Source organism: Bacillus sp. NH11B (genome assembly GCF_001884205.1).
In the GTDB taxonomy this organism is placed as follows: domain Bacteria; phylum Bacillota; class Bacilli; order Bacillales; family Bacillaceae_G; genus Bacillus_A; species Bacillus_A proteolyticus.
Window position 1 is genome coordinate 1 of record NZ_MAOG01000019.1, and the last position, 57,671, is coordinate 57,671.

Sequence of the window (57,671 nt, forward strand, 5' to 3'; positions counted from 1 at the left end):
GTTTACTCTATCTTTTATTTGAAACTCCCTCTCTCTTTCACTCCATGTTCACATCTAGGTCACATCCACCTTTTATAGTATATGTATCGAAGTTGTTCCTCCCTAATTTATAAGACATTCCCCAGTGTCTAGAAGCAACTTCCATCCCTAATTAAATTGACATAAATTGTCCCCTTCCCTTGACCATCCTATATGTGATGGTCTTATTTTTTTATTTTCTTATCCCTATTTCTCAGCAGAAATGCCTGTTTCACAAATCTATAAAAACAACATTATTCACGGTGTCTTCGTATACGGCGGCTTATTAAAAGTACTGGCAAAAGAAAGTATTATTCGTTTCTTTAAACATTTTGGACCGGTAATGGCAATTGGATTTAGTACATCTAGCTCTAATGCATCTCTTCCATTTGCAATGAAAACTGCACAAGAAAAACTTGGAGTTCCAAAAGCGATAAGCTCTTTTGTACAACCACTAGGTGCAACGATTAATATGGACGGCACTGCTGGTGTACCAGGTGTTGGGCTTGTAATGCTTACGATGGTTTTAAATCAAGTAAACCTACCAGTAGAAGGTATTGCTTTAATTATCGGTATTGATCGCATCCTAGATATGTCTAGAACAGCTGTAAATATTTCCGATGATGCAATTTGCGCAATGATTGTCGCGAAATCAGAAGAAAAATATAATACAGATCAATCGGCAGCATCTTAAATCAAAAAAGGAGTGAATTATCTCACTCCTTTTTTGATTTGCTTCCTTTTTTCGAACGATATTCTTTTCCTTTGTTATCATTACCTGTTTCAAATTCAGTACTAAACTCCTGCTGGAATTGTCCTGATTTTGGTGAACCTTGATTTCCGCTACCTTTACTACCATTACGATTCGTCATATTTCTACCTCCTTCCTTTACTAGTAGTATGGTACATATTTTCTTTTTTATAATCTTTTACATACGAAAGAAGACCTCCCCTATATAAGGAAGGCCTTCTTTGTCATTACGTAAGCGTTTTCTTACTTATAATTATTTAAATAAGTTTTTTAGAAATAGATATCATTACATTCATTTCGTCTTCTGAAAGTGCAGAGAATCTTTCTTGTAAATATTTCTTTTTCTCCTCTTCCATTTTCGCCACTAAATCTTTCCCTTGTTCTGTAATCTCTAAATATACAACTCGGCGATCTGACGTAGAACGTGAACGAGTGACAAAACCTTTATTAATTAATTTTTCTGTAACGGCTGTAATATGACTATTCGACACATTTAACTCATTCGCTACACGTGATACCATTTCTTTATTCGTGCGATTCAATATTCTAAGGACGATGAACTCATTCCACGGTATGTAACCACCAAATATTTTTCCAATATCATTACGCAACGTGCGAAACATAGCAAAAACATTTGTCGATAGTTCTTCCATTAATTGCTCTCGATTTTGAGACAACTTTGACAGCCCCTTTTATTTCATTTAGTTAAATAAAAACCTTATTAATAATTTTACATGAAATCTTACTTTTTGTCACCTTATTTTCCCATAATCCGTAGTTTTTTAACAGATATTTCATGGTACAATGAAATTGATTTTCCAGAAAAAGGAGTTGGGATAATGAGTGAAGAAGACAAATTTTCTAATCTCAGTCTAAAAGATAAGACTATTATTATTGTTGTTGTTATTCTTATTCTCATTATATTCTTTGCATTTATATTCTTTGTATATGTAGGAATCTTTCAAATTACAGGTATAGAATATTCATCAAGAACAGCTCTCCTACTCTTTTTTTTACTTATTCTTTTATTAGATGGTATTACATATTTTATATTCATTTTCTTTAAAGTGCTCCTACATCCAATGATGACAAGTATGCCCAATTGGCTCTCAATTGCTCTTCTCTCCATTATTGAAATTACACTAGATTGGTTCGTCATTCATACTGCCGACGACTGGATAGAGAGCGTACAAATGTCCAACATAGCTGAACTATATGTCGCACTATTCCTTTACACACTAAATAAATTATTTAGTGATAAGAAAGAGTAAGAATACAAGCTTTTCTATATAAAAATTGGTACAATAAAAACAAATCATACTAAAGAGGTGTTACTTATGAACTTACTACAATGGGCTGATAAAGGCATGTCCTTTGATACATATGTGAATGAAATGAAAGTAAACCAATACGAGCTACTACACATTTACAATAACTTTTTAATTCCAAATGAATTACTTCCAGTTTTAGAAGAACGTCAAAATGATGGCTGGCGCGTTATCGTATTAACAGCTGACTGGTGCGGCGACGCTCTTTTATGCGTACCTGTTATGAAACGAATTTCTGAAGTTGCAAATATTGATATGCGATTATTAATTCGTGATGAAAACTTAGAATTAATGGATCAATATTTAACAAATGGAACAGCCCGCGCCATTCCAATCTTTATTTTCATTGATAAAGACGGAAATGAACAAGCCGTCTTTGGACCACGCGCTCCAAAAGTACAAGAATTAGTAACTTCCATGCGTGCTACACTGCCTGAAAAAGAAGATCCAACATTCGAGGAAAAACAAAAAGAAATGTATGCTAATTTCCGTGCTACCTTAGCTGATGATACTTCTCTTTGGGAACATGTAATGGAAAGCATGATTGAAAAAGTAGTAAAATAAAAACCTGCCGATTTCGGCAGGTTTTTATTTTACTAAATTATAATCTTTTTTTCTGAGAATATGCAGCATCTACGCACTCTGCTAAACGCTCCATCTCACCCATATATACCGCACGCGTCATCCATCCAGTCAACTTGTACATAATCTTATATAAAAAATTCTTCGGTTCAAATTCTACGATTAAAGTAAGCGATGTACCTTCTTCATCCTCTTCTAACATATAAGTTACGGCAGTATAACCTTGCTTCATTTCACATCCAATTGATACGATATAAGGTGCTTCACACTCTAAAATTTCCGCCTCAAACTCATATATTTTCTTACCCATCTTTTGCACAGATACATATTTATCACCTTCACGGGGATTGTTTATATCTACATTTGGAGGATACCTATTTTCTACCATAAAGGTACTCCATTCCATTATTTTCTCATCATTATTTACATAATCAAACACAACATCAATTGGTACTGGAATTACTATTTCTATTGCAAAACTCACTAAACTGCTCCTCTCAAATACCCTATGAATTTTATTTATATAAATATACTAAAATCATTATGTCATATTTTACATAGTGAAATACAAGTAAATGAGAGCAAAATTTTTATTTTCTCCTGCTATAAAAGAAATACCCTATAGAATTGACCTTTTTCAAGCGTCTAATCTATAGGGTATTTCCGATAATTTATTCTTACATAAGGAAGAAATAGAATACCGCTGCTAAAATGAAACGATAATAAGCGAACGGTGTTAGTTTTACACGAGCTAATAATTTTAAGAATGACACGATTGCAAGCATCGCAACAACAAATGCTGTAATAAATCCAGTTGCAAATAATGGTATATCAGCCGTGCTTAAAATATCCCAGCTTTTAATTAAATCTAATCCACTTGCAGCTACCATCATTGGCACTGCTAAAATAAACGTATATTCCGCTGCCGCTGTATGTGAAACACGAGCTAGCAAACCACCACTTATTGTAGATCCAGAACGAGAAAATCCTGGCCAAAGTGCTAAACATTGGAACATCCCAATTGTAAATGCTTGCTTATATGTGATTTCATCTAACGTTCTCGCTGTACTTGGTTTTGAAAACTTCTCAGCAACAATCATTAAAATACCACCAGCTACTAAGCTAATAACAACCGGTCCTGGACCGAATAAAACTTCTTTAATTGCACTATGGAATAATACACCAAGAATTCCGGCAGGAATCATCCCGATAATAATATGTAATAAATTTAACGATGGTCCATCTGTTACTTTCCCTATTCCGACTAATGACCATAAACGCTTCCAAAATATAACAACAACTGCTAAAATCGATCCCAATTGGATAACAACTTCGAAAACTTTCGCTCTCTCATCGTCAAATCCAAGTAAATGACCTGTTAAAATCATATGTCCTGTTGATGAAACTGGTAAAAACTCTGTTAAACCTTCAACAGCACCCATGATTATTCCAATTAACCAATCAGCCACAAGTAGTGCCTCCTTAATAACGAATATGTAATTTTTTCACACCTTATCATAATACCTTATCCCTTTTCAAAGTGCATCCTTTTTTTATTGATTGCATTTGTTGTATACGCGTATTTCTTTTCTATTTTTCGATTAAATTGTATGATAGTAAGAGTTTGTTTTTTACGTTGAAAGGGGATTTTATGAAAGAAACTACTTCATTCTCACAAAAGTTAAAGCAATTCGTATTACTCTTTTTCCCGATTTTTGTAACGCAAATGTCATTATTTGCGATGAGCTTTTTTGATACGACAATGTCAGGACATGCAAGTCCTACTGATTTAGCGGGTGTTGCTATCGGAACAAGTATATGGCTTCCAGTTAGTACGGGATTAACAGGTATTTTAATAGCTACTACTCCTATTGTTGCACAGCTCGTTGGATCAAAGAAAAAAGAGGACGTTCCCCACGTTGTCATACAAGCAGTATATTTAGCAATTTGTGCTAGTTTCGTTGTTATCCTTATCGGATTCTTCACTGTTTCACCTATTTTAAATGGCATGCAATTAGAAGAACCTGTGGAACGTATTGCAGCACAATTTTTAAGTATTATCGCGATTGGAATTATCCCTTTATTTACTTACACCGTCTTACGTGGATTTGTTGATGCATTAGGAAAAACTCGGACAACAATGATTATTACATTACTATCATTACCAATTAACGTAGTATTAAATTACTTATTAATTTTTGGTAACTTTGGCTTTCCAAAACTTGGTGGTGTTGGTGCGGCAATCGCTTCTGCAGCAACATATTGGTGTATTTTAATTATTACAGTCATTATTATTCGTACGAAAGAGCCTTTCGCTTCTTTCAATATCTTTAAACAGTTATACCGCCCTTCCCTTACAAGCTGGAAGGAATTCCTGAAACTTGGTGTCCCTATCGGATTTGCTATCTTTTTTGAAACAAGTATTTTCGCTGCGGTAACACTTATGATGAGTAATTTTAGTACGACAACAATAGCAGCACATCAAGCGGCTATGAACTTTGCTTCCTTGTTGTATATGACCCCTTTAAGTTTAGCAATGGCAATGACGATAGCCGTTGGATTTGAAGTCGGGGCAAAACGATACAATACTGCAAAGCAATATGGATTTATCGGCATTGGTTTAGCTCTTGCTTTTGCTCTTTTATATTCAATCCTTCTCTACTTCTTTGATGATGAAATCGCTTCTATTTATACGACAGATGCAAATGTCCACCATTTAGCAAAAGAATTTCTTATCTTCGCGATTTTGTTTCAAATTTCAGATGCGATTGCAACTCCAGTACAAGGAGCACTTCGTGGTTATAAAGATGTAAATGTTGCCTTAATTATGACATTGATCGCCTATTGGGTAATCGGTCTACCTCTTGGCTACATATTAGCAACTTATACTGATTGGGCAGCAAAAGGGTATTGGATCGGCCTTATTATCGGTCTAGCATTTGGAGCAATCTTCCTGCTTATCCGTCTCTTTCAAGTTCAGAGAAAATATACAACGCAAAACAGCCGCTAATGATATACCGGCTGTTTTCTTCATGCATATTTTTTCTTGTAACGTGTAACATAATGAAAAAGAAAGGTGGATACATATGGACGAAAAACAAAAGAAACAATCATTCGATGAAGAATTCGCCCCTGAAATTTCACCTGGATATCGGCAAGATGTACATAAGCCACCGAAATATAAAAACACCTCTTTTTTAATGGGCATTACCATTTTTGCAGCTGTATTACTCGTACTCATCATTTTCGTCTATTTTTAATGAAAGGTGGCCTATTATATGAAGAAACAAGAATCTAATCGTTCAAAAAGAACTGTTAAAACAGAAAAAGGATATGCAGGAGATTCTGTCCATACACTGAAACAAGTTGAGCAAGGAAACTTATACATTGCTCAAAAAGAACTTGGGCAACAAAATGAAAATCTTTAAAATCCATTTACTCTTTGAAGTGCACCCGAATAGTGGTACATGAAAAAACCCCTCCGTTGAATTCGCATACTAAGTATGTAAATTCAACGGAGGGGTTTTTCATTTGAAGAGAAGCGTACATTACCCAGAAGAAGTAAAGTGGCAAGGGATTGATTTTATATTGACGGCCCCCAGTATTTTAGACGTATCTAAAACATTGAAGGCCCATTTGTTTTCTAGTTAGTCACTTATTACAAGTAAAAGCTGTTAAGTTATCTTACAGATTTTCTGCAAAAAGTTTCGGTAAAAATATACTGAATTGACTCATTTCTTCTACATTGTGTTTATATAAACCACTTAGATTAATAAATGGTGGTAATCCTTTCGGGAAAATGAATGTAGAAGTCATTACTGTACCGTTTTCGGATTTTTCGTATTGATGTATTACTTGTGAAATTACATCTTCATCATCATCTAAACATGAACCCATTAAAACATGGCTGTAATGGGTATTTATAGGACAATCTTTAGGATCTTCCCATCTAATTCTTAGCGGGAATTCTAGTCCATCTCCCGCAGATTCAATCGAAGCTGATATGGCTCCTACGTGTCCATGTACTTTAGGGTCAACTAACCACTTAAAATCCACATGTTCTTCTGGATGCCATAGTTTATATCGTTCAGAGTTATCAATATTATCCCACCACCAGTCAATCATTTCTGGTGTTAGGTCATTCAATGCATGTTCAACTACTATTGATACTTGGTTTTTCATTTTTGTACCCCCTATCTTTTAACCGACATAGTGTCGGTTATTTATATTTATTATTATAGTTTGTGTATCGCATGCGTTCAATAAACAGAAATAGCTGATCTGTTGTATTCTGAACACCTTATGAAAATATGTCTAAAAAAATTTAGGAGGAAAAAATTTAAAAATTCATATACTGATTTACGTATAGCTCATACTGATCTATAAAGTGAAACTTTAATCGGTGAGGATTTTGTTCGTCCTCTACTGATTATTAGCCCACATCAATCGGGCGTTTACCGGCAGTAAGGCTCCCACCGAACTTCTTTGCTCCAGCCGAATTTTGAAGTGCAAGTTTTACTGCCCGACAAATAGCGGGATAAAACTGCCACTTTATATGAACAAACCAAAAGCGTTACATATAGAGGGAATATTCTGATATCATAAACTGGAATACCCTAATTTTAACTTAGAAACGAGGAACAATTATGGACTCTTACAAACAATATATAAAAGAAGCTCTGCCTAATCTTTCTATACACTCATATAAACAAAATGAAGAAGGCTGGGATAACATAGCGGCTATAGTAAATGATGAACTACTATTTCGTTTCCCGCGAAAACTTGAATATGCAAAGCGGATTCCTTTAGAAAAGGAACTATGCAAACTTCTCTCTCATTCGCTACAAGAAATCGAGGTTCCACAGTATTGCCTATTATATAAAAATGATACTGATACTGCTCCGCTTTGTAGTTACTATACTCTCATTCACGGTGAACCGTTAAAAACAGAAATAGTTACGAAGTTAGAGCAAAAAGAACGGACAATAATTATTGCACAATTAGCTACTTTCCTTGCGGCTCTACATAGCATTCCTTTAAAACATGTTAAACCATTAGGATTTTCTATCGAAAAAACACTTACCTACTGGAAAGTGCTACAAACAAAATTAAATCAGTATGTTACTAACAGTCTTACTTCACTCCAAAAATCAGCCTTAAATCGTCTATTCGAAAATTTCTTTGCCAATATAGCTAAATCTACCTTTCAAAATACAGTTATTCATGCTGACTTTACACATCATCACATTTTATTTAACACCCTGAACAAAACCATTTCAGGTGTTATCGATTTTGGAGATGCTCAAATTGGCGATCCCGCTTTTGATTTTGCCGGGCTATATTATGATTTCGGACATGAATTTACTACATCTGTATATGAACAATACTGTTCCCTTATTTCTCACAATGATCCATTACTTATTCACCGTATCACTACCTTTTATCAATACAGCCCTTTACTACATAATATTATTTATAACTTTGAAACAAAAAATGAGCTTGAATTCATAGCGAGTACAGATCAACTGAAAGTGATACTGCAGGGATGAGATTACATTCTCTCCCTATAGTCCCTCTCTTCATACATCATTAACTTTTTATCCATTTCAACAATGACTTTATACAGTTGAAACGCCTGTAAAATTTGCAGTTGAATTCCAAAAGGAGCATTTTGTTCTTTTAACCATTGAAATACTTTCGTTTCATCTTTCATTAATTATTCCTCCTCTTATAAAGTGAAACTTTAATCAAGGGGGGATCCCCTATTGATTATCAGCCCTCACCAATCGGGCGACCCCAAAATAGCGGGATAAAATTTACTACAAATATACCGTAAATGATGAAAAGCTTTTCATGTCAATAATAAAAAGGATGCAAAATTGCATCCTTTAATGTACAATATTTTTCTTCTGCAACACTTTCTCTTTTGCCTCTTCTACTTGGCATTCACTACGAAAGGCACAGCTCATACACTCTGAACGATAATTACGCTCTGTGTAGTGTTCAGGTTGTTGCAGCATTTCTTTCATTCTAAATAAATCATCCATTCCAGTTATAATATCTTCCTGTTTTGGAATGTACTCATACTTAGTTCCTTCTATTAAATTAATAACTTCGATTTTTCCAGGAAGAATGCCGAAAGCTTTATAACTAAATACAGTCATTAGCTTCTGACAAAGAGCAAGCATTTCCTCATCCGCATCGACAACATACTTTTTAATTGTAAATGATTCTGTACTCCACTCACCAACTTCAAATGTCAATGAAATATGAACACCTAACTCTTCCATATATGTTCGAAACTTCTCATATAAAAATAACGGTGGCGCCTGACACTCAGCTCTTTCAACAAACTGTAATAAGTGATCTGTTAACTTCGCTAAAACAATATAGTACTCTGCTTTGGAAGCAAACATATTAACCCTTACTTTTTTCCAATATTTCTCTATTAATATTAAAAGTAAAATTTTCGTTTGTTGGCCCGCTGGTAGTGTGTAATACTCATTAATAATTTGATTCACAATCATTTGTGCTATTTGTTGCCATTCAAATGAAGATGGTTCTCTTCTTTTTATATGACGGAAATAAAATTTATGTGGACAACGCATAAAATCATATAAATGATAATCTGTCATCGTTTTAATTGAGATTCTCTCATGCAATTGCTCTTCATCTCCCTTCTGCCATTAAGAAAGGTGTTTTACAAATTCAGCTCCAAACTGTAAACATTTCTCTACATCTTCATCTTCTGGCGTTAACTCTACTTTTAGTCCTTCTAACACAACTGCTGCCCCGCGCTCCTGCAGCTTTTCTATTAAAATATCAACCGCTACACCGTATTTCGGATAAGCCGAGTCACAAGAACCGAATGCTGCTGCTTTTTTACCAGTTAAGTTAATCGCATCCATTGCATCATAAAAATCTAAGAAATCATCAGGAAGGTCACCGTCTCCCCAAGTATAGGCTCCTAAAATAATACCATCATATTGTTCTAATATAGAAGCTTCTGGTGTATCCATAATATCAATGACTTCAATCTCATTTTCTGTTTCACGAATCACACCCGCAATATGATCGGCCATTTCCTCTGTATTTCCACTCATACTTGCATAAATCATTATTAACTTACTCAACTGAATCTCTCCCTTTACTATGTATCGCTTTTTCTGTTTGACTTGTATTCTTCTCGTCTGCATATTCAGAACGAATTACATTTCGTTGCCACTCAATATGCTTATCGACATCTTTATTTTTATTTTCTAATCCCCTTCGTAAAAGGTGAAATGTTTTTCTCATTAAAGTTCCTCATCTGTTTCATTGATAATAATTATCAATTTCAATTATATCATTAGATTAATTGAAATTGATTATCAAAGTCAATAACTATTTTTAAAAAAATAGTTAAAATGTACAAGCTTGTCCGTTAGCTATTCATATACTATAAATGAGCATAGTTCTTTCTCAGCCCTCTCTGACGGAAGAAATAGAAGCAACTGCGATAGAGCGCAGTTGCTTTTTTTTTACTTTTCTATGATTTTAGTAACCTTATCGTTGTTTCTAAAAATAATTCTACTCCATAAATTAAAGCCGATTCATCCACATCAAATTTCGGATGATGATGGGGATAACAAGTATCCATATTTGTATTCCCTGTTCCTAATTTAATGAAACAGCCAGGTGCTTTTCTTAAATATGCAGAAAAATCTTCTCCTCCCATAGAAGGTTCAAGATGCACAATACGCTGATTTCCGAACAATTTCATCGCGCTTTCTTCTACTATTTTTGTAATGTACTCATTATTAACAACTGGATCATATCCGTAACGATACGTATATGTATAATCCCCTCCATGTGCTTCTGTAATTCCTTTCACAATTTGCTCAATTTTCTCTTTTGCTTCCGCTCTTAATGTTTGATTAAAAGATCGAACAGTTCCCATTAAAGTTGCTGCACTAGGAATGATATTATCGGCCATTCCCCCATGAAATTGTGTTACTGACACTACCCTATGCATAAAAGCACTTGTGTTTCTTGATACGATATATTGTAAGTTTGTAATAATCTGTGCTCCGATAGCGATAGGATCTATCGTTTCTTCTGGCCGTGCCGCATGACCGCCCTTTCCTAAAATTTCAATTGTAAACACGTCTGGCGCTGCCATCATAGGACCATATACAATACCTATTTTCCCGCTCTCCAATCCAGACATAACATGCAAACCTATTACATAATCAACGCCGTCCATAACACCGGCCTCTACCATTTCTTGTCCGCCACCAGGGTACACTTCCTCTGCGTGCTGAAAGAATAGACGAATCTCACCATCAAAATCTTCCTTTATATTTGATAGCGCCTCTGCTGTACTTAACAAAATAGCTGCGTGAGCATCATGCCCGCATGCATGCATTATTCCTTTATTCATAGACGTATAAGGTTTCCTTGTCTCCTCTTGAATTGGTAACGCATCTATATCAGCTCGAATCGCAACTACTTTCCCTTGTTGCCTTCCTCTTTTAATTGCTAGCACACTGTACTGCGTTGGTCTCGTTACTTCAAAAGAAGAAAATGAGCATAATGTATCATATATAAATTGTGAAGTTTCTTTTTCATAAAACGATAATTCCGGATACTTATGGAAATGCCGTCTCCATTTCATTATATTTTCTTCCGAAATAAGACTCTTCCACACTCTATTCATGATAATTCCCTCCTTTTAATAGGATCTAGAAATTTAAAGTTTGCTCAGTCTCTACCGATTAATAGGAAACAAATATTATATTTTCGCGTATTCTTATAATCCACTTTTATGTATTCATACAATCCACTTTCTATTTACATGTCAAACCCATTACAAATTCATGCTGAATGTAATATAATTGCTAAGTTAGGGATTTTCTTTTTTAGTATTTAGTGCTAATATCAGAAAAGAGCCTTTTGTCTTATTTTTACCTAAAATGTGGAATTTTGTTTTTTTCACAATAATGTAGGACATGATACCTACAAAGAGCTATTATTTCATTAAGAGAGGGAAAGACATGGAAAGATTAAAAGAGATATGGTCTCGACCACTCACACAATGGGTTGCAAAAACGGTTTATTACCTTGCAATTTTATTTGCATTACTTTGGTTGTATGGATTCCATGATACAAACACAAGTACATTTATTTACAATGAATTCTAGGGTGGGAACGTTATGAAGTTATTAGAACAAATTGAAAAGTGGGCTGCAGAAACGCCTGATCAAACCGCTTTTGTTTGGCGAGATGCGAAAATTACGTACAAACAATTAAAGGAAGATTCTGATGCGTTAGCACATTGGATTTCTTCTGAGTATCCAGATGATCGTTCACCAATTATGGTGTATGGCCATATGCAACCTGAAATGATTATTAACTTTTTAGGATGTGTAAAAGCTGGACATGCTTACATTCCTGTAGATTTATCTATCCCAGCTGATCGTGTACAACGTATCGCTGAAAATTCTGGTGCGAAATTACTTTTATCAGGGACCGAAGTAACTGTAACTGATTTACCCGTTCGCATTGTAAGTGAAGACAACTTAAAAGATATTTTCTTTACTCATAAAGGGAAAACTCCAAATCCTGAACATGCGGTAAAAGGTGATGAGAACTTCTACATTATTTACACATCAGGAAGTACAGGTAATCCGAAAGGGGTTCAGATTACTTATAACTGCCTTGTTAGCTTTACAAAATGGGCTGTAGAAGATTTCAACTTACAAACAGGGCAAGTATTCTTAAATCAAGCACCTTTCTCATTCGATTTATCTGTAATGGATATTTACCCATCATTAGTAACAGGTGGTACACTTTGGGCAATCGATAAAGATATGATTGCACGTCCAAAAGACTTGTTTGCTTCTTTAGAGCAATCGGATATACAAGTATGGACTTCGACACCATCTTTCGCAGAAATGTGTTTAATGGAAGCATCTTTCTCTGAGAGTATGCTACCAAACATGAAAACATTCTTATTCTGCGGTGAAGTATTACCAAATGAAGTGGCTAGAAAATTAATTGAGCGTTTCCCAAAAGCAACAATTATGAACACTTATGGTCCAACAGAAGCTACTGTCGCTGTAACAGGTATTCACGTTACAGAAGAAGTGCTTGATCAATACAAATCACTTCCAGTTGGCTACTGTAAATCAGACTGCCGCCTTCTTATTGTGAAAGGAGATGGTACGATTGCACCTGATGGTGAAAAAGGTGAAATCGTAATTGTCGGTCCAAGCGTAAGCGTTGGATATTTAGGAAGCCCTGAATTAACAGAAAAAGCATTTACTATGATTGACGGTGAGCGCGTCTATAAAACAGGCGATGCTGGCTATGTTGAAAATGGTCTTCTATTCTATAATGGTCGTCTTGATTTCCAAATTAAGCTTCATGGTTATCGAATGGAATTAGAAGAAATTGAGCATCATCTTCGTGCGTGTTCTTACGTAGAAGGAGCAGTTATTGTTCCAATTAAAAAAGGTGAAAAATACGATTATTTATTAGCGGTTGTTGTTCCTGGAGAACATTCATTTGAAAAAGAATTCAAATTAACATCTGCAATCAAAAAAGAACTCAATGAGCGATTACCAAACTACATGATTCCACGTAAATTCATGTATCAATCTTCTATTCCAATGACACCAAATGGAAAGGTAGATCGCAAAAAATTATTGAGTGAGGTTACAGCATGACCGCATATGGATCATTTTATTTTTTCGCTATAGTGGGCATTTTATTAATACCTACTATCATAGCTGGATTAAAAGGTAAAATGTTGCGTAAATATAATGCCTTTTTAACATTATTAATGCTTGTTATTATCTTCTCTGATAAGCCAAAGCAAGCAATAATGTTAGCCGCATTTATTATTTGGCAATACGCCCTTATTAAAGGCTATTTATTATTAAGAAAACAAAATAATAGTACATCTAGGTTTTATATAGCTGTTATTTTATCGATTTTACCGCTTATTTTGGCAAAAATCGCACCGTTTGTACCTGAGCTAAAGTTTGTCGTATTTTTAGGAATGTCCTATGTAACATTTAGAGCAGTACAAATGGTATTTGAAGTTCGTGATGGCTTAATTAAAGAGCTTTCCTTCTTTAATTTTTGGGAATTCGTTTTATTCTTCCCAGCTATCTCAACAGGACCTATCGATCGTTACCGCAGATTCCAAAAAGATATTCAAAAGCCACCTAGTGCAGAAGAATATCAAAACTTACTATATACAGGGCTAAACCGTATTTTCCAAGGTTTCTTGTATAAATTTATTATTGCTTACTTAATAAAGCAATATTTTATGGATCCGGCATTCGCTCAGCAAGATACAATCCTATCAAATATGATCTACATGTATAGCTATAGTTTATATTTATTCTTTGACTTTGCTGGTTATAGCTCATTTGTAATTGGTGTAAGTTATATGATGGGAATTAAAACTCCAGAAAACTTTAATAAACCATTTATTAGTCGTAACATTAAAGACTTCTGGAACCGCTGGCACATGAGTTTATCATTCTGGTTCCGTGACTTTATTTACATGCGTTTCGTCTTTTTTGCAACGAAGAAAAAGCTAATTAAAAACCGTTACACAATTTCGTATATCGGTGCATTTTTAAACTTTTTCATCATGGGAATATGGCATATTACTGGTGAGCATGTGTATCAATACATTATTTATGGTCTTTATCACGCTGCCTTGTTTATCTTGTTCGATATTTTCGAACGAAGAAACAAGAAGCATAAGTTTTGGCCAAATAATAAATTTACGCATGTCCTTGCGATTGTAATTACGTTCCACGTTGTATGTTTCGGTTTCCTAATCTTCTCTGGACACCTTAACAGATACTTTTAATGCACCCTTCTTATACTATTAAGAAGTTGCACATATAATATATTTCGGATATAAAGGAGATTTTAAAAATGGCAGAATTCAAAGAACAAGTATTAGATATTTTAGAAGAAGTATGTGAAAACGATATTGTGAAAGAAAACTTAGATGTTCAATTATTTGAAGAAGGTATTCTTGATTCTTTCGCTGTAGTATCTTTATTAGTTGAATTCCAAGAGCGTTTAGATATTGAAGTTTCTATTTCTGATTTTGACCGTGATGAGTGGGCTACACCAAATATGGTTATTAAGAAGTTGGAAGAAATCCGATGAACAAAGCAAAATTTGGTCCGATGCTTTTAGCATTGGCCCTTTTTGCTGTATTCTTACTTATTCCTACGCGCTTCCTACTTCCACTTTTAAGTGATGAGAAAGTAGAACAAGCTGCGACTTCTTTAAAAGAAGAAAAGATTCAAAGTATGATTTTACAGCAAAAGATGTTAGCAGATCCGAAATATCTTCCGATGTACGGTTCATCGGAATTCGCACGTATGGATGCTTTTCATCCATCGAACTATTTCAAAGTAAAGCCTGAAGGATTCACACCATTCCTGCTTGGACGCGGCGGAACACAAGACCTTGTACATGTATTAAACTTCGCATCTACAATGGATCAATTGAAAGATAAAAAAATGATATTCGTTCTTTCTCCGCAATGGTTTGTACCACAAGGTATTGATGAGACACACTTTGCACCTAACTTTTCAAAACAACAAGGTTACCACCTCATTTTCAACGATGATTTAAAACCTGAAATGAAAAAACAAATTGCGAAGCGTTTATTAAACTTTGAGATTGTAAAAAAAGAAACTTTACTAAAAATTTCGCTTGAAGGTATCGCCTACGATGATACAAAGTATAAAGTAAAAGCACTTGCTGCTAAACCTTTCGCTTATATTTATCGTAACATTTTAGATCGTAAAGATTTATTTACAGCAATGTTTGATATTAAGCCGCATAAAGAAACGCTTGATCCATCATTGAAACAAATGAACTGGGAAGAGACTCGTAAGCATGCTGATCAAACAGGCGCAGTAGAATCAGGCTCTAACGAATATGGTATCGAAGATGATTACTTCAATAGCAAAATTAAGAAGAAATTAAAGCAACGTGAAGGTTACTTAAAAAATGATGCTTATGACCAATCACCAGAGTATGAGGATTTACAAATTGTACTTGATTTATTAAAACAATCTGGTGCAAAACCACTCTTCATTTCTGTTCCTGTAAAAGGTCCTTGGTATGATTACGCTGGCTTCCCGAAAGAAAAACGCGAATTATACTACAATAAAGTTCATGAGCAAATTAAGAAAGCTGGCTATCCAATTGCTGACTTCTCAAATCATGAATATGATAAGTACTTCTTAAAAGATCATATGCACTTAGGTTGGAAAGGCTGGGTTTACATCGACGAGGCCATCCAACAATTTTATAAAACAAACTAATGAAAAGACCGCTTGAATTATTCAAGTGGTCTTTTTCTATATATATTTTGTAATTGTTCAATTACATCTTCTACTTCTTTCATGACCCGCTCCACTACGTGCTGAGCTGGCTCTATTCGTGCTAATGATGATGCTTGTCCCGCCCAAAGCGACATATACTCTCCCTTATTTTGCTTCGCTGCTTCTTGGCGTATTTTAGAAGTTAATACATTTTGGACTGGATACATCGGAAGCCCTTCTTCTTTTTCTTCATGTCTCTCTATAAATTCATTACGAATACCCCGTGCATATTTCCCGGAAAACGCACGGGTTACAGTTGTACTCGTATCTGTACTTTGTAATACGGCCTCTTTATATGCATCATGTGTAATACTTTCTTCACTCGTTAAAAAGGCTGATCCCATTTGAACAGCTTCTGCCCCTAACGCAAATGCCGCAACAAGCCCTTGTCCGTTCATTACACCACCTGCTGCGACAATCGGAATATGAGGTACTGCTGCTACTAATTGTGGAATTAACGCAAACGTACCAATCATAGCTTCACGTTCTTTCCCGATAAACGTTCCTCTATGCCCTCCTGCCTCGCTACCTTGCCCGACGATAATATCTACCCCTAACTTAGCAAGTGCTTTCGCTTCCGCTACATGGGTAGCTGTTCCGATAACTTTTATCCCTTCCCTTTTCAAATCATCTATTTCTTCTTTTTCTAACGTTTGAAATGCAAAACTAACGACTGGTACCTTTTCCTCTAGTAGTACTTGTAATTGCGCTTTATAGCTTTTCGGCAGCTTTAGCGCCTGCTCTCCCTCTATACCTAGTTCTCTATTCACCGCTTCAAGTAATACGTTCGCCTCTTTTACCTTTTCTTCTTCTATCTTTATCTCTTTTGTTAAAAGTAAATTAACACCAAATGGTTTATCTGTTAACTCCCTTATCTTATAAATAGCTTCACGAATTTTTTCTGGGCCCATATAGCCAGCTCCAAGCGTACCTAACCCTCCGCCATTACTTACAGCTGCAACGAGCTCTGGCGTTGTAATAGCACCTGCCATCCCCGCTTGAATAATAGGATTTTTCACTTGTAAGATCTCTGTAACTCGGCTTGTAAACATCTTTTCCCCTCCTACTTTCCTTATACCTTCTTTATATGACATACTTTCCCCTCCTTTTACAAGGATTGAACCATCACTACGCGAATATATTGAAAGAGAAGGAGGGAATACAATGATTTATCCAAATGCATTAAAACAAGGTGACACTGTAATGGTTATCGCTCCATCAGGCCCACCAACGTCCGAAAATGTTTTAAAAGGCGTGAAAGTATTAAAAGAGATGGGATTATCCGTAATAATTGGAAAGAGTGTTTATGAAAAATATGGATATTTAGCTGGAAGTGATCAAGTTCGTCTTGATGATATACATGAAGCATTCGCAAATACTGAGGTCAAAGCGGTTTTTTGTGCACGGGGTGGTTACGGAAGCGCTCGCCTTCTCCCTTACATTCAATATGAAATTATTCAACAAAATCCAAAAATTTTTTGGGGATATAGCGATATTACGGCTTTGCATATCGCTTTTTCACGTTATGCGGAGCTGGTTACTTTTCATGGCCCAATGATTGAAGAATTAGGCAAAGGTATAGATTCTCTCTCTTTATCTTCTTTCAATCAACTTTTCCATCCGTATTCATCTATCTTATATGCATCAGAATGTATCGTACCTACCTCTCCATGTACAGTTACAGGCACATTAGTTGGAGGGAATTTAACTGTATTAACAAGTATAATTGGCTCGCCCTATGAGATAAATACGGCAAATAAACTTTTATTGCTTGAAGATATTGGTGAAGAACCGTACCGCATTGACCGGATGTTAAATCAACTACTTTTATCTGGACAGTTTAATGAATGCAGTGGCGTAATTTTTACAAGTTGTCACGACTGCAACCCTTCTAAACCATCCCAATCATTGCAAACAATATTATATGAATATTTCACACCATATAATATACCTGTGCTATTCGGTTTACCAATTGGACATATAAGCCCAAATATCGGTATTCCCCTCGGAGCTACAGCAACAATAAATACAAATAACAAAACTGTTTCTATTTCTACTGGTATAGCCACTCCTTGTTCAAATTAAAAAGGAAAAGCTACTAAGCTTTTCCTTTTACTTATAATAATTAAAGATTCGTCCAGATGCGATATCTGCGATTTCTTCTGGAATAAATGTTTTACTCATATCTGTTCCAACATTTAATACAGCTGTCGCATCTTTCTCGATGCTACCAAATAATTCTTTTCCACGTATCGTAATAAGGGGTGTCCCTTCTGGCAACACATCTTTTACAAATTCCAATTGCGTAAAGAATGGAACGATCCATCTGTCCTCTCCTTGGAAATGACGCAAACGAAGTGTGCCTTCTGTTGCCCCGTCCTCTGCTTCTAATGAACCAGCAACATAAAACTCCGTTGTTAAGAGCAATTCATAAAATTCCTTTTGCTTTTGTTTATCCTCTCCTGCTAAAACGAGTACTTCTTCTATTTTCTTTACTGGAATTTGCTTCATATGATGCCACCCCTATTTTCAAAATGATTATACTTAAATTATACGAAATATTCTTATTTTTTTCTACATAATTCCGCAATTATTTTCTTAAAATAATTTTAAGACATCTTCAGTCATAACGATTTTAGCAAATTCATCATGCAAGTTTACAAGTGTCATATTGTGAATGTCCTCTGCACTATACTCTATCCCGTCCAGACCTTTACGATTGAATGTAGCCGTCGCATCGCTCACTAAATACGTTGTAAATCCTAAATTACCTGCCATCCGTGTTGTAGTCTCCACACAATGATTTGTTGTTAATCCTACAATCACTACAGTATTACATTTTTGCTCTCTTAATTGTTCTTCTAAATTTGTCCCAATGAACGCGCTATTAACAGATTTCTGAATAATCACCTCATCTGGCAGCGGTTTCACTTCTTCCTTAAAATTCACCGTTTCCGCATATTGATAAAACATCGACTGAACATCTTCTTTATTTACATGTTGAATATGAAAAACTGGTAGTTTCCTTTTTCTCCACTCTTCTAACAAACTTTTCATATTTTCTTCCGCGAAAAGGTTATTCCTCATGCCCCAGTACGGCAAGTTGAATGCTTCTTGTACATCAATGATTAGAAGTGCTACTTGATTAAGCATACTATCCTCCTATTTAATTGGGCTGTAATTGAAACAGAAAACCAAGTTGCTGCGACGCAGTAATAAAACAAATATACGTGCAAAGCTCTACAATTTCTTTTTCCGTCCAATATTGTTTTAAGACATGAAACATATTATCATTTATCGCCTTTCGGTCATGGACAAATGTATGTGCAAAAGTAACTGCTACACTAATTTCTTCTACCTTTTGCATATCATCAGGTCTTCCCTTTGCCATACAGTATGGACATTCATTCCCATACGCTAGTGTTCGTCTCACTTGCTCCTTCAACTCTGCTGAAAGAGTTCCTTTATTGTACATTGTATCCTCTAACGCACTCCACGAATGTAATATATCAGGATTATGACCTAATAACTTTTGAAACTTTGTATCTCCTACATTTGATAATGAAATCCTCTCCATCATTTCCCCTCCTATTTCCTTCTGTTTTATTGTAAAATAAATAAAGTTCACTTTACATTTCATATGAATCTTAATTTATATTTTTCCTTTACAAAAAATATCATTTCACTGGAGGTTTATTTACAAATGCAACTAGACCGTGTTGATCGAAAAATTTTAAATGAATTATATAATGATAGTCGCCTTTCCATGCGCGAATTAGCAAAACGAGTAAACTTATCCGCTCCGTCTACTACAGAACGTGTTCGTAAACTCGAAAGTGAAGGCGTTATTCAAAAATACACAATCGATATCGATTATAAGAAAGCTGGACTCGTTTTAGATTGCATTTTAGAAATTACTTTAAAAAATGGTGATACAACACGTATGCAACAGTTTATTCAGTCTTATCCACCTGCAAGTTTTTGTTACCGAGTAACAGGAAGCTTATGCTATATTGTAAAAATTTCTGTTCCTTCACTCGTAGAACTTGAAGAATTTATTAATGATGTTTCTTCATATGCAACGACAGTTTCTCATATCGTATTATCAGAAGTATCTCTTACTCCGGATATTGAACATATCTTCCCAGAAGTTTAATTTATTTTTATTCATAAAATATTAAAAAACCCCTTACAATAAGAATAAAAATAATATATTATGTATTAAAATACATAAAGTTCGAGAAAGGGGCTTTACATTGAAAATCTGGTTTTATGAAAAAACGGCACAATTAGACGACTTGCTTGGTATTTGGGACAATGTTCCGACCATCCCTCGAATTGGCGAAAAAGTGGAGCTTTTAAAAACAGTCCGCACTGTTACAGATATAAAATATGTAAAGAACGGTAATAATTTTCGTGTAGAAATTATTACAAATTAAAAAGTAGCTCCTAGCGAGCTACTTTTTAATTATCTATCATGTGCTTTCTTTATTATAATTTTATCTTCTTCTACAGAAACTGTTACATAATCATTTTCCTCTAACCGAAGCTTATTTACAGCTTCATCTGATAGTTCTACAGCCATTAATCTATCCGTTACGATCACTTGGCTATATATTTCATTTTCTTCTGATGTATTCACGACTTTTTCTTCGTCTATGAAGCGAACAGGTGGCACACCAACTTCTTTTACTGTACGCCATTGTTTCCAAATGTAAGGAATTAACCACAGTAACCCAACAACCGCAAGGCCAATACCAATCCATAAATTACTTTGTGCCTGCAATTCCGTAATTGAGATTGCATCACTTCCCTCTCCACTTACAAATTGTATACTTGTCGCAATCAAATTATTAAGAGCGTGCACAGCAATATTCGTCCATATATTTTTTGTCTTTATGTATAGAAGGCACATAATAACACCGAACATGAAAGCACCGATAACATCAAAATGTCCTAGTCCAAAAATCAGAGAGGATATAATAACCGCTCGTTTAATCCCCCATTTATAAGCCATTCGCTGTAAAAAGAAGCCCCTAAATATAACTTCTTCCATAATAGGTGCTAATACACATGCTGAAATGAAAGTAAATATCGTCATATATATGTTACTCGTATTAATAACATTTCCGTCTTCTAACATAATAATTAAGAAATCAGGTAAAGTATGTGCTAATATATAGAATTGAATTTGGGATATACCGACTGAAAAAATCATTCCCATTATCGTTGCTAATATAATTAACCCCCAATGTAACCGGCTGGGCTTATCAAAAAAACTTTTAAAAACAACATTATTTTTACTTGTTTTTAAATATAGCCATAATAGTGGAAATACGAAAAATATTGATATTTGTGACATGAACTCTATCGTATTGTCAGAAGCTCCTGATAAACTTAATGGAATCATCGTTAGGAATATCCCTATAATCATCCATCCAAAAAAACTACGTAGCCTTATACGTGAAAATGCATATTGCATATTGAACACCTCCAGAGATAGTAAAAATAAAGTGAAACTTTAATCAGCCCTCACCAATCGGGCTTTTACGGGCAGTTGATTCCCCACCTAACTTCTTTTCTTTCGCTGAATTTTGAGGTGAGGGTCTTACTGCCCGTTAATGCGGGATAAATGGTCGGATAACTAAATTATAATATGAATATAGTTGAAAATCTTCCTATTTTTCTCAAATAATTTCAAACAACATATCTCTTAAAATACCGTATTACTGTTCTTCCAGTTAAAATCTAGGAGAGCGTTATGTAATAAAAATCCCCGTTAACACGGGGATTTTCTCTATTATAATACGTCACGTTTTTGGAATAATACACTTGATGCTACAAGTAATACAGCAAAGTATACAACTACAAGTAATAATGAAGTTGTATACGTAAATTCTGTAAATGGTGGTTCCATTCCACCACTAACTAATTTATTGCTATCGTAAATACTTAAATTTAAATGGAAGAACACAACAAATTTCGCTACACCTTTTGCAAACATCATTAGTACCATATTAATTACTCCTTGTAAGAAAAACAGGAACATCGTAATAATTAATGGTAATACAGAATTTCTAAATACGTTTGCTAAGAAAAATGCAAGCGTCGCAAAGAAAAATGGTGATAAAAGTTGATATACAATTGTTTTTAATACAATTCCTAATGTTAATTCAGTTTTACTACCATCCATTACAATTCCGCCAATAATCATTGCGATTAACGTGCTAGCAAATATGATAAATAATATAGTAAGTAACACTGTAATATATTTAGAGAACAAAACTGTAATTCGTTTTCTCGGACGGATTAATAACTGCTTAATTGTACCTTTTTGAAACTCATCAGTAATTGTACGAGAAGCAATCGTGATTCCAAAAATTGTTGCAAATAAGATAATTAAACCAATCTCTGAGCTTACAAAATCGAAATATGATCCTTTAAACTCATTTCCTCCTCCCCATTTCAGCATCCCTAAAACTCCCAAAATCTCCAATGCTGTAATTACACCTATTAAAATGTACATACCTTTTTTCGCATGTAACTTCAAAAATTCATTTTGAATTAATTTAAACATTACGCTTTCACTCCCCCTGTAATCGCTAAGAACTCATCCTCTAACGTTTTATTTTGAACTGTCACACCGTACACAAGTACATCAGCATGCACTAACTGTTTTACAATTTGCGGAATCTCTTCTTTCATTATAGATGTCACAATTACATTTCCTTGTACTTTCCCTTTAATAATTTCGTTCGCTTTCTGAACTTGACCTACTTCAAATACAACTACAACTGTTTCATCATCTTTCGCTTGTTCATGTAAGTTATACTCTTGTACAAACTCACCTTGCTTTATAATAACAACGCGATCACACATTAATTCAATCTCACTTAATAAATGACTTGATACAATGACCGCAATATTTTCTTCTTTCGCTAATCGTTGTAAATAATCACGAATTTGGCGAATACCAGCTGGATCTAATCCATTTGTCGGTTCATCTAAAATTAATATTTTCGGCTGATGAAGTAACGCCTGTGCAATTCCTAAACGCTGTTTCATACCAAGTGAGTATGTTTTTACCTTTTTATGAATGGCATGCTCTAATTCAACAAGCTTTACAATTTCAGCAATGCGTTCTTTACTAATTGGGGTAATTGCCATGTTTGCAAACTGCTTTAAGTTCTGCATACCTGTCATATAATCATATAGCTCAGGATTTTCTACAATTGCGCCAATTTGCTCTAACGCCTTTTCACGCTCCGTGCGAATGCTATGACTACAAATTGTAATATCGCCTTCTGTCATTGATATAAGACCTGTCATCATCCGGATTGTCGTCGTCTTACCACTTCCATTTGGTCCAAGGAAACCGTACACTTCTCCTTCTTGAACTTCAAATGATAAACCGCGAATAATTTCTGTTCCACCAATTCTTTTTCGAACATTTTCTAATTTTACTACTACGTTTCCCAATGCTGATTCCTCCTTTAAACTTCTAGTTTTTTGTCGATTATGCGACCTGTTATATAAACAAGTAAAATAAATACTCCGACAGAAAAACAAATACTATATATATTCATAAGTTTTTCTTGATAGAGCAGCACATTTGCTCCTGATGATTCATCTATATACACTAACTTTGTTATTAAAGACGCTGTAGGAGCAAGACCACCCAACATTCCGTATATAGTTCCCAATACTTTTGTTACTATTAAAAATAAGAAAAATATAATTGGATATTCTAACTTCTTCTTTTTCAAAGAAAACACTTTAACGCTAGCTACTACAAAAAGCAAAACAAGCAATATACTAGAAAAATTAAATATATATATAATAGTACTAAATAGGTGCTTTAATGGATTTAATACACTTTGGGTAAATAACACTTCATAGAGCTCTGTACCTTTTATTATTTTCATAGAAATACTATATAAAAAAATAGAACCTATTACTTCAAAAATAAATAAACCAATTGCAGTATATAACAATATTGCTAAAACAATTTTTTTACCTGATATCGGTGTTAACCGAAATAATGTGCTTTCAGTCATTTTTCCAAATGCAGAAAATGCCTGAATAAATATCAATGCTAAAAAGATTATATATACTAGGATAACCAAACCAACTATAATTGTTTGCCTTACCTCTCCTGATTCTTGCTTAATATAATTCCCCAAACTTACGAAAGCTACAGCTACAACGAATATAAATGATAACAATGAAATAATAATTTGCCTTTTATTTACATTGTACATATATATTATGCTCGACTTCACCTTCTAAACACCTCCTTAAACACATCCGTGACAGCTTTTCCTCTCTGAAAACGTAACTCTTCTACATTTTCGTGAAGTACAATTTCTCCATCTTTTAAAAAGACTACTTCATCAAAAATATTTTCAACTTCATTTATTAAATGAGTTGAGATTAGTATTGTACAATCTTCTCTATAAAATTGTAGAATGAGATCTAATACGTGCTCTCTAGAAACTAGATCAATCCCGCCAAGTGGTTCATCCAGTACATATAACTTCGCTTTTCGAGAAAACGTTAAAATAATTTGAAGCTTTTCCACCATCCCTTTTGATAATGCTGTAATTTTTTCTTCTAACGGTATTTTAAATTCCGCAATCGTATCTACTGCTTTTTGAATATCAAAATCTTTATAAAAATCTCGATAGAAAAATAAAGCATCTTTTACAGTCATCCAATCATCAAAAACTGGCTTATCAGACATAAATGAAACGATTTCTTTCGTCTCTAATCCTACTTTTTTACCGTTAATTGCTATACTACCTTCTGAAGGATGCTGCAGGCCTGCAATCATTTTCAATAACGTGGTTTTCCCACTTCCGTTATCCCCAACAAGCCCAACAATTTTTCCTTCTGTAATCTCTATATTTAACTCACGGATCACTGCTTTTAATCCGTACCGCTTCCATAAGTTTTCTATTTTTAATAACTCTGTCATTCGCTCTCCTCCCTTTTCTCATGTAATGAAGAACGAAGGATTGTAACGATTTCTTCTTCTGAAAAACCTAAATTGTCCATTCCATCTATAAAAGAATGAAGTAATTCTCTCGCCATATCTTTTCGCAGCTCCATAATTTTCTCCCCTTCATTCGTTACATATCGTCCCATTCCTCTACGCGTTACAACAACTCCATCCCGCTCTAGTTCTTGAAATGTACGTTGAATCGTATTTGGATTTACTTGTAATTCACTCGCTAATTCACGTACAGAGGGAATTTTATCGCCAGGCAATAAATGACCCGTTACAATTTCTTTTTTTATGTATTCCATTACTTGGATGTAAATTGGTGTGTTTGGAGAAAACTCGATTTTCATTTCTCCCCTCCTGTCTTAGTGTGTTAGTTAAATAGTACACTAAGACAAGCGTCATGTAAATACTTCCAATTAAAAATGTAATAAAAAGGCAGTGTAACTTTTCGTTACACTGCCTTTTTGTAATAACATATAAATATATTACTTGTTTGAATTTAAATTCATTTTACTTTTACTTGATTTAGCACGGATTTAAACGTATTAATCACTGTATCTACTTCTTCATAACTAATTGTAAGGGATGGTTCAATACGAATTGTTTTTGAGTTAATTAATGTTCCCGCAACGAGAATACCTTGATCAAACATTGCCTTTGACACTTCGTAACCAATCTCGTCTTTATGGAATTCAATACCAATCATTAAACCTTGACCACGAATTTCAAAGATTTTATCTTCGTGTCCTTCTGCTGCTTGTTTCAATCCATTTAAGAAATACGCCCCAACTTCAGCAGCACGTTCTGGTAATTTTTCTTCCAATAATACATGGATTGTTGCAATTGCAGCAGCACATGCGAGAGGATTCCCGCCAAACGTTGTTGTATGCATAAATGGATTTTCAAACCAGCTTTGGAATACTTTTTCTTTCGCAACAATAGCTCCCGCTGGCATTACACCTCCACCAAACGCTTTCGCAAGACAAATAATATCCGGCACAACATCATATAAATCTGCTGCAAACATTTTTCCTGTACGGCCCATTCCAGTTTGTACTTCATCGAAAATAAGGACCGAATCAAACTCATCACAAAGCTCTCGCACTTGTTTCAAATAATTTTCTGGAGGTAAAATAATGCCGCCCTCCCCTTGAATTGGCTCCAAAATAACTGCTGCAACATCTTCTCCTACTAATGCACATGTCTCAAATGTTTTTCTCATCATATCAATATCGCCAAATGGGACATGACGGAAACCCGGAATTAATGGTAAAAATGGCTTACGGAACATTCCTTTTGCCGTCCCAGATAAAGCACCAAGGCTCTTACCATGGAAAGCACGAGTTGTAGAAATGAAAGTTGTTCGTTCACTATACATTTTTGCTAGTTTTAATGCTGCCTCTACACTTTCTGTTCCACTATTTGTGAAGAAGGCATATTTCAAATCACCAGGTGTAATATCCGCTAAAATCTTTGCAAGAATCGCTCGAAGTGGATCTAGTAAATCCTGACTGTGCAATGCTTGACGCTTTAATTGATCTGTTACAGCTTTTACTACTTTCGGATTACGGTGACCAACATTATAAATTCCGAATCCACCTAAACAGTCAATGTATTTCTTACCATTAATATCCATAAAACAAGATCCTTCATCAGACCATTCTACTGCTGCAAATTGTCCATCTTTTGTTACTGTTTTTCTATAAGCAAGAAAACCAGGATTCACATGCTCTCTAAATCCGTCTACTGTTTCTTTTTGAATCCAATTTGCCTCTTCTTCAGATACTTTTTCTTTTTCAATTAACTGTAGTACTTTCGTAATATACTCATTTACATTTAATTCTTTCTCATTCAATTTATTTTTCACGTTCGTTTCCATCTAATTCACCTCTACATTTTTTTTATTTGCAAACCAACCAATAGGTTCTACTTCTAGATTTATATTAATCTGCTTAATTTCTTGAAATTCTTCTAAACCAAACGTTCCTAGACTACGACCTATACCACTTTGCTTATATCCGCCCCAAGGCGCCTCATTGTATGTTGGATGATAGCTATTAATCCACGTAATTCCTGCGCGAAGCTTGCGAATTACACGCATTGCTTTCGCACCATCAACAGTAAATACCCCTCCAGCTAAGCCATAATCTGTACCATTTGCTAACTCAATTGCTTCTTGTTCATTTTCAAACTTTTGAATTACTACAACAGGACCGAAGATTTCTTCCTGGACAATGCGCATATCAGGTTTTACATTAACAAAGACCGTTGGTTCAATAAAGAAACCCTGATCTTTTCCATCTGTCAGTATTCGCTTACCTCCACAAGCAATGTCTGCGCCTTCGTCTTTCCCAATTTCAATGTAGCGTAATACTTTTTCCATATGTTCTTGACTTACAAGTGGTCCCATTTCTGATTCAGGATTATCACCAGGCCCAACGTTAATTTGCTGCGCTCTCTCTACAAAACTATTAACAAATTTATCGTAAACGCTTTCTTCAACAAGGATTCTCGATCCTGCTGAACATACTTGTCCGCTACCTGCATAAATACCAAATAGTGCATAATCAATCGCCGTTTCAAAATCTGCATCTGCAAAAATAATATTTGGTGATTTGCCTCCAAGCTCTAGCGAAATCTTTTTCATATTATCTGCTGCCGTTCTCATAATGTGCTTACCTGTTTTTGTTCCACCTGTAAAGGAAATCATATCCACTTTATGACTCGCTGCAATTTCATTCCCTACTATTGGACCAGCCCCCATTACCATATTGGCAACACCTTTTGGTAGCCCTACTTTTTCAAGGATTTCGAATAGCTTTGTCGCAGTAATTGGTGTCACTTCAGAAGGTTTAAACACAATTGTATTTCCAGCTGCTAAAGCAGGTGCTATTTTCCATACACTCATCAATAGCGGATAATTCCATGGAACAATTAATCCACAAACACCAACTGGCTCTCTTACAACCATCGCTTGCATCGGATCGGCTACATGATATGTTTGACCATCTGGCTTTGTAATCAATCCGGCATAATAGCGAAAACAAGCCGCTGCATCTCCAATATCTCCTTCTGCCTCACGGTATGTTTTTCCATTATCCATTGTTTCAAGGTATACTAATTCTTCCATATTTTTATCAATTTCATCTGCTATTTTAAATAAATATGATGCCCTTTCAGCAGTAGATGTTTCTGACCAAATTCCGCTATCAAAAGCCGCTCTTGCCACTTCTATTGCGTATTTTGCATCCTCAATCGTTCCCTCAGGTGCATATGCTATACCCTTGCCATTCGCAGGGTTAATAATCATCCTTTTTTCTTGATTACTAGAGTCTCTCCATTCACCGTTTACATACATTTTTAAATCTAGCACTATATTGAATCCCCCTTTATCGATTGTTTATATATTTATAAGCAAATTTCATGCCAATATTTAAAATTCAAAAGAATCATACATAAAGTGAAACTTTAATCAGTGGGGGTTTTGTTCATCCCCACTGATTATCAGCCCTCACCAATCCGGCGTTTACGGGCAGCAGGGCTCCAACCTAACTTCTTTGCTCCACCTGAATTTTGAGGTGGGAGTTTTACTGCCCACAAATAGCGGGATAAACTGACTATTTTCTTAAAAATAACAAACATTTTATGCATTTCCGCATACACTATTCCATTTTGCATAAAGTGAGACTTTAATCATTTCCGCTACCGCCTTCACCACTCGGGACTTGAATCCCAGAGAATATGTACATGCTGTGCGCACACAAAAAGGAGAAGTCTATGTGACCTTCTCCTTTTTTAGGAATATGAGATGATATCAGCCGCTATCTCTTTTTCACTAACAATCTTTTGATATTTACGACTCACTGAAGATTGGCTGATTCCAAGAGCTTTTGCAGCCTTAGTCGTTGTTTTATACTGCTTCATTGCAAGTAAAATCAATTGTTCTTCTACAGAATGTAGTGCTTCTTGTAACGGTAATACTCTTGTAATAACTGGTTTTGATTTTTTAAAATCATAGCCAGGTGTTAAAAACTTACTAACAAACTCAGCTTCAATTACCGGATCATCTGCTGATACTACTAAACGTTCAATCATATTTTGTAATTCACGTACATTTCCTGGCCATGAATAAAACTCTAGTAAGTTAAGTGCATCCGGAGTTAGATGATAATTTTTATTATATTTTTCATTTAACTGTTGTAAAAAATGAAAGGCAAGTACTGGAACATCTTCCATTCTCTCTCGTAGAGGAGGAACTTCCAATGGAATTACATTTAAGCGATAAAATAAATCTTCACGGAACGTTCCTGCCTCTACCATCTTTTCAAGACTCTTATTTGTAGCAGCAATGATTTGCACATTTATTTTCATAGGTATTGTACTTCCGATAGGAATTACCTCTTGTTCTTGTAGGACTCTAAGTAATTTCACTTGCAAATGTAAAGGCATTTCTCCAATTTCATCTAAAAATAAAATACCTTGATCAGCTCGCTTAAAATATCCTTCTTTTCCATTTTTATCGGCTCCTGTAAAAGCACCTTTCGTATAACCAAATAATTCACTTTCTAACAAAGTTTCTGGAATTGCACCACAATTTAATTTTAAAAATGGCTTTGAAGATCTGTTTCCAAGTTGATGAATTGCCTGGGCAATTACTTCTTTTCCGACACCAGATTCTCCAGAAATAAGAACGTTGGAAGAAAAATCTGCTATTTTTTTAGCTTGGTTAATAATTTGCTCCATTTTCGGACTACAGTAAATAAGCTTCTTAAGAAAACGATCTTTATTTTTAAAATCATCTAATTCTTTCTTATATTGCTCTGATATCTTCTTTATTTCATGTAATTCCGTCTTCAATCTCGTTGCTTCTGTAATATCTCTTGAGGCAATAATAATGCGGTGAAGCTCTCCGTTTTCATTAAATACAGGATTTCCAACTGCCAATATTTTTCTTCCGCTTTTTGTTTCTTGTACAACTGATACCTTTTTTTGTTGTTCCAGCACTAATCGTGTGACAGATGGACTAAATAATCCTTTCTTTTCTAAGTCTAAAAGATTTTTTCCTAAAAGATCTTTCAAATTACTCCCCCAAAAATCATTGATAACGGTTTCACTGTAACGAATTAATTCCCCTTTATGATTAACAACTAATATTTCATCATAAATACTAGACAAGATTGCATGTAAATCTTTATTTAAATCCTTTATATATTCAATTTCCATCGCCATGTCCTCAACCATCGGCAAATCTTGTACGATAATAACCATTCCTTCAATGCTTTGATCAAAGTTTGGAATAGGACTGTAGTCAACTAATACACCCATCTCATTTGTGATTTGTAATTGATTCAAAATTGTCTTTCCCGTTGCAAATACGCTATTAATTTGTTCTTCATTAAAAATTTGTTCCGCTGGTACATTCATCACTTTTTCAGGTGTAGATTTAATCATCTTCAAACCAGATTCATTGCAATTTACAATTTTCTTTTCACGGTCTACTACAAAAATCCCCATCGGAATAGACGTTAAAATAATTTTCAATATATCAACACTCTGATTTTCTTGTTTAAATAGTTCTGCAAAAATATCTTCTCTTCTTATATATCCTATTAACTCATCCATTTCATTTTTCACTATGGCAATCGGCGCTCCAATAATTTGAAAAAGAGCTGTTAAAGAAATATTTTTACTAAGATAACATATTGTATCTAGCGAAACTGCATTTGAAAGCAACGCCTTGGAATTTAACTCCTTACTGTTTGATAGCAGATCCTTGACATGAACGTATGCAAATAATTTCTCTCCTCTTTTTAAAAATAGAAAAGGTTCTTTTATATTTTCAACATCTATATTCCGTTCCTTTTCGGATTGATCGATAGGTAGAGAAACAATGGGTCTAATTTTATTACGAGCAATGGAAAACATTCTGCTATTCCTCCTTTGGACTACTTAATTTGTATTGTATCATTAAATACAGATTTTTTTAATTAATCTGATAATAAACTTTTTTTCCTTTATTTAATAAAAAAAGGAAGATGAGTGCCTCCATCTTCCTCATTGTTCTATCATTAATCGCTACCACTAACGAAAAGGTCTTCTTGAATATACGCTAATACCATACCTGGAATTACTTTATCGCCTGCCTCTACTTCTAAAGATTGAACTTCTCCACTACATCCCATCTTAATTACTTCCAGTTTACCATTCATATCTTTAATAGAAAATAATGGCTCCCATTCATAAACTCGAGAATCCTTATTAATAGACACTTTTTCAATTATTCCATAACACGGACTCGTAATAATATCATAATACATAATCAATCATCCCTTTCTTTTATTCTATTAATATTGTTCTTCTAACCTTTGTGACTGAAGAATCATATAGAAAAAGCTTTGAAACTCCTCTATGTCCTCTACCTCAATTCCTAGCCTTGTTGCCCAATATTGTTCCTCTCCAATATCTTCTTGGCTTAATAAAACCATTCTCCCATTTTGAATTGAGGTAACCATTGCTTTTCCAAGAAACTGTTGTGAATACGTAACAGCTATATCGTAACGATGACTATTCGACACAATACAGTAATAACTGATTTGTTGTCTCTCCACTTCTTCTAATAAAATATCCAGTTTCATTTTAGCCCTCCCTTTAGGTTAAAAATGCAACCAACCTCTTAGGCGCGATGCTTCTACAATCTTGCGAACCCCTTCAATATAAGCAGCAATTTTCATATTTACTCCAAAGCATTTAGAAGTATCAAGTACGTTAGAAAAACTAGATGTAATTTTCTCCTTTAAACATTGATCAACATATTGCTCCGTCCAGTAATATCCTTGGTTATTTTGACACCATTCAAAATATGAAACAATCACGCCACCAGAGTTTGCTAAAATATCTGGAACAACCAAAATTCCCTTTTCCTCTAACATAGTTATCGCCTCTTTTGTTGTTGGTCCATTTGCAGCCTCAATGATAATCTTACATCCAAGCTTTCCTGCATTATGCTTTGTAATGACTCCTCCAATTGCCGCCGGAATGAGTACATCACATTCTTTTTCTAACAACTCCTGATTAGAAATTGTTTTACTAAAGAGATTCGATACTACACCGAAAGAATCTCTGTTTTCTAGTAAATAAGGAACATCTAGACCGTCTGGATTATAAATTCCTCCTATAGCATCTGATACCCCGACTACTTTCACACCAATATCATATAAATATTTCGCCAAATAACCTCCAACATTCCCAAACCCTTGAATAATAACTCGCATATTTTGCAAAGGAATTTGTTTTAACTCACTTACTAACTGAAGTGTATACAATACACCTTTAGAAGTTGCTGTTTCCCGTCCTTGTGATCCTCCTAACATTAATGGCTTCCCGGTTATAAAGCCTGGAGAGTCAAACTCCCTAATATGGTCATATTCATCTAGCATCCAAGCCATAATTTGCGCATTTGTATACATATCAGGTGCCGGAATATCTTTCGTCGGTCCCACAATTTGACTTACTGCTCTTACATACCCACGACTCAGTAACTCTAGTTCTCTAAAACTCAACTCCTGTGGATTACAAATAATCCCGCCCTTTGCGCCTCCATATGGCAGTCCTGTCACTCCACATTTCAAGCTCATCCAGCCAGCAAGTGCTTTTACTTCTTCTGCCGTAACATCTGGATGAAATCTAATACCACCTTTTGTTGGCCCTGCTGCGTCGTTATGCTGAGCGCGATACCCTTGAAATACCTTTGTTGTTCCATCATCCATGCGAACAGGAATGCTTACTTCTAAAAAACGCATCGGTTTTTTCAGAAATTCGAATACTTCGTCTGGATAACTTAAAAAATGAAGTGCCTCTTTTAATATAGCTTGAAATTCCTCTAAAGGATTTTCAACTTCAACTGTATTTGTATGCTTTTCTGATTGAATCGGCACGATAACACCCCTCTTTATATTTTTACTAATTGTACAAAGCAATAATCATGCCAAGTGAAAATACTATGTTAATCCTATCTTGTTATCCTCCTACTTATGAATCTTTGAATGACTTATGCAATACTGCATGATTACCAGATATAAAACACAAAAGACATCGAAATTTATCCGATGTCTTTTGTGTTTTACACTTCCTGTACTTCTTCAAAATGCATTTGCGGAGGAGCTGAACGGAACATATTTGTAATATATAGAAGGTACCCAATTCCAATAGTAGCCCAGCAAAGCCCTAGAATAAGTGAATGAATATTGAGGTTAAACCATAGTACTGCTACAGTACCAGCACCTAAAATAGGCATAACTAAGAAATTTAAACAATCTTTTATCGTTTTATATCTTTTTTTCTTAATTACATAGTAGGAAATTACAGATAAATTAACAAATGTAAATGCAATAAGCGCTCCAAAATTAATAAGAGATGCTGCCGTTTCTAAATCAATGAATATAGCGGAGAGCGAAATAATTCCTACAATAACAATGTTATATACTGGAGTTCTCCAGCGGGGATGAATGTATCCGAATATTTTCTTCGGAATTACATTGTCTCGCCCCATAACGTACAATAATCTGGATACACTTGTATGAGAAGCTAAACCAGACGCAAGTGTCCCCATAAGCGTTCCTACTAAAAAGAAAGCTTGAAATAGTTTTCCTCCAACATATAGCGCGATTTCTGGAGACGCTGATTCTTTATCTTTAAATACAGATGTATCTGGAAAAATAGACTGTGTAAAATACGTAGTAGTAATGAATAAAACTCCACCAATTAAAGCAGTAAGAAAAATAGCTCGAGGAATTGTTTTCTCCGCGTTTGGTGTCTCTTCTGAAAATGTAGTTACTGCATCAAAACCTAAAAATGAGAAACAAAGAATTGTCGCACCTGCAACTAACGGTGATATTTGTATATCCGATTGAAAAAACGGCTGAATGGAAAAAACTTCTCCTGTTCCCTCTCCCGCTAATAAACCTTTTATAACTAGAAAAACAAACACGGCCATTACTAACACTTGAAATATTACTAAGAACGTATTGAAATTAGCAGTAACATTTACGCTAATCATATTTATTAATGTAACCAGGAGAACAAAACCAATGACCCATACCCAACTAGGAACACTTGGAAAAAATGCTGACATATAAATTCTCGTTAATAGTGCGTTCACCATCGGTAGAAATAAATAATCCAATAACGCGGACCATCCAACAAGAAACCCAAGCCTTGCACTAATTGTCTTCTGCGTATACGTATATGCAGATCCTGCGGTAGGAAAAACCTTTACCATTTTTCCGTAGCTTGCAGCGGTAAACAACATTCCTGCTAATGCAATAAGATAAGCTCCTGGAACATGACCGCCCGTTTTTTCAGAAACGATTCCAAATGTATCAAATCCAACCATCGGTGTCATATACCCGACCCCTAGCATAACAATTGACCAAAGTCCTAATGAACGTTTTAAACCAACTACTTTTCCCACCTATCATTCCCCCTACTTTCTCTATCTAATTTCCATTTAAAAATCGACAGTTAAAAGGAAGCGTTTTCAATTAACTAAATATCACATCAAGTATTACCTCCCTTTTCGTTACTTTTTAAATATTCATGCAATTTTTAAGCCAAAATTTCTAGACTTTGAAAATTCAATATTAAAAAGAACGTATAGGTGTAGTTGGACCTCATTTCTTCTCATTTTTTATTCATTTTTACATAAGTTATTCAATCTCTCATACCACTAAATATGAAAATAAAACTTTAACCCGTGTATTTTCTTTATCCCCACTTCCTCGCAAACTGGGCTTTTACAAGATTAAAACATTTTCATGAAATAATAACATTATGTAAACCATTCATAGCAAAAAAGCTGTCTTCTCTATAAAGACAGCTTTTTCTATAACACTATATTAAAAATTGAATACGAAGTCATCGTCAGCTAACTTTTCAACGTTCGTTGCTTTTACGTAACCATTTCCTTTTACAGAGAAGAAATCATGGTTTTTCGTATCTGTACGTAAACCATTTAAAACGATTGGGTTAATTTCTTCTTCTTCAAACTTCGGCTCAAGCCCTAAGTTCATAAGTCCTTTATTCGCATTGTAACGAACGAAACGATTTACATCCTCTACAAGACCGATAGAAGTGTAAATTTCTTCTGTATATGCCATTTCAATTTCATATAGTTCCATTAATAATTCTTGCGTTTCTTTTTGCACTTCTTGTTGATCTTCTGCAGAAAGTTCTGCGAAGATTTGTTGTGCTAAAATACCGACGAATACGCCGTGAATGGACTCATCACGAATTATTAGGTTAATAATCTCACCACTTGCCGTCAATTTCCCTTGACCTGCTAAATAAAGTGGATAGAAGAATCCACTATAGAATAAGTAACTTTCTAAGAACACACTTGCTACCATTGCCATGTATAACTCTTTTTTCGTTACTTCAGGCTTTAATAAACGACGATAGTAATTAGTAACAATACCAGCTTTTTTCTCAAGTAATGGATGGTTATCTACCCATTCAAAAATATCATCAATTTCTTCTTCAGTAGCTAACGTTGTGAAAATATGACTGTAACTCTTCGCATGTACTTCTTCCATAGCGCCCATGAAAGCTAATACACTTTTCGCTTGTAAATTTTCAAGATGAACAAGCACAAGAGGCATCCCTTCGCCACCTTGTTTCGTATCTAAAAGTGTTAAACCACCTAATACACGCTTATAAGCAATTTGCTCTTCTTTTGATAATTGTGCCCAAGTATTTTTGTCAGAAGACACTGCGATTTCTTCTTCTGTCCAAAACTGAGCGATGTTTTGCTTCCAAAACATTAAACTAAAATCATCTTCTTTTTTGTTCCAGTTTACCGCACGCATTAAATCGCCCCTTCTCTAAATAAACATAAAAAAATTGATAACTAAGCATGAGCAGGGTTCAGAAAAACCCTGCTCATAATGTCTCACTTTTTATATTAAACGGTACAAGCCACGCACTCTTCTACGCTTAATTTACGTGTTCTCGTATAATAAAGACTCTTCAAGCCTTTTTTATGTGCATAAATGTAGTAACGTGCTAACTCACGTGTTGAAATATCACTATTAACATAAAGAATAGTACTAATTCCTTGGTCAATATGTTCTTGAATTTCCGCGATTAAATCAATTAATTTAAACTGATTCATATCGTAAGAAGATTTATAGTACCAGAATGTATCTTTTGATAAATACGGCATTGGATAATATGTTGTCGCATTCGCATACGTTCTTGATTCAATTTGACTTACGATCGGCATTACGCTTGAAGTTGCATTTTGAACGTAACTAATCGATTGTGTCGGAGCGATTGCAAGACGATATGAATTATATAACCCATTCTTCTTCACTTGCTCTTTTAAACTTGTCCAATCTGCTTTTGTTGGAATATGAATTCCTTCAAATAATTGCTGAACTTTTTCAGTTACTGGGCTGTAATCTGTCGTTTCATACTTTTCAAAGTATGTGCCGTTCGCATAATCAGACTTATCGAAGTCTTTAAATGTTTCGCCTTTTTCTTTAGCGATTTCCATACTTTTCTCAATCGAGTAGTAATTTAACATCATAAAGAATGTACGAGCGAACTCTTTCGCTTCTGCACTTTCATATGCGATTTTATTTTTTGATAAATATCCGTGTAAATTCATTGCTCCAAGTCCAACTGAATGAAGCTCATCATTTGCTTTTTTCACAGTTGGCGCATTCGGAATGATCGTCATATCAGAAACAGCTGTTAAAGCTTCCATCCCCGCATGAACTGCTTCACGAATTTCTTTATTTTCCATTACATTTACGATATTTAACGACCCTAAGTTACAGTTAATATCACGACGGATAATGTCATCTGTACCGTAATCATTGATTTCAGAAGTTTCTTGAAGCTGGAAGATTTCTGTCTCGAATGTTCAACCGAGTTCGCTACTACTCAGTCCGTTGCTCATGCAACTGCTGTATGTCACCATACAGGACAGACTATATCATCACCTACAGCATTACCTGGTTAGGTGCTCCGCTTTTCGAACGCCAATCGCTTGCGCTCTACTCCCAAATGGGATAGTCGTTAGGCTTTTACTTATCTTAATTCAGAAAGTCTCTTATTACTTTATGTTGTCCGATAACTCTGCTATACAAAATAATAAGATACATTCTGAACTTTTATATTTTCATTCTAAGATAAGATTTAGCACGGTAGGTTACCTCAAACTTGAGGCTTTCCCCGTTTAACGGAGTGTTCGACTAGCATTTCTACTAGAAGGTGCTACATATTTAACACAAGTTCGACATCTTCACAGTTCCAATATCCTTCAATGGATGCTGGTTATTTGCATTTGATTTAAACATTAAGTATGGATAACCAGACTCAAGCTGGATCATAGCGATTTTAATCAGCATATCACGTGCACTAATATCTAGTGGCTTCTTCTTCACTTTCGGATTGCTCATTAATTCATCGTACATTTCATCAATATCTATATCATCTAAATGTTTTCCGTACTCTTTAAATACTGTATAAGGCGCGAAAACATGGAAAGGTTCGTTTTTCTCAGCAAGTTCAAAGAACTTACTTGGAACGATAATTCCGATTGATAGAGACTGAATACGGCTCTTCTCATCGGCATTTATTTTTTTTGTATCAAGGAATTCAATAATATCCCAATGGAAAATGTTTAAGTATACAGCACCGGCACCTTTTCGTTGGCCAAGTTGATTCGCATATGAAAACGAATCTTCAAGCAATTTCATAACAGGTACTACACCACTTGCGGCGTTATCAATACCTTTAATTTGCTCACCACGTGCGCGTAGCTTAGATAAGTTTAAAGCTACTCCACCACCGATTTTCGATAATTGCATTGCAGTATTAATGTTAAAGCCAATTGAATTTAAGCTATCATCCATCTCTAACAAGAAACAAGACACCATTTCTCCTCTTCTGCTTCTTCCCGCATTTAAAAAGGTTGGTGTCGCTGGTTGGTAGTTTTGTTTTACAATCATGCTTGCGAAGTGTTTTGCCTTCGCAACATCACCGCGTCCTAAGTATAATGACACAATTGCTACACGATCTTCATAGCTTTCTAAGTATTGTTTTTGATCATTCGTTTTTAACGCATAATCTTTATAGAACTTAGATGCTGCCATATAAGATTGGAACTCGAAGTTTTCACCATAAGCGATGTTATATACTCCCTCTACTTCCTCCAAGCTATACTCGTCCAGAACGTTGTAATAGTAATCGTGTTCTTTCATATACTCCATTCGCTCTGCCACGCTATTAAAATGAACGGTATTCTCTCTAGCTTCTTCCATAAAGACTTCTAACGCCTCTTTATCTTTATGAAGCTGATAAAAACCGTCCTGCATTTGCGTGATTTCATTATTCAGTTCAATGTGTCGCAATCTCCCGCACCCTTTCTTTAAAATATTCTACATCATTATTTGTTCCAGATAACTCAAATTTTGATACAATAGGCACTTCATATTTAGTAGAAATTTTGTCAGCACTTGCACCGAACATGTCTCCCCAATTACGATTGCCGCTTGCAGATACGCCTTTTAATTTTTCATTATTGCGTTCTAAAAAGTCTAAAACACGTTCCGGTACATTGCCAAAACCTGTTGTATACGTAATAAGAATAAAGTCTTCATCTAATACTAGAGCTTCATCAATTTGAACGGCCGGCATATTTAATTTGTGGATGAAACGCTTCACGTTTCCTGTCATAGAATCATATGCAACTAACATTTCCGACCCTCCCTCTCCAATATATATTCTCTGTATGTCGTTTCTTGTTTTCTCTATATATTGTATTACGTTTCAAAATAAGACACAAGATATATGTATAAAATCTTTATTTTTTTAACTTTTACTTTTCGACATGATCATCGTTTTTTTTCAATACAAAGACTATGAAACAACATTCTAAAACTCATGTCAATAAAGTGCTTTTCAAAAAAGTTGTCAACGCATTTAACCTCATTTTAAAAAAGTTAACAATATTTTTTGTCGTAAAACAGTAAATGCTGGAGGATTATATTTCTCCAGCATCACGCAAAAAAGAACAGACATTAAACGATAATCTGTTCTAAACAACGATTACATTTATCAATTTTACTTTATTAAATATTATACATACTCTTTCGTTCCTCGTTACATACTAAAAGATAACTATTATAGAAAAAGATTATTATTATGGAACTTCAATTTATTTATGAAAAAAATTATTCCGGGTGCTCAATACGCAAAATATCTTTTATAAATATATGATGTGGATTCTCATCTTTATCGAGCATTGTACATACAGGAGCTTCTTCATCAAAGTATACGATCATTCCTTCTACGTACTGATATGTATGTTGAACTTGTACAGTTACTTTAATTTCTACAGCTTCCTCATATGCTCTTTTTATTTTCTGAAGCATTTTTGCTGAACATTTTCGTTTCTCTGGATACATAACCATTCCCATAAACCTATTCCCAGCTCTATCTTTCCACATATAATCCCAATGCGGTAAAATGCCTTGTTTAAAATCGCCCATAATTCTCCTCCCCTTTATCTTCTATTTATGAACGTGGTGTTTCTGAATATGTATAAATTACCTGTCCACCGCGCTGTGCGTTCCCGATAATATGTTTAAAATCTTCTCGACTTACTACAACTTTCCTAAACGTATAAAATACATCTTTCGTTGCAACATACTCCTTTATTTCACCATTTTTCAGCTGATCCAAAATTGCATTTGCTAATTGTTCATCCATGTATTTCACCTCTCTGCAATAGTTTATTTTATCGCATCTTCTATAGGTCGACAACGGTAAATTTATCCCGTTACTATTATGTAATTCACTTTCATTATTTTTATAGCTATATCACTTTATTATTTTCGCACTAAATATCATATACTAACATAGCTACTTCTCTATATCAAACTTTTTGACGCTCTGTATAACAAAGTTCCAATCCACTGTTTGTTATTTTATTTTATGCTACAATATATGCATAGAACTAGGAGGGATACTATGATTCGGAAAGCAAAAAAGACAGATGCGATAGGAGTAGCACCTTTACTGTATAACGCTCTGCACGAAATTGCTGAAAAAATCACAGGTAGCACAGTTGAAGCAAAAGTGATACTAGGACTTGAAACATGGTTCGCAAAAGAAAATAATCGATTGAGCTATGAAAACTGTTTAGTGGCTGAACAAGATGGAAAGGTAGTTGGGGTTATTGTCGTTTATCACGGTAGTGACGCTGAACAACTTGATGCACCAATCGTACACCACTTAAGAGAACTACATGAAGACGAATCCATTACGTTAGAAAAAGAAGCTGAATTTGATGAGTATTATATTGACACGTTGTCAGTTTCAAATATGTACAGTGGACGTGGCATTGGCTCTAAATTAATCGATGCAGCTGAACTTCATGCAACTGAAAAAGGTCATGAAAAAATCGCCTTACTTGTTAATTTAGAAAACAAACGCGCTTTTTCACTATATGAAAAACTTGGTTACAAAAAAGATAACATCGTTATGCTTGTTGGTGAACCGTATGCCCATCTAATAAAACCATTACGGTCATTAGTTTCTATATCTTAAAAGGACAATTCTTTTTGCTTGTTATGTAAAGAAAGAGGCTGCCAAAGGGACAGCCTCTTTTATGTTAAATTTGTATTTAATACATTTCCATCCATTGCCTCACGAAATGTATACGTTGTACATCCCCATGGCTTTCTATGGAAAATAGGCGAACCTGACCACCCCATTGCCCTCAGTTCAGTCCCAATCATCACATTAAAATAACTATGACCTACAAGAGCAATACGTCCGTGTACGAGCGCATAGCGGTGTAACATATTAGCAGCTTGCCTTGCTCTTTCTCGTACTTCCTTATAAGACTCAACATCCTTACTATAAGCAGCTATCCATAGTGTACGTCCAATAAACATCCATACATTAGGTTTACATTTCAACCATTTTGGAGCATAAAAACCTGTCGGAATTTCAGCTTCCCTAAAAAGAGGATTTTGCACAAAAGATAAAGAATCCGTTAATTCGGTTGCTGATCGCACAGCACGCCTCTGATCACTCGTTACGACCAATTTCGCTGTTGTAATCGCCTCAATTGTTTCAATCGGTATATGAGCTTCTTTTACCGTAGTTCCTAAATCATATTGCTTCATCCATTCACGAAATGAAATAATTGTCATTGGCTCTATAGTACTGTCCAAACGACCATGACGAATAAAAGAAATTCGCATTCTTTCCACTCCCCATTCATCACTTACGAACTATATTATGTACTATTTCTTATTGCCATCATACCATGCATAAAAAGAAAGTTATATATCATTACATATCCCCACTACTATTATGCGTTATCGATGCATGCACACCATCCAGTCCATCAAAATATGTAGTTGTTTCATGTTGACGCATTTTCTTCAACTGTATATAAGAAAATAAAAATAATAAAATCGCTATAAAGCTCCCCACAATTTCAAACATCATTTTACCGCCCCTAATTTCTCCTACTTTAGTAGGTCATTGTATCTTTTTTATTATACTCCCATATAAAGATGTATGCATTTTCATCATTCCTCTCCTAACAATATTTTTTTACATATTTTCTTACAAAAAGTGAATATTTTTTGAATTTTTACTTTGGAAACATTTACAAATTAGTAAATATAGTTCAAAATAAGAGGAAATAAAAAAAGCCCAAATTATTCTTTTTTGGGGAAAACTGTAACAAGGAGAGTTGCTTATGCAGATCGCAGAAACTGGAGATATCATTGAATTTAAAGGTGGAATGCAAGGCCGTGTTCAAAAAGTAAATCAAAATTCCGTTATTGTTGATTTAACAATTATGGAAAATTTCAGAGAACTAGATATGGAACCTCTTACAGTTGTAAGCCATAAAAACTATACTGTCATTAATCAACATGCATAATATAATAGAAAGAAAGGATCTGTATATCATACAGATCCTTTCTTTCTATATATATTAACGATTATCAACTGTTTCTGGATATAGATCGTGGTTCATCATACGGTAGTCTGCCATTTTCTCATACTTAGTTCCTGGGCGACCGTAATTACAGTAAGGATCGATTGAAATCCCACCACGTGGTGTAAATTTCCCCCATACCTCAATATAACGTGGATCCATTAATTTAATTAAATCATTCATAATAACGTTCATGCAATCTTCGTGGAAGTCACCATGATTTCGGAAGCTAAATAAATATAGCTTTAAAGATTTACTCTCTACCATTCTTTGTTCTGGAATGTAGCTAATATAAATTGTTGCAAAATCTGGTTGTCCTGTTTTCGGACATAAACTTGTAAATTCAGGACAATTGAATTTTACAAAGTAATCACGATTTGGATGGTTATTATCAAATACCTCTAAAATTTCTGGACTATATTCAAATAAATATTTTGTATTTTGATTTCCTAATAATGTTACATCTTTTAAATCTTCATCTAATCTTCCTGCCATTTTAAACATCCCTTCTCATTATACGCCGCGTTTATTTCCCCATACTAACGCATGAAGCTGAGGCAATACTTTCGCATCATTCATTTCTTTACAATTAACAGCTTTTTCAATAAGCCACTCATACTTATCTAATAATTTTTTAATAAGCATTGCATCATCCACTGTTTTCGTATCATCGTTCCCTACTTGTAAGAAAAATGGTACATCCGGATAACGTTCGTGCATCTTAACTGCATATTCAAAGTCATAATCATCGAATACGACTACTTTTAAACTAATATCTTTTCCTGCTAGTTTCTGAATAACATCATCTAACTTCTGAAAATCTGTTTTCATTGTTGAACTTGGTGGTTTTGGCGAAATCGTTACCTCATCAATTTGAAGTAACCAATCTTGCCATCTACTCCCTTGTGTTTCGATCGCCGTTCGCATCCCATTTTCTTTTAATATAGAAAGAAGCGACTCAATATTTTTCAATAAAACAGGATTTCCACCCGAAATCGTAACATGAGAGAAATTTTCTCCTCCAATTTCAACAAGCTCATTCCAAATGTCTTCCGCTGGCATTTGTCTAATTTGATCTTTCGCCGATCCATCCCACGTAAAAGCCGAATCACACCAAGCACAGCTATAATCACAGCCCGCTGTACGGATAAACATTGTCTTTTGTCCTACAACCATTCCTTCACCTTGAATGGTCGGACCAAATATTTCTAAGACGGGGATTTTACTCATCGAGCATCCACTCCCGTCTCACTTCCGCATAACTAGTCGGTGTCTCAAATAGACGAACAAATTCAACACGCGCTCCTTTGTATTCATTCGCACGATTATCTTTTGTTAATGCTTCTGCCATCTTTTCATAAATCCAAACTACCATATTTTCAGCAGTCGTATTCATTGCTGGTAATGTTTCATTTAAATAACGATGATCTAAATAAATTTCTATTTCATTTTTCCAAATTTCTTTTATATCTCCAAAGTCAATTGCAAGTCCTATTTCATTTACATATCCACTAATTCCAAATACAACTTTATATGTGTGGCCATGTAAATTTTTACATTTACCTTCATAACAGTGTAAATGGTGTGCTGCATCAAATGTAAATTCCTTGCTGACCATTACTCTTTTATTATGATATTGAAGTTGTTCACGCTGAATATCCTTGTCCATTTTTTGCAAATTTTCTACGATGCGAAATCCAAAAAAGTTATCCATTAGTTGTTCGCTCCTTCGCGTTCTTGTAAGTACGTATCTAATCCTGCTTTACGAAGTTGACATGCTGGACATTCACCGCAACCATCACCAATGATTCCGTTATAACACGTTAATGTTTTTTCTCGAACAAACTCGAATGCTCCAAGTTCATCAGATAATTTCCACGTCGCTGCTTTATCAATCCACATAAGCGGTGTATGAATAACAAACGGATAATCCATGGATAAATTTAAAGTAACGTTTAACGATTTCACAAACACGTCACGGCAATCTGGATAACCACTAAAATCAGTTTCACATACACCCGTTACAATATGACGTGCTCCAACTTGTTTTGCTAATACAGCAGCAAATGATAAGAATAATAAATTTCGTCCATCTACAAATGTAGATGGCAATTCACCTTCTTCATGTGTAATCTCCATATCCGTTCTCGTTAACGCATTTGGAGCAAGTTGATTTAATAGACTCATATCTAGTACCGTATGTTTAATTCCTAGCTCTTTCGCAATTTCCACTGCACAATCAATTTCTAACTTATGACGTTGATTGTAATTAAATGTTACAGCTTCTACTTCTGCAAACTGCTCTATCGCCCAAAATAAACATGTTGTACTATCTTGTCCACCACTAAAAACAACAACTGCTTTTTCTTTTTTCATTTCACTCATTCTCCTTCTCTACTACGAATAAGAAGAAAGAACGTTCTTGAACTGTCACAATAAAAAAACAAAACAATACCTAAGGATATTGTTGTTTCCATAGTTTTTTATAGAGGGAGTTCGCGAACCTCTCCCATGCGGTGCATGGAATTTCTTCTTTCATTGACAAAACATATTGTAACATATTGTATACTACCAGAAAAAATTTCTGATTTTTCCGCTATTTCATATCTCATTTCTCTCATTTTATAGTATGATTAATTTAATGTGAGAAGAGAGGAGGCATTCCACTGAAACTCTTTATTATTTACCTCTTTTTAAATATATTATTCATTCTCGTTACGATGCTTATATATCACTTATTTTGGAATCAAAAAGGAAAACGGTCTCCTAAATTAAATTCAGCTATATTTATTGTATTGTGTTGCCTCGCTACCATACTATGTATCACATTTGCAGCAAAAACAAATAATGGTTTTCAATTTGATATGCGTCATATCGTATTAATTGTCGGTACCTTAACAGGAGGACCTATTGCTGGTGGTTCTATCTTAGTTGTATTAAACATATATCGCGTATTATTAGGAGGAGTCGGTGTTTTCCCATCCATTATTGCTTCTATTCTCCTATTTACGATTCTATTGTTAACGTACAAACTATTTAATCGCAGCTCAAATCATATAAAGATTCTACTTGCTATTTTTTATAGCATCGCCTATGGAATTGGTTGGATACCTTTTTTCCTTGCAGAAGTAGCAAATAAGACCGAGTATATACCACATATTATTGTATATGAGCTATGCACTATGATTGGTACCATTCTTATTTTGTATTTGCTACATATACTCCAAATGCAAATTCGTCTACAAAATGAACTTATGAACGCTGAAAAATTTCATTTAATCGGCGAAATGGCGGCTTCTATCTCGCATGAAATTCGTAATCCTTTAACATCTACGAAAGGTTTTTTACAACTATTGCAGTCCGGTACATGTACTGAGCAAGAACGGAAATTATATATCGATATAGCCATTAACGGTATCGAACAAGCAAATCATGTTCTTACAGACTACTTAACTTTTGCAAAACCGAGTATTGAAAAAGAACAACAATTACAAGTAGAGGATGAGTTACTTCATGCGTTATCTTTAATTACACCTCTCGCCAATTTAACAAATGTTCGTATGCATTACATAAAACAAAGTACATCTTTCTTTATAGCTGGTGAAAGGCAAAAGCTGAACCAATGCTTATTAAATATTTTAAAAAACTGCATTGAGGCTATGCCTAACGGTGGTGACCTTATTCTTACATTAGTTCCAGACCATAAACATATACAATTGTATATAAAAGATACAGGCGTTGGTATGGATCCAGAACAAGTAAAACGCCTCGGGTCCCCCTTCTACTCGACGAAAGAAAAAGGGACCGGACTCGGGATGATGGTCGTCTTCAGTGTCATTCAAGCAATGAATGGAAAAATTGATATTATTAGTGAAAAAGGAACAGGTACAACATTTTTATTAACTTTCCCAATCATACAAAAAACGTGATGAAATTCATCACGTTTTTTCTGTTCCTTCAACTAATTCTGCAAAAGCTTTCACTTTTCCATGTGGTTTTTGATTCTCTTTCCGAGCTTTCCAAGCGCGCTCTTCTTCTCTCTTTTTCTTTGACATACTTTTCAACTCCTTTTCTCTTCTCCATGTAGTATTCCAAAATGAGAAAGAAAACTATGCATGAGTAAAAAAGGAAAAGAAGCGGTTCACCGCTTCTTTTCCTTTTTCCCACTATTTGAGCGCATCCCGATTGGTAAAGAATAATAATCAATGCGGAATGCCACCCAATGATTAAAGTTTCACTTTATCGCTGTAAAATTGCATGTTTTGCTTCTTTTAGCTGTGTAAGATGCCTTTGTTCGTGCAAATCCAGAAATTGAACCCATTGGTATAAATTCAAATCATTAAAAATAGGATGTTTCAATCCATTTTCAAATAATTCTTTTTCATCTATCACACTATGAAGTGCATGTAATAATTCTTGTCGTGAATGTTCTAGTAATTGAATTCCTTGCAGTTTTTTCATTAATGTCTCTGTTGGTTTCATTTGTTGAGGAGCTTCCCGTTTATATGTGCGATCAAGCGTAAGTTGGAGGTCTTTAAATGGAGCAAGCTTTCTTTCTTTTTTTTGCAGAGCATATACAAGGGCAGATGTGACAGACTGTTCAACTAAATGTAAATGATGCAAAATTTGAATAATACTCCATTTATCACGACGTGGCTTTACATTCACCTCAGTATCATTTAACATTTCAATTTCTGATAACAGCGTGCTTCGTGTAGACTGTAATGAGTGGACTAAAGTTTCTAAACTAACATCCATATTAGATTGAAGCATAATGCTTTCCCCCCTTTTGTTGGTGAAAAGAGGTGCTCCTTATTAGAAACACCTCTTAAATAATTCTGAATTTTCTTTTATTATCTCATCATTTTTCCATTATGTCGATGTTAAACATGTGAAAAAAAGCGCATGTTTTTTACAATTTTGTGTCGTCAACAGCACGTAACCACGCTTCAATTTCTGTAATTACACTTTTTACACAACCTTCAGCAAATGGCGATGTTAAATTTGCAACTTCTACTAATTCTAAGAATGATTTACTTCCACCTTGCTGACAAAGATTCACATAATCTTCCCAAGCCTCTTGTCTATTATCTCTTGTACGTTTCCAAAATTGCAGCGCACAAATTTGAGCTAACGTGTAGTCAATATAATAGAACGGTGAGCTATAAATGTGACCTTGACGTTGCCAGAAACCACCACGCTCTAAATAATCATTATCTTCATAATCACGATGTGGTAAATATTTCTTCTCTATGTTACGCCATGCTGACTTACGTTCTGCTGGCGATGCTTCTGGATTCTCATATACATAATGTTGATATTCGTCTACAGATACACCGTATGGTAAAAATAGAAGTGCTGAACTTAAGTGTGAGAAATAATATTTTTCCGCATCTTCTTCAAAGAATAACTTCATCCATGGCCATGTAAAGAATTCCATACTCATTGAATGGATTTCACACGCTTCATATGTTGGCCAATTGTATTCTGGAATTTCATACTTACGACTTTCATATACTTGGAAAGCATGACCAGCTTCATGTGTTAGTACATCAATGTCACCAGACGTTCCATTAAAGTTTGAGAAAATAAATGGCGCTTTATAATTCTCAATATATGTACAATATCCACCACCAGCTTTTCCTTTTTTCGCAACTAAATCTAATAAATCATTATCTAGCATGAAATTAAAAAATTCATCTGTTTCAGCTGATAATTCTTTATACATCGTTTTCCCGTGATTAATAATCCAATCCGCATCACCTTTTGGAGTTGGGTTACCTGTAGCAAACTCAAAGTTTTCATCATAATAAGCGAGCTTTTCTACACCAATGCGTGCTTTTTGTCTATTTCTTAACTCTGTTGCAACCGGAACGATATAATCTAATACTTGCTGGCGATAGTTCGCAACCATTTCAGCATTATAATCTGTACGATACATTCTCGCATATCCTAATTCAACAAAGTTTTTAAAACCAAGTGTTTTTGCAATTGTTGTTCTCACTTTAACAAGCTCATCATAAATACGGTCTAACTCTTCCTCATTCCCAGCTAAAAATCCGTAGTATGCTTCACTTGCTGCTTTACGTTCGCTTCTTTCTTTTCCTTGCATGAACGGAATAAGTTGTGATAATGTTCTTTCTTCTCCTGCAAAGTCAATTTTTGCAGATGCTAACAACTGTGTATATTGTGAAGACAATTTATTCTCTAATTGCAAATCTTTCACTACTTCATCTGAATATGTTTTTAAATCACATTCAGCTAAAGCAAATAATTGCTTTCCATAATACGCTTCTAATTCTTCACGGAATGGAGAATTCATTAACGCCTTATAATATTTTGTTCCGTAGCCTTGTACAACCGGGGAGTATTCATCAAAGAAATCTTGCTCTTCTTTATAAAAAGCATCTGTCGTATCAACAGAATGACGAATGTAACAAAGATTCCCCATTGTACCAAAATCATTGCGAATTTCATTGATTGAATTAATTACTTGTTTTTGTTCTTCAACCGTTTTTGCATTATCGAACTTTTCTAAAGAAACGGTAAACTTCTCTTTTAATTCTTCAATATTTGGCCGTTTATATTCATAGTCTTTAAATGACATGAACGCGCCCCCTCTCCATTATATGCATCATTACTATAATTCAATGCTTACTTACAAATATCCTCTTATTTTTCAGCAAAATACAGTAGATACTGTCATGATTACATGTAAACAAAAAAGCCTTGGATTTCTTTATCCAAAGCTCCTTTGGAACATATTATTATTTTTCATACTTTCCAATCTTTTTTAATAGATCAAGTAATTCATCCTTTTCATCTTTCGTTAACATTTCGAAAGACTGATGTATAACTTGCTCATGCCCAGGAAAAATAGAAGCAATAAAGCTCTCTCCAGACTCCGTTAATTGTGCATAAATAACACGTCTATCATTCGGGCACGGGATTCTCTTTACTAGTCCTTTTTTCTCTAGCTTATCTACAACGTATGTAATGCTGCCACTAGCTATTAAAATACGCTCACCGATTTGCTGAAGTGGTTGGCCTCCTTTATGATATAGTAGTTCTAATACAGCAAACTCAGTTGGATTTAATCCGTTACTTTGTATGGATTTATTTGTAGTATCCATAACAGAACGATGTACACGGGATAATGCAATAAATACTTTTAAAGATTGAGAAATATCTGCTCGCTCATTATTTGATGTCATACCATTTCAACCCTTCACTTAAATTCTCCACAACAAAAAGAAAAGCAATGTAGTACTTCATTACAATTTCCGAATGAATATTCACTCATCCCTTTTCCTCTCCCTAATGTAATGCAAATGATTCTTGAATAAAAACATGACAATTTTAACATAGTTTATATATAATGATAATAAAAAAGAAGGAGTACCAAATTTGAAATTCAAATTACAAAGCATAGTTTTTTACATACTGCTTGTTATACTGCCAACGATAGGGATTGGTGCCGCATTTTTTTCGTATCACACTTATCAAATGAAACAGGGAAACAAATTATCTGCTCATACTGTTCTCTTTTTATATAGAGACTATTTAGACCATCACCTTGGTGAAGCGATTTCTGCCTTAGAAATGCTCGCAAAAGTCGTAGGTACCGAGACTGGTAACATAAATGGAATTAAACAAATTGTACATGATACAGATGGAAACGATGCACGATTTTCTGGTCTATATTACGCTACACCAGAAGGAATCATTACAATCGCATCAGAAGGTGAATCAAGGCCTGTAGACGTCTCAGACCGTAAGTATATTCAAGACGCATTACAAACTAAGAAAACAACTGTATCATCTGTCATTACAGATCGCGTCCTTGGACATCAAGCTATTATGATTGCCTCGCCAATATTTAATAAACAAAAGGAACTCTCTGGGTTATTGTTAGCTAGTTTACGCTTTGACTACATTTCATCCTCTTTAAATGCTATTAAACCACAATATCATTTCGAAGTAACTGATAAACATGATGTAGTTTTTCTAACCGATGATAACAATGAAACAAGTGATGAGCATTCTAATATGCTTACTACCCCACTCCAAAGATTAAACTGGAAGGTCTCTGTTTCTCCGTTACCTATTCATCAACAAACCTTATACCAGTTAGTTTCAATAGAATGTATAGCTACTTTATTTTTAATGTCTATTTTATTTTTACTCGCTCAATATATGTTATTAAAACGGCAAACAAAACTAGAAAGACAACAAAATGAACGACAGAAGATTGAATTGGTTGGAACTTTTGCGGCTAGTACAGCTCACGAAATCCGTAATCCCCTTACTGGAATTAAAGGACTCGTTGCTCTATTAAAAGAGAAATATAGAGATGAACAGGATCAGTTCTACTTTTCAGTAATTGAACAAGAAATTGAACGTATTAATGAAATTGTAAGCGAATTTCTTATTCTTGGAAAGCCGACTGCCATCATTGAGCAAACATATGATGTAAGAACGATTCTTAATGAGGTAGCATTAATTATTCAATCTGAGGCGAATCTACATAACATTGTATTTCATTTACATTTGCCAGACCACCCTGTTCATATACTTTGCTCAAAAGACCATATGAAACAAGTGGTTTTAAACATTACAAAAAATGCAATTGAAGCTATGGCTTCTGGTGATACATTAACCATTGTAGTAACAAACAATGAAAAACACGCACAACTGCAAATTATTGATACTGGAAAGGGAATTCCAAAACATATTCAAAAACACCTCTTTCATCCGTTCTTTACTAATAAAGATACTGGAACAGGTCTTGGGCTTGTCATATGTAAACGAATTGTAGAGATGTACAACGGGCATATATTTATTGATAGTAAAGAAAACAAAGGAACGACAGTTCATATAGAGATTCCATTACACATAGTATAATTATCCTTATCCCAAAAGGATAATTATACTTATTTCATAAAACCAGCCACAAGCATTCTCCAAAAATTGCTCGATTTGCCTTCATACCCAATTTGAAAAATAGGGACCTTTATAATTGAAATCCATTTCGGTGTTTGTTTTTCTTTGTAACGCTGATACTGTACGATAAGCTTGTCCAATTCTTGACTAACTTGAATGGTCTCCATACTGTTTAATCCACTTGTTAATCCTAAATGAATCATTTCTTCACGTTTCATATGAATATCATGCGAAAGCTTTTCTAATGTGTACTTCCTTTTTACAGTAAACATCCATATCCCCCTTATTATTCTTCCATGCTCTAAACGTCTCTTCTACTTTAGCTCTTTAAGCATTTAATCCTATTTGAAGAATCAGAAAATTTAACATTTTCCCCCTGTAATTTACAAATCTTTACCCTCACTTTGAGAATTATTACAAATTATTCTATCTTTGTAAATACATTCGCAATAATAGACATTTTTTTCATCTTCTTTTTTGTAAATGCTCAGTAAACAGTGGGTTCTCTATTTTTAATGTACTTTTCTTCGACATTTTTTGTTTAATTTATGTGAAAACGCAAAACATAATGATGATTGATAAAGTGAAACTTTAATCAGTAGGGATTTTTCTCCCTCCAACTGATTATTAGCCCTCACCAATCGGGCGTTTACGGGCAGTGGATCTCCCACCTAACTTCTTTGCTCTAGCCGAATTTTGAGGTGGGAATATTACTGCCCGCAAATAGCGGGATAAAATAGAAAGGAAATATTTAAATGCGCAAATATACTATTACATTTCTCGTCTTCACCCTGTTCATACCCTTCTTCCTATTTCCTATTCAAGCAAACGCTCATACGAATAAAGTTGCTATTGTCATCGATGATTTCGGCAATAATATGAAAGGAACTGATAGGATGTTATCACTTCCTATTCCACTCACTATTGCTGTTATGCCATTTCTTCCTTCTACTAAACAAGATGCAATAGCTGCCCATAAAAAAGGGCATGAAGTTATTATACATATGCCCATGGAGCCAATTAGAGGAAAAAAAGAGTGGCTTGGACCGAAAGCGATTACAACAGATTTAAGCGATGAAGAAATAAACAATCGACTCGAACAAGCAATTCAAGAAATACCTCATGCAATAGGAATGAACAATCATATGGGATCAAAAGTAACCGCTGATGAAAGGATTGTACGTCTTATACTTTCTGCCTGTAAAAAACACGGTTTATTTTATTTAGATAGTAAAACAAATCCTAATAGTGTTGTCCCAAAAATCGGTAAAGAATTAGGGGTGCCTATCATTGAAAATCAATTATTTTTTGATGATGTATATACGGCAAGTCATATTTCAAGACAAGCCCAATTACTCATCAAAAAAATTCAAGAAAAACCAATCATGGTAGCTATCGGGCACGTTGGTCCTCCAGGTGAAATTACATCACGTGTTATTGAAACTTCTATTCCTAAAGTTCGCGAACATGCAGACTTCATTTTTTTATCTGATTTAGTATTATCTCCACCTCCTGTTTCAAAATAAGATTCATTTCTCGTACTAAAAAAGGTAGCTATCTACATTTAACAGATAGCTACCTTTCTTTTTTAACTTAAATATGATCTACATGACTCACCCTAAATCCCTTTTTCTCTATCTTTTCAATTAATTGCTTTAATCTTTTTTCATTTAACTCATCTGATATATTTACGATAATACGGCGAATATATTGATCACCATTATCAAGCGTAAACAGTCCACCTATATTGTATGCCTTTAACAATGTCCCCAGCTCTTTAATTGTTCCCTTACAATCTTGTGTTGCAATTGTTAATATATAACCACCCGTCCGCATACCGAACGAATCTTCAATAACATCAAATACATTAGAATGTGTTAAAATACCGACAAATTCATTATATTCATTTAAAACCGCTAAAAACGGGAGACGACGAATCACGTAAAAAGCTCTAAAAAAAGAATCCTTTTCAAAAATAAACGAATTTGAATCTTCCAGCACATCTCCTGTACTTACATGCTCTAATCCGCTATTACACTTCTTCTCTAAAAGATCTACTTTATAAATAATCCCCGTGAATTCCTTCTCATCTTCTGCTAATACGGGGATCGCCCGAAATCCCGTTTCATTCATAATTTGCAAAGCCTTTTCACCAGAATCATTCGTTTTGCAAAATGTCACCTGCTGTTTTGGCAGAAAATGATATTTAACTCGCAAAATATGTTCCTCCTTACATGTCAACATGTAATCTATATATAATAAGGAGATCTATATTTTATGAGTGAAATTTACTTTTAAAACGCTTTCATTTTTATATAATGGTAACCACTATGAATATACCTTTATATAACAGAACTTTTTGCCCCTTTTATCATTAAAAGCTTTACGTGATAGTTCATTAAATATTCTATACCTTCCAACCATTTTTTCGCTTCTTCTGGTGATTTTCCCCATACAATCATTCCGTAATTATGAACAAGGACTACTCCTCCACCTTCAGTAAAATTCGGAACATTACTTTCCAATAAATCAGCGAATTTTTTTTCATCTTCTACAATTGGAATTGTCATTTCTGTAATGCCTTCTTTGCCAAAAACACGTTCCACGCTGCGTTTTTCGAATGTTACTTCTCCTTCTTTCCCATATAGCTCTGACATTAAATGACTATCTACAGTCTGTACTTGCAAAATACATTCTGCACTGCTTTTTTTATAAATATCCGCATGCATAAACGACTCTGAAGCTGGTTTTTCTTCGTTTTCAAATACTGGCTCACACATGCAATTTACTACAATAAAGTCTTCTTCAGAAAATACTCCTTTATCTCTTCCCTCTACATTTATCAAAAATGTTAATGGCTCTTTTGACGTACACATCGATAAACTAATTTTTGTACCATAAAACCAATCGCGAAGTGCCAGTTCTGCCTTCATATCTTTTAATTCGTTCCATTTCTTCAGAAAAAATAACATTTCGTCACCCCCGGCGTAATATTAATATAATGTTCAAATCCTTTCTATGTAAAAGGAATGTTTTTTGATTATTCTAAAAATTTAATTGAATTATCACACGAGAATGCCTTTTTGTCAATATGGTTTCAGCACCTCTCGGAAAAATAGACATATCACCTATAAGTACTCCTGTCTATTTCTTACTTGATTTTGTACATATAAAAAATACGTTATTCTTCTTATTAAAGAATAACGTATTTTTCTCATTTATTATTTTTTTATTGCGTTATATAAAAATTGTGCATATTGTTCACGTGTTACGAAATTATCTCCTAAAAAGTTCCCATTCCCGTCACCTTTTGATATGTTATTATCCTCTAAAGCTTTCACATATCCTTCTGCCCAATGCCCAGTTGGTACGTCTTTAAAGTTCTCCAAATTACTTTCATTTGCTTTTAACTGAAATACTTTTTGTAATACTACTGACATCTCGTACCTAGTTAATACTCCTTCTGGACGAAACTTCCCTGTACCATCTCCTTGCATAATTCCAGCTTGTGCAACTGTAGCAATATCTTGCTCAAACATATGCCCTTTCGTATCTGTAAACATTTCTTTCTGCTCTACTTTATTTTCTAATTTCAAATACCTTTGTACTAAAGATGCAACTTGTCCACGGGTAATATTATCCCCAAATCCAAATTGTCCATTTCCATATCCTTTAAAAATATTTTCTTTCGCTAAATAATTAATTGCTTCTTCTGACCAATGTCCTTTTGGTACATCTTTAAATTCTACTACTTCTACTTTTTCATCTTCTTTAGAAGTGTTATCTCCTTTACTTTCTACTACATTTTGAATTACAGATCCTGTAAAGAAGATTCCTGTATCCGCAAATGGATCTTTCACTCCAAATTCATATACTTTCTCACCTGGTGTACTCCATTTCACTACATCATTACTATACGTACCACCATCACTCTTCAGACGGATTTTTGTAGATACCTCGCCGTCTTTCTCGTATATAGGTACTTTTACTTCTTTATTTACTTCTGTATCCTCTAAAAGGACTTTTTGGTTTTGAACATTAATATAAGCTTTCTTACTTAGTTCTATTACTGGTCTAACATCACGGATTTCATTTGCAACAAAACTTAAATATACTAACTTATTCAAATTACTAACTGGCGATAAGTCTGAAATATAATTTGCTTCTAAATCAAGCTTTTGTAAGTTTACTAGATTTGATAATGGAGTAATATCCTTTAACTCATTATTAGGTAAATCTAATTCTGTAAGCTGAGTCATTTTAGCAAGTGGTGTCACATCTTCAATTTGATTTTTCCCGATAAATAATTTATTTAATTGATTCATTTGATCAATACCCGATAAATCTTTAACCTTATTACGCGTTAATACTAAGTCCTTTAAAGGTAATGAATATAACGGTTTAATATCTTCAATTTGATTACCTGCTAAAGTTAAGTATGTTACATTTTTCAACGCGCTTAATGGAGCAACATTCGTAATTTTATTATTTGCTAAATTCAAGTAATCTAGTTGTTCCATTTTCGCTAATGCTGTTACATCTTCTATTTGGTTGCCTGATAGATATAAACTTTTTACATTTTTCATTTCAATTAGTGGTGCAACGTTTGTAATTTTATTATTACTCAAATCAAGAGATTCTAAATTATCCATCTTAACAAGTGGTGTTACATCTGAAAATTCATTACCACGCAAAGCTAAATGATTTAATTGCTTTAAATTCGCAAAGAACGACGGATCTGTTATCTTCGCATTCGCAACTGTTAAAGATTTTAAATTTGGCATATATTTTAATGCACTATAATCAAGAATCTCATTCGTGTTTAAAAACAAGTCCTTTACTTGTAATAACTCTTCTTTCGTAATTGGTGTATTTAAATCTTTTCTATTAAATACTTTTTTATTAACAAGTTCTCTTAATTTGTTATCTGTTATCATATTTTGATTATCAACTGGATTATCTGTTTCCGTATTGCCTGAATTAGAGTTATCATCTGGTTTCTCTGTTTCTTTGTCGCTTACAGTTGGATCTTTAATTTCAAATTGAACTTGATATTTGTGATCGTATCCAATAGCTGGAATAAGTATATGCATTTGCATATTATGCTTCTTCTCAAATTCACCAATTTCAAATTGAACTACTTTCGTCCCATTTTTCCTCTTATCTTCTGACAAAACTTTTACATCATGAAATACACCAGGCTGTTTTCTATCTTCTATTCTAAGATATTGAAAATAATCGCTATCTTGCATTGTTACAGTAACAATTTTTTTCCCGTCTTCAATTGCTACTTTAGGATTTTTTATGTACTGAGAAACCATAGATGGCTCATCTTTTTGATCCTTATATATTTTAATCTCAGTATCATACGTGCGATTACTGGCTGCTGCTAACGACTGGTTTGCTTCAATTTTTATTGCTGCTAACGCTGGAGTAGAATACGCAGCAAATGGAATAGCCAATGTGGTTGCTACTACTAGAGCTTTAATATAACTTTTTTTCAAAATAATATCCCCTTGTCTTATATATATTTTAATTGATAATACCTATCAATTACTAACATAATAAATGATAATGAATCTCATTATCATTGTCAATGAGAATATTACATTGAGTTTATATTTCTATAGATAAAAAATTAAAAACCCTTTACTCAAAGGGCTTTTTTACCTATCGTATGAAGAATTTCACTTTTTTCCTTTTCATTAATAACACCAATTTTTTGCAAAATGTTTGCATACAATACAAGTTTATTATATATCCGTTCTGACATACTTCCCCTTCTTTCCTTCGACCAACTTTTTTTGTATTGGTAAATTATATGAACGAGATGAGAAAATGTGTCCACTTTTTGCATAAATACAAATCTTTTATTTTGTTACTTGCTGATAGTAAAACTCCCACCTAAAAATTAGGCGGGAGTCTAGATGTATTCAATTCATTTAGCACATGGTCCATTGAATATTATGCTTTTTGACTTCTTCTTCAAAACTATAAGGCATTTTCTTATCACAAATGACATGTTGAATATGAGAAAATGCTGCTATTCTATAATTCCCTTTTACGCCTACCTTTGTATGATCACATAAAATATATGTTTTCTCAGCTAACTTAATCATCGCTTCTGACAGTTTCGCCTTTTCTAATTCAAAGCTAGAAACCCCAAAACCTGGCAACAACCCATCAATCGAAACGAATGCTTTATGAAAATGAAATTGATGGATTACTTGCTGTGAAATAGACCCTGACACCCGTGAATGTTTTGGAGATACTTTTCCACCAATAAATAAAACCTCACCGTGAAACATCTTTTTATTAATAGAAGATATTAATTGTGTCGCTACTGGGAAAGAGCTCGTAACAATCGTCAAATTTTTACGATGAACAAGATACGGTACCATTTGAAGTGGTGTACTTCCATCATCAATTGCAATAACATCTCCATCTTCTACAAACGTTGCTGCCTTATACCCAATTCTTTTCTTTTCTTCTATATGCAGCATCTCTCGTTCTAACATTGGTGCCTCTATTCCAGCTCCCGGAAGTTGAACGGCTCCACCATACACTTTCTTCAACTTTTTTTCACGATCTAATTCTTCTAAAT

At 34.5% G+C, this 57,671-nt stretch carries 66 protein-coding genes, 2 pseudogenes and 1 riboswitch (1 of these 69 running past the window's edge); of the genes and pseudogenes, 20 read left to right on the forward strand and 48 right to left on the reverse strand.

Annotated features, from left to right (window positions below; translation table 11 throughout):
* Positions 1-271: 271 nt before the first annotated feature.
* Positions 272-712: pseudogene (locus BAU27_RS04325) on the forward strand (dicarboxylate/amino acid:cation symporter); the annotation flags it as partial.
* Between the two features lie 22 nt (positions 713-734).
* Here BAU27_RS04325 and BAU27_RS04330 read toward each other — a convergent pair.
* Positions 735-890: a hypothetical protein gene (locus tag BAU27_RS04330; RefSeq protein ID WP_000184933.1), complete on the reverse strand. Its 156-nt coding sequence runs from the start codon at positions 888-890 to the stop codon at positions 735-737.
* A gap of 136 nt (positions 891-1,026) precedes the next feature.
* A complete protein-coding gene (locus BAU27_RS04335) occupies positions 1,027-1,446 on the reverse strand; it encodes a MarR family winged helix-turn-helix transcriptional regulator (protein ID WP_071744812.1) in 420 nt (139 codons plus the stop codon).
* Between the two features lie 162 nt (positions 1,447-1,608).
* Between BAU27_RS04335 and BAU27_RS04340 the strand changes: the two genes are divergently transcribed.
* On the forward strand, positions 1,609-2,040 hold the full coding sequence (locus BAU27_RS04340; RefSeq protein WP_071770198.1) for a regulatory YrvL family protein: 432 nt from the start codon (positions 1,609-1,611) through the stop codon (positions 2,038-2,040).
* Positions 2,041-2,073: 33 nt separating this feature from the next.
* Positions 2,074-2,661 (forward strand): thioredoxin family protein, encoded by a 588-nt coding sequence (locus BAU27_RS04345; protein WP_139254603.1) that lies wholly within the window; start codon positions 2,074-2,076, stop codon positions 2,659-2,661.
* 37 nt (positions 2,662-2,698) lie between these two features.
* On the opposite strand, the gene BAU27_RS04350 is transcribed toward BAU27_RS04345, so the two are convergent.
* Positions 2,699-3,163, reverse strand: a complete 465-nt coding sequence (locus BAU27_RS04350; RefSeq protein ID WP_071770199.1) for an SRPBCC family protein — start codon at positions 3,161-3,163, stop codon at positions 2,699-2,701.
* 193 nt (positions 3,164-3,356) lie between these two features.
* Positions 3,357-4,148, reverse strand: coding sequence for a bacitracin resistance undecaprenyl-diphosphatase (uppP, locus tag BAU27_RS04355; protein WP_071744808.1), 792 nt, complete (start codon positions 4,146-4,148; stop codon positions 3,357-3,359).
* A gap of 182 nt (positions 4,149-4,330) precedes the next feature.
* Between uppP and BAU27_RS04360 the strand changes: the two genes are divergently transcribed.
* From BAU27_RS04360 to BAU27_RS32210, 3 genes are all read left to right on the forward strand, one after another.
* A complete protein-coding gene (locus BAU27_RS04360) occupies positions 4,331-5,689 on the forward strand; it encodes an MATE family efflux transporter (protein WP_071744807.1) in 1,359 nt (452 codons plus the stop codon).
* Positions 5,690-5,765: 76 nt separating this feature from the next.
* Positions 5,766-5,939 (forward strand): hypothetical protein, encoded by a 174-nt coding sequence (locus BAU27_RS04365; RefSeq protein WP_000343684.1) that lies wholly within the window; start codon positions 5,766-5,768, stop codon positions 5,937-5,939.
* A gap of 18 nt (positions 5,940-5,957) precedes the next feature.
* Complete coding sequence (locus BAU27_RS32210; RefSeq protein WP_002149552.1) at positions 5,958-6,107, forward strand: hypothetical protein; 150 nt, start codon at positions 5,958-5,960, stop codon at positions 6,105-6,107.
* A 256-nt stretch (positions 6,108-6,363) separates the two neighbouring features.
* Here BAU27_RS32210 and BAU27_RS04375 read toward each other — a convergent pair whose 3' ends face one another.
* Positions 6,364-6,861 (reverse strand): DAPG hydrolase family protein, encoded by a 498-nt coding sequence (locus BAU27_RS04375; protein ID WP_071770200.1) that lies wholly within the window; start codon positions 6,859-6,861, stop codon positions 6,364-6,366.
* A gap of 464 nt (positions 6,862-7,325) precedes the next feature.
* On the opposite strand from BAU27_RS04375, the gene BAU27_RS04380 reads away from it, so the two are divergent.
* Positions 7,326-8,228 (forward strand): aminoglycoside phosphotransferase family protein, encoded by a 903-nt coding sequence (locus BAU27_RS04380; protein WP_071770201.1) that lies wholly within the window; start codon positions 7,326-7,328, stop codon positions 8,226-8,228.
* 2 nt (positions 8,229-8,230) lie between these two features.
* On the opposite strand, the gene BAU27_RS32215 is transcribed toward BAU27_RS04380, so the two are convergent.
* The 5 genes from BAU27_RS32215 to BAU27_RS04405 all read right to left on the reverse strand — a co-directional run bounded on the left by BAU27_RS32215 (position 8,231) and on the right by BAU27_RS04405 (position 11,377).
* Positions 8,231-8,392: a hypothetical protein gene (locus BAU27_RS32215; protein WP_071744804.1), complete on the reverse strand. Its 162-nt coding sequence runs from the start codon at positions 8,390-8,392 to the stop codon at positions 8,231-8,233.
* A 175-nt stretch (positions 8,393-8,567) separates the two neighbouring features.
* A complete protein-coding gene (locus tag BAU27_RS04390) occupies positions 8,568-9,341 on the reverse strand; it encodes a hypothetical protein (protein ID WP_071770202.1) in 774 nt (257 codons plus the stop codon).
* Between the two features lie 24 nt (positions 9,342-9,365).
* On the reverse strand, positions 9,366-9,812 hold the full coding sequence (locus BAU27_RS04395; protein WP_071770203.1) for a flavodoxin: 447 nt from the start codon (positions 9,810-9,812) through the stop codon (positions 9,366-9,368).
* A complete protein-coding gene (locus BAU27_RS32220) occupies positions 9,805-9,975 on the reverse strand; it encodes a hypothetical protein (RefSeq protein WP_071744801.1) in 171 nt (56 codons plus the stop codon). Before BAU27_RS32220 ends, BAU27_RS04395 begins: the two co-directional genes overlap by 8 nt.
* A 232-nt stretch (positions 9,976-10,207) precedes the next feature.
* On the reverse strand, positions 10,208-11,377 hold the full coding sequence (locus BAU27_RS04405) for a M20 metallopeptidase family protein (RefSeq protein ID WP_071770204.1): 1,170 nt from the start codon (positions 11,375-11,377) through the stop codon (positions 10,208-10,210).
* A gap of 337 nt (positions 11,378-11,714) precedes the next feature.
* Between BAU27_RS04405 and BAU27_RS04410 the strand changes: the two genes are divergently transcribed.
* From BAU27_RS04410 to dltD, 5 genes are all read left to right on the forward strand, one after another.
* Complete coding sequence (locus tag BAU27_RS04410) at positions 11,715-11,861, forward strand: teichoic acid D-Ala incorporation-associated protein DltX (RefSeq protein ID WP_000440293.1); 147 nt, start codon at positions 11,715-11,717, stop codon at positions 11,859-11,861.
* 12 nt (positions 11,862-11,873) lie between these two features.
* Positions 11,874-13,388, forward strand: a complete 1,515-nt coding sequence (gene dltA / locus BAU27_RS04415) for a D-alanine--poly(phosphoribitol) ligase subunit DltA (RefSeq protein ID WP_071770205.1) — start codon at positions 11,874-11,876, stop codon at positions 13,386-13,388.
* The gene (gene dltB / locus BAU27_RS04420) at positions 13,385-14,551 is read left to right on the forward strand and encodes a D-alanyl-lipoteichoic acid biosynthesis protein DltB (protein WP_071770206.1); all 1,167 of its coding nucleotides are present in this window, start codon (positions 13,385-13,387) and stop codon (positions 14,549-14,551) included. The genes dltA and dltB overlap by 4 nt, the downstream gene beginning before the upstream one ends.
* A 68-nt stretch (positions 14,552-14,619) precedes the next feature.
* Positions 14,620-14,859: a D-alanine--poly(phosphoribitol) ligase subunit DltC gene (gene dltC, locus BAU27_RS04425; protein ID WP_000807310.1), complete on the forward strand. Its 240-nt coding sequence runs from the start codon at positions 14,620-14,622 to the stop codon at positions 14,857-14,859.
* The gene (gene dltD, locus BAU27_RS04430; protein ID WP_071744797.1) at positions 14,856-16,031 is read left to right on the forward strand and encodes a D-alanyl-lipoteichoic acid biosynthesis protein DltD; all 1,176 of its coding nucleotides are present in this window, start codon (positions 14,856-14,858) and stop codon (positions 16,029-16,031) included. The genes dltC and dltD overlap by 4 nt, the downstream gene beginning before the upstream one ends.
* 17 nt (positions 16,032-16,048) lie before the next feature.
* Here the strand turns inward: dltD and BAU27_RS04435 are convergent, their stop codons facing one another.
* Entirely contained in the window at positions 16,049-17,185 is a 1,137-nt protein-coding gene (locus BAU27_RS04435; RefSeq protein WP_071770207.1) for an NAD(P)H-dependent flavin oxidoreductase, read from the reverse strand.
* A 70-nt stretch (positions 17,186-17,255) separates the two neighbouring features.
* Here BAU27_RS04435 and BAU27_RS04440 point away from each other — a divergent pair, with 70 nt between their 5' ends.
* Positions 17,256-18,176 (forward strand): S66 peptidase family protein, encoded by a 921-nt coding sequence (locus BAU27_RS04440; RefSeq protein ID WP_071770208.1) that lies wholly within the window; start codon positions 17,256-17,258, stop codon positions 18,174-18,176.
* A gap of 27 nt (positions 18,177-18,203) precedes the next feature.
* On the opposite strand, the gene BAU27_RS04445 is transcribed toward BAU27_RS04440, so the two are convergent.
* The 3 genes from BAU27_RS04445 to BAU27_RS04455 all read right to left on the reverse strand — a co-directional run bounded on the left by BAU27_RS04445 (position 18,204) and on the right by BAU27_RS04455 (position 19,731).
* Positions 18,204-18,602: an SseB family protein gene (locus BAU27_RS04445; RefSeq protein WP_071744794.1), complete on the reverse strand. Its 399-nt coding sequence runs from the start codon at positions 18,600-18,602 to the stop codon at positions 18,204-18,206.
* An 87-nt stretch (positions 18,603-18,689) separates the two neighbouring features.
* Positions 18,690-19,244, reverse strand: coding sequence for a cysteine hydrolase family protein (locus BAU27_RS04450; RefSeq protein WP_071770209.1), 555 nt, complete (start codon positions 19,242-19,244; stop codon positions 18,690-18,692).
* Positions 19,245-19,257: 13 nt separating this feature from the next.
* Positions 19,258-19,731, reverse strand: coding sequence for a carboxymuconolactone decarboxylase family protein (locus tag BAU27_RS04455; RefSeq protein ID WP_116733438.1), 474 nt, complete (start codon positions 19,729-19,731; stop codon positions 19,258-19,260).
* Positions 19,732-19,794: 63 nt separating this feature from the next.
* On the opposite strand from BAU27_RS04455, the gene BAU27_RS04460 reads away from it, so the two are divergent.
* Positions 19,795-20,247, forward strand: a complete 453-nt coding sequence (locus tag BAU27_RS04460) for an Lrp/AsnC family transcriptional regulator (protein WP_071770210.1) — start codon at positions 19,795-19,797, stop codon at positions 20,245-20,247.
* Positions 20,248-20,347: 100 nt separating this feature from the next.
* Positions 20,348-20,530, forward strand: coding sequence for a DUF3913 family protein (locus BAU27_RS04465; RefSeq protein ID WP_000707110.1), 183 nt, complete (start codon positions 20,348-20,350; stop codon positions 20,528-20,530).
* Positions 20,531-20,559: 29 nt separating this feature from the next.
* Here BAU27_RS04465 and BAU27_RS04470 read toward each other — a convergent pair whose 3' ends face one another.
* From BAU27_RS04470 to BAU27_RS04565, 19 genes and pseudogenes are all read right to left on the reverse strand, one after another.
* On the reverse strand, positions 20,560-21,573 hold the full coding sequence (locus BAU27_RS04470) for a type II CAAX endopeptidase family protein (RefSeq protein WP_071744790.1): 1,014 nt from the start codon (positions 21,571-21,573) through the stop codon (positions 20,560-20,562).
* A 318-nt stretch (positions 21,574-21,891) separates the two neighbouring features.
* On the reverse strand, positions 21,892-22,668 hold the full coding sequence (locus tag BAU27_RS04475) for an ABC transporter permease (RefSeq protein ID WP_071770211.1): 777 nt from the start codon (positions 22,666-22,668) through the stop codon (positions 21,892-21,894).
* Positions 22,668-23,570 carry an ABC transporter ATP-binding protein gene (locus BAU27_RS04480; protein ID WP_071770212.1) on the reverse strand — a complete coding sequence of 301 codons (903 nt, stop codon included), beginning with the start codon at positions 23,568-23,570 and terminating at the stop codon, positions 22,668-22,670. The genes BAU27_RS04475 and BAU27_RS04480 overlap by 1 nt, the downstream gene beginning before the upstream one ends.
* A 14-nt stretch (positions 23,571-23,584) precedes the next feature.
* Positions 23,585-24,373: an ABC transporter permease gene (locus tag BAU27_RS04485; protein ID WP_071744787.1), complete on the reverse strand. Its 789-nt coding sequence runs from the start codon at positions 24,371-24,373 to the stop codon at positions 23,585-23,587.
* Complete coding sequence (locus BAU27_RS04490; RefSeq protein WP_071744786.1) at positions 24,370-25,068, reverse strand: ABC transporter ATP-binding protein; 699 nt, start codon at positions 25,066-25,068, stop codon at positions 24,370-24,372. Before BAU27_RS04490 ends, BAU27_RS04485 begins: the two co-directional genes overlap by 4 nt.
* On the reverse strand, positions 25,065-25,445 hold the full coding sequence (locus BAU27_RS04495; protein ID WP_071744785.1) for a GntR family transcriptional regulator: 381 nt from the start codon (positions 25,443-25,445) through the stop codon (positions 25,065-25,067). Before BAU27_RS04495 ends, BAU27_RS04490 begins: the two co-directional genes overlap by 4 nt.
* Positions 25,446-25,603: 158 nt before the next feature.
* The gene (locus BAU27_RS04500) at positions 25,604-26,977 is read right to left on the reverse strand and encodes a putrescine aminotransferase (protein ID WP_071770213.1); all 1,374 of its coding nucleotides are present in this window, start codon (positions 26,975-26,977) and stop codon (positions 25,604-25,606) included.
* Complete coding sequence (locus BAU27_RS04505; protein WP_071770214.1) at positions 26,978-28,471, reverse strand: aldehyde dehydrogenase family protein; 1,494 nt, start codon at positions 28,469-28,471, stop codon at positions 26,978-26,980.
* 422 nt (positions 28,472-28,893) lie between these two features.
* On the reverse strand, positions 28,894-31,023 hold the full coding sequence (locus BAU27_RS04510) for a sigma 54-interacting transcriptional regulator (RefSeq protein WP_071770215.1): 2,130 nt from the start codon (positions 31,021-31,023) through the stop codon (positions 28,894-28,896).
* A gap of 143 nt (positions 31,024-31,166) precedes the next feature.
* Positions 31,167-31,415 (reverse strand): biotin/lipoyl attachment domain-containing protein, encoded by a 249-nt coding sequence (locus BAU27_RS04515; RefSeq protein WP_000291044.1) that lies wholly within the window; start codon positions 31,413-31,415, stop codon positions 31,167-31,169.
* 27 nt (positions 31,416-31,442) lie between these two features.
* Complete coding sequence (locus BAU27_RS04520; protein WP_071744781.1) at positions 31,443-31,733, reverse strand: SAV0927 family protein; 291 nt, start codon at positions 31,731-31,733, stop codon at positions 31,443-31,445.
* Between the two features lie 18 nt (positions 31,734-31,751).
* Positions 31,752-33,032 (reverse strand): Glu/Leu/Phe/Val family dehydrogenase, encoded by a 1,281-nt coding sequence (locus BAU27_RS04525; RefSeq protein ID WP_083595869.1) that lies wholly within the window; start codon positions 33,030-33,032, stop codon positions 31,752-31,754.
* A gap of 185 nt (positions 33,033-33,217) precedes the next feature.
* Entirely contained in the window at positions 33,218-34,567 is a 1,350-nt protein-coding gene (locus tag BAU27_RS04530) for an APC family permease (RefSeq protein WP_071744779.1), read from the reverse strand.
* 424 nt (positions 34,568-34,991) lie between these two features.
* Positions 34,992-35,960 carry a class 1b ribonucleoside-diphosphate reductase subunit beta gene (nrdF, locus tag BAU27_RS04535; RefSeq protein WP_071770216.1) on the reverse strand — a complete coding sequence of 323 codons (969 nt, stop codon included), beginning with the start codon at positions 35,958-35,960 and terminating at the stop codon, positions 34,992-34,994.
* Between the two features lie 95 nt (positions 35,961-36,055).
* Positions 36,056-37,006: a ribonucleotide reductase large subunit gene (locus BAU27_RS04540; protein WP_327818117.1), complete on the reverse strand. Its 951-nt coding sequence runs from the start codon at positions 37,004-37,006 to the stop codon at positions 36,056-36,058.
* A 379-nt stretch (positions 37,007-37,385) separates the two neighbouring features.
* Positions 37,386-38,513, reverse strand: a pseudogene (locus BAU27_RS04545) (ribonucleotide reductase N-terminal alpha domain-containing protein); the annotation flags it as partial.
* Entirely contained in the window at positions 38,500-38,859 is a 360-nt protein-coding gene (nrdI, locus tag BAU27_RS04550) for a class Ib ribonucleoside-diphosphate reductase assembly flavoprotein NrdI (protein ID WP_000959445.1), read from the reverse strand. The gene nrdI and the pseudogene BAU27_RS04545, both read right to left, overlap by 14 nt.
* A 476-nt stretch (positions 38,860-39,335) precedes the next feature.
* Positions 39,336-39,653, reverse strand: a complete 318-nt coding sequence (locus tag BAU27_RS04560; protein WP_071770217.1) for a hypothetical protein — start codon at positions 39,651-39,653, stop codon at positions 39,336-39,338.
* Positions 39,654-39,678: 25 nt separating this feature from the next.
* Positions 39,679-39,873 (reverse strand): hypothetical protein, encoded by a 195-nt coding sequence (locus BAU27_RS04565; protein WP_000344282.1) that lies wholly within the window; start codon positions 39,871-39,873, stop codon positions 39,679-39,681.
* Positions 39,874-40,134: 261 nt separating this feature from the next.
* Here BAU27_RS04565 and BAU27_RS04570 point away from each other — a divergent pair, with 261 nt between their 5' ends.
* Positions 40,135-40,713, forward strand: coding sequence for a GNAT family N-acetyltransferase (locus tag BAU27_RS04570; RefSeq protein ID WP_071744775.1), 579 nt, complete (start codon positions 40,135-40,137; stop codon positions 40,711-40,713).
* A gap of 59 nt (positions 40,714-40,772) precedes the next feature.
* On the opposite strand, the gene BAU27_RS04575 is transcribed toward BAU27_RS04570, so the two are convergent.
* On the reverse strand, positions 40,773-41,375 hold the full coding sequence (locus tag BAU27_RS04575) for a histidine phosphatase family protein (protein ID WP_071770218.1): 603 nt from the start codon (positions 41,373-41,375) through the stop codon (positions 40,773-40,775).
* A 91-nt stretch (positions 41,376-41,466) separates the two neighbouring features.
* Complete coding sequence (locus tag BAU27_RS32225; protein ID WP_071744773.1) at positions 41,467-41,625, reverse strand: hypothetical protein; 159 nt, start codon at positions 41,623-41,625, stop codon at positions 41,467-41,469.
* Between the two features lie 256 nt (positions 41,626-41,881).
* On the opposite strand from BAU27_RS32225, the gene BAU27_RS04585 reads away from it, so the two are divergent.
* The gene (locus BAU27_RS04585) at positions 41,882-42,067 is read left to right on the forward strand and encodes a YkvS family protein (RefSeq protein WP_001165083.1); all 186 of its coding nucleotides are present in this window, start codon (positions 41,882-41,884) and stop codon (positions 42,065-42,067) included.
* 54 nt (positions 42,068-42,121) lie between these two features.
* On the opposite strand, the gene queF is transcribed toward BAU27_RS04585, so the two are convergent.
* From queF to queC, 4 genes are read right to left on the reverse strand one after another with little or no spacing between them, the layout of a single operon-like run.
* A complete protein-coding gene (queF, locus tag BAU27_RS04590) occupies positions 42,122-42,619 on the reverse strand; it encodes a preQ(1) synthase (protein WP_000918893.1) in 498 nt (165 codons plus the stop codon).
* Between the two features lie 18 nt (positions 42,620-42,637).
* A complete protein-coding gene (gene queE, locus BAU27_RS04595; RefSeq protein ID WP_071770219.1) occupies positions 42,638-43,354 on the reverse strand; it encodes a 7-carboxy-7-deazaguanine synthase QueE in 717 nt (238 codons plus the stop codon).
* Positions 43,347-43,838, reverse strand: a complete 492-nt coding sequence (gene queD / locus BAU27_RS04600; protein ID WP_071744771.1) for a 6-carboxytetrahydropterin synthase QueD — start codon at positions 43,836-43,838, stop codon at positions 43,347-43,349. The genes queE and queD overlap by 8 nt, the downstream gene beginning before the upstream one ends.
* A complete protein-coding gene (gene queC, locus BAU27_RS04605) occupies positions 43,838-44,500 on the reverse strand; it encodes a 7-cyano-7-deazaguanine synthase QueC (protein ID WP_071744770.1) in 663 nt (220 codons plus the stop codon). Before queC ends, queD begins: the two co-directional genes overlap by 1 nt.
* Positions 44,501-44,593: 93 nt before the next feature.
* Positions 44,594-44,637, reverse strand: a riboswitch (PreQ1 riboswitch).
* Between the two features lie 207 nt (positions 44,638-44,844).
* Here queC and BAU27_RS04610 point away from each other — a divergent pair.
* Complete coding sequence (locus BAU27_RS04610) at positions 44,845-46,053, forward strand: ATP-binding protein (RefSeq protein ID WP_071770220.1); 1,209 nt, start codon at positions 44,845-44,847, stop codon at positions 46,051-46,053.
* Positions 46,054-46,062: 9 nt separating this feature from the next.
* On the opposite strand, the gene BAU27_RS32705 is transcribed toward BAU27_RS04610, so the two are convergent.
* The 4 genes from BAU27_RS32705 to BAU27_RS04630 all read right to left on the reverse strand — a co-directional run bounded on the left by BAU27_RS32705 (position 46,063) and on the right by BAU27_RS04630 (position 49,338).
* Positions 46,063-46,179, reverse strand: a complete 117-nt coding sequence (locus BAU27_RS32705; protein ID WP_000038354.1) for a DUF6254 family protein — start codon at positions 46,177-46,179, stop codon at positions 46,063-46,065.
* 184 nt (positions 46,180-46,363) lie between these two features.
* Positions 46,364-46,897 carry a DinB family protein gene (locus BAU27_RS04620; RefSeq protein ID WP_000941980.1) on the reverse strand — a complete coding sequence of 178 codons (534 nt, stop codon included), beginning with the start codon at positions 46,895-46,897 and terminating at the stop codon, positions 46,364-46,366.
* A gap of 139 nt (positions 46,898-47,036) precedes the next feature.
* A complete protein-coding gene (locus BAU27_RS04625; protein WP_071770221.1) occupies positions 47,037-48,731 on the reverse strand; it encodes a M3 family oligoendopeptidase in 1,695 nt (564 codons plus the stop codon).
* 160 nt (positions 48,732-48,891) lie between these two features.
* Positions 48,892-49,338: a MarR family winged helix-turn-helix transcriptional regulator gene (locus BAU27_RS04630; RefSeq protein WP_071744767.1), complete on the reverse strand. Its 447-nt coding sequence runs from the start codon at positions 49,336-49,338 to the stop codon at positions 48,892-48,894.
* A gap of 193 nt (positions 49,339-49,531) precedes the next feature.
* Here BAU27_RS04630 and BAU27_RS04635 point away from each other — a divergent pair, with 193 nt between their 5' ends.
* Positions 49,532-51,028, forward strand: coding sequence for an ATP-binding protein (locus tag BAU27_RS04635; protein ID WP_071770222.1), 1,497 nt, complete (start codon positions 49,532-49,534; stop codon positions 51,026-51,028).
* A 29-nt stretch (positions 51,029-51,057) separates the two neighbouring features.
* Here BAU27_RS04635 and BAU27_RS04640 read toward each other — a convergent pair whose 3' ends face one another.
* Entirely contained in the window at positions 51,058-51,339 is a 282-nt protein-coding gene (locus BAU27_RS04640; protein ID WP_071770223.1) for an aspartyl-phosphate phosphatase Spo0E family protein, read from the reverse strand.
* A 483-nt stretch (positions 51,340-51,822) separates the two neighbouring features.
* On the opposite strand from BAU27_RS04640, the gene BAU27_RS04645 reads away from it, so the two are divergent.
* On the forward strand, positions 51,823-52,593 hold the full coding sequence (locus BAU27_RS04645; RefSeq protein WP_071770224.1) for a divergent polysaccharide deacetylase family protein: 771 nt from the start codon (positions 51,823-51,825) through the stop codon (positions 52,591-52,593).
* A gap of 67 nt (positions 52,594-52,660) precedes the next feature.
* On the opposite strand, the gene cbpA is transcribed toward BAU27_RS04645, so the two are convergent.
* The 4 genes from cbpA to BAU27_RS04670 form a co-directional block, all read right to left on the reverse strand.
* Complete coding sequence (gene cbpA, locus BAU27_RS04650) at positions 52,661-53,284, reverse strand: cyclic di-AMP binding protein CbpA (protein WP_071744763.1); 624 nt, start codon at positions 53,282-53,284, stop codon at positions 52,661-52,663.
* 125 nt (positions 53,285-53,409) lie between these two features.
* Positions 53,410-54,039, reverse strand: a complete 630-nt coding sequence (locus tag BAU27_RS04655; protein ID WP_071770225.1) for a class II aldolase/adducin family protein — start codon at positions 54,037-54,039, stop codon at positions 53,410-53,412.
* A 249-nt stretch (positions 54,040-54,288) separates the two neighbouring features.
* Positions 54,289-56,571: an NEAT domain-containing leucine-rich repeat protein gene (locus BAU27_RS04660; RefSeq protein WP_071770226.1), complete on the reverse strand. Its 2,283-nt coding sequence runs from the start codon at positions 56,569-56,571 to the stop codon at positions 54,289-54,291.
* A 438-nt stretch (positions 56,572-57,009) separates the two neighbouring features.
* Positions 57,010-57,671 carry the 3' portion of a DeoR/GlpR family DNA-binding transcription regulator gene (locus BAU27_RS04670; protein ID WP_071770227.1) on the reverse strand. It continues 121 nt past the right edge of the window, so the window shows 662 of its 783 coding nt (coding positions 122-783); its start codon lies off the right edge, out of view; it ends in the stop codon at positions 57,010-57,012.

Coding starts and splice junctions, on each gene's coding strand:
- BAU27_RS04330 (WP_000184933.1), bottom strand. CDS start 890: ATGACGAATCGTAATGGTAGTAAAGGTAGCGGAAATCAAGGTTCACCA.
- BAU27_RS04340 (WP_071770198.1), top strand. CDS start 1,609: ATGAGTGAAGAAGACAAATTTTCTAATCTCAGTCTAAAAGATAAGACT.
- BAU27_RS04360 (WP_071744807.1), top strand. CDS start 4,331: ATGAAAGAAACTACTTCATTCTCACAAAAGTTAAAGCAATTCGTATTA.
- BAU27_RS04365 (WP_000343684.1), top strand. CDS start 5,766: ATGGACGAAAAACAAAAGAAACAATCATTCGATGAAGAATTCGCCCCT.
- BAU27_RS32210 (WP_002149552.1), top strand. CDS start 5,958: ATGAAGAAACAAGAATCTAATCGTTCAAAAAGAACTGTTAAAACAGAA.
- BAU27_RS04375 (WP_071770200.1), bottom strand. CDS start 6,861: ATGAAAAACCAAGTATCAATAGTAGTTGAACATGCATTGAATGACCTA.
- BAU27_RS04380 (WP_071770201.1), top strand. CDS start 7,326: ATGGACTCTTACAAACAATATATAAAAGAAGCTCTGCCTAATCTTTCT.
- BAU27_RS32215 (WP_071744804.1), bottom strand. CDS start 8,392: ATGAAAGATGAAACGAAAGTATTTCAATGGTTAAAAGAACAAAATGCT.
- BAU27_RS32220 (WP_071744801.1), bottom strand. CDS start 9,975: ATGAGAAAAACATTTCACCTTTTACGAAGGGGATTAGAAAATAAAAAT.
- BAU27_RS04405 (WP_071770204.1), bottom strand. CDS start 11,377: ATGAATAGAGTGTGGAAGAGTCTTATTTCGGAAGAAAATATAATGAAA.
- BAU27_RS04410 (WP_000440293.1), top strand. CDS start 11,715: ATGGAAAGATTAAAAGAGATATGGTCTCGACCACTCACACAATGGGTT.
- dltA (WP_071770205.1), top strand. CDS start 11,874: ATGAAGTTATTAGAACAAATTGAAAAGTGGGCTGCAGAAACGCCTGAT.
- dltB (WP_071770206.1), top strand. CDS start 13,385: ATGACCGCATATGGATCATTTTATTTTTTCGCTATAGTGGGCATTTTA.
- dltC (WP_000807310.1), top strand. CDS start 14,620: ATGGCAGAATTCAAAGAACAAGTATTAGATATTTTAGAAGAAGTATGT.
- dltD (WP_071744797.1), top strand. CDS start 14,856: ATGAACAAAGCAAAATTTGGTCCGATGCTTTTAGCATTGGCCCTTTTT.
- BAU27_RS04435 (WP_071770207.1), bottom strand. CDS start 17,185: ATGTCATATAAAGAAGGTATAAGGAAAGTAGGAGGGGAAAAGATGTTT.
- BAU27_RS04440 (WP_071770208.1), top strand. CDS start 17,256: ATGATTTATCCAAATGCATTAAAACAAGGTGACACTGTAATGGTTATC.
- BAU27_RS04445 (WP_071744794.1), bottom strand. CDS start 18,602: ATGAAGCAAATTCCAGTAAAGAAAATAGAAGAAGTACTCGTTTTAGCA.
- BAU27_RS04450 (WP_071770209.1), bottom strand. CDS start 19,244: ATGCTTAATCAAGTAGCACTTCTAATCATTGATGTACAAGAAGCATTC.
- BAU27_RS04455 (WP_116733438.1), bottom strand. CDS start 19,731: ATGAAATGTAAAGTGAACTTTATTTATTTTACAATAAAACAGAAGGAA.
- BAU27_RS04460 (WP_071770210.1), top strand. CDS start 19,795: ATGCAACTAGACCGTGTTGATCGAAAAATTTTAAATGAATTATATAAT.
- BAU27_RS04470 (WP_071744790.1), bottom strand. CDS start 21,573: ATGCAATATGCATTTTCACGTATAAGGCTACGTAGTTTTTTTGGATGG.
- BAU27_RS04475 (WP_071770211.1), bottom strand. CDS start 22,668: ATGTTTAAATTAATTCAAAATGAATTTTTGAAGTTACATGCGAAAAAA.
- BAU27_RS04490 (WP_071744786.1), bottom strand. CDS start 25,068: ATGACAGAGTTATTAAAAATAGAAAACTTATGGAAGCGGTACGGATTA.
- BAU27_RS04495 (WP_071744785.1), bottom strand. CDS start 25,445: ATGAAAATCGAGTTTTCTCCAAACACACCAATTTACATCCAAGTAATG.
- BAU27_RS04500 (WP_071770213.1), bottom strand. CDS start 26,977: ATGGAAACGAACGTGAAAAATAAATTGAATGAGAAAGAATTAAATGTA.
- BAU27_RS04510 (WP_071770215.1), bottom strand. CDS start 31,023: ATGTTTTCCATTGCTCGTAATAAAATTAGACCCATTGTTTCTCTACCT.
- BAU27_RS04515 (WP_000291044.1), bottom strand. CDS start 31,415: ATGTATTATGATATTATTACGAGTCCGTGTTATGGAATAATTGAAAAA.
- BAU27_RS04520 (WP_071744781.1), bottom strand. CDS start 31,733: ATGAAACTGGATATTTTATTAGAAGAAGTGGAGAGACAACAAATCAGT.
- nrdF (WP_071770216.1), bottom strand. CDS start 35,960: ATGCGTGCGGTAAACTGGAACAAAAAAGAAGATGATTTTAGTTTAATG.
- nrdI (WP_000959445.1), bottom strand. CDS start 38,859: ATGTTAGTTGCATATGATTCTATGACAGGAAACGTGAAGCGTTTCATC.
- BAU27_RS04560 (WP_071770217.1), bottom strand. CDS start 39,653: ATGGGCGATTTTAAACAAGGCATTTTACCGCATTGGGATTATATGTGG.
- BAU27_RS04565 (WP_000344282.1), bottom strand. CDS start 39,873: ATGGATGAACAATTAGCAAATGCAATTTTGGATCAGCTGAAAAATGGT.
- BAU27_RS04570 (WP_071744775.1), top strand. CDS start 40,135: ATGATTCGGAAAGCAAAAAAGACAGATGCGATAGGAGTAGCACCTTTA.
- BAU27_RS04575 (WP_071770218.1), bottom strand. CDS start 41,375: ATGCGAATTTCTTTTATTCGTCATGGTCGTTTGGACAGTACTATAGAG.
- BAU27_RS32225 (WP_071744773.1), bottom strand. CDS start 41,625: ATGATGTTTGAAATTGTGGGGAGCTTTATAGCGATTTTATTATTTTTA.
- BAU27_RS04585 (WP_001165083.1), top strand. CDS start 41,882: ATGCAGATCGCAGAAACTGGAGATATCATTGAATTTAAAGGTGGAATG.
- queF (WP_000918893.1), bottom strand. CDS start 42,619: ATGGCAGGAAGATTAGATGAAGATTTAAAAGATGTAACATTATTAGGA.
- queE (WP_071770219.1), bottom strand. CDS start 43,354: ATGAGTAAAATCCCCGTCTTAGAAATATTTGGTCCGACCATTCAAGGT.
- queD (WP_071744771.1), bottom strand. CDS start 43,838: ATGGATAACTTTTTTGGATTTCGCATCGTAGAAAATTTGCAAAAAATG.
- queC (WP_071744770.1), bottom strand. CDS start 44,500: ATGAAAAAAGAAAAAGCAGTTGTTGTTTTTAGTGGTGGACAAGATAGT.
- BAU27_RS04610 (WP_071770220.1), top strand. CDS start 44,845: ATGCTTATATATCACTTATTTTGGAATCAAAAAGGAAAACGGTCTCCT.
- BAU27_RS32705 (WP_000038354.1), bottom strand. CDS start 46,179: ATGTCAAAGAAAAAGAGAGAAGAAGAGCGCGCTTGGAAAGCTCGGAAA.
- BAU27_RS04620 (WP_000941980.1), bottom strand. CDS start 46,897: ATGCTTCAATCTAATATGGATGTTAGTTTAGAAACTTTAGTCCACTCA.
- BAU27_RS04625 (WP_071770221.1), bottom strand. CDS start 48,731: ATGTCATTTAAAGACTATGAATATAAACGGCCAAATATTGAAGAATTA.
- BAU27_RS04630 (WP_071744767.1), bottom strand. CDS start 49,338: ATGACATCAAATAATGAGCGAGCAGATATTTCTCAATCTTTAAAAGTA.
- BAU27_RS04640 (WP_071770223.1), bottom strand. CDS start 51,339: ATGTTTACTGTAAAAAGGAAGTACACATTAGAAAAGCTTTCGCATGAT.
- BAU27_RS04645 (WP_071770224.1), top strand. CDS start 51,823: ATGCGCAAATATACTATTACATTTCTCGTCTTCACCCTGTTCATACCC.
- BAU27_RS04655 (WP_071770225.1), bottom strand. CDS start 54,039: ATGTTATTTTTTCTGAAGAAATGGAACGAATTAAAAGATATGAAGGCA.